We start from the raw sequence: 55,644 nt of genomic DNA on the forward strand, positions 1-55,644 counted from the left end.
GCCGTGTGCGCTTGCTCGACTGCCCCAATCCCAAACTCGTCTGCTTCATGCCCAGCATCGTCTCAGTTGATCAGACCTTGCGGTAGCTGATTTGCCCGGGGTTTATGCAGAGTGTCCCTAACTGGGCTTCACGCTCCAGGGTGGCCTGGAAGTCCTTCGCCATCTGGATCATCTCTTCAATGACTTGGGCCGTCTCGATGGCGCGGTTGTGATACTTGCGCAGCGTCTCCAGCAGGCGGTCACCATATTTCTTCTGCTGAACGAGGTTGTTCCGTGCGCGGGCCTTGATGTCGTCGCGCAGCAGTTTCTCCAACAACTCCACAGCCAGGTTGCGGCGCTCCATCCGGCGCACGTCTTCCAGAAACTCGTCGGACAGCAAACCGATGTTGGGTTTGTCTAGCCCTGCCAAGGCAAACAGATCGGTCACCCCGTCTGCGATGAGGGCGTTGTCCAAAATTTGCTTGAGCGCGCTGTTCTTCTCGGCATCACTGCGCTTTTTGTCCACGGTCGTGAACTTGGCGATGGCGGCCTTGACGGCTGAGAAAAACGCAATCTCCTTGCGCAACAAACCGGCCTCATCCAGTGTGCCGCACAGCGAGAAAGCTTTGGTCACCGCTGCCATTGCATCAAAGAAGCGAGCCTTACCGTCCTTCAAACCCAACAGGTGATCGGCCGCAGGCACCAGCAACTCAATGGCTTTGGTTTCGAAGGCGCGGTAGTCGAAGCCATGCATCAGGCCTCGCACGATATCCATCTTCTCCAGCAACACAGACAGGGCCTCGGCTGCGTCGTGCGTGGGGTCGCCCTTGCCTTTGGCATCGGTGTAAATCTTGAGAGCGGCCTTCAGTTCATTGGCAATGCCGATGTAATCGACCACCAGACCACCGGGCTTGTTCTTGAACACCCGGTTGACCCGAGCGATGGCCTGCATCAGGTTGTGCCCTTTCATGGGCTTGTCGATGTACATGGTGTGGCAGCACGGTGCGTCAAAGCCCGTCAGCCACATGTCGCGCACGATCACCATCTTCAAGGGGTCTTTGGCGTCCTTGAATCGCGCTTCCAGCCGCTTCTTCACCTGCTTGCTGTAGATGTGTGGCTGCAGCAAAGGTTTGTCGGCCGCTGAGCCTGTCATCACGATCTTGATCGCACCGTGCTCCGGATCGGCGCTGTGCCACTCGGGCCTCAGCGTGACCAGAGCGTTGTAGAGCTGCGCGCAAATGTCGCGGCTCATGCAAACAATCATGGCTTTGCCATCCACCACCGAGGTGCGCGTCTCAAAGTGGTCAATCAAGTCTCGGGCCACTTGCTTCAGCCGGGGCTCTGCACCCACGAGCTTTTCCAGGGCAGCCCACTCGCTCTTGGTTTTCTCCCGGCTGGCGATGTCCTCTTCGTCTTCGACAACTTCTTCCACCTGCTCATTGAGGGTGTCGATCTCGGCCTGGTTCACGTCCAGCTTGGCCAAGCGGCTCTCATAAAAGATGGGCACCGTGGCGCCATCGTCCACTGCATCCTGGATGTCGTAGATGCTGACGTAATCTCCAAACACCGCCCGCGTGTCTTTGTCTTCCAGCGCAATCGGCGTGCCTGTAAAACCGATGAAGGTTGCGTTTTGGAGCGCGTCGCGCAGGTGTTTGGCGTAGCCGAACACGTACTTGCCGGTCTTCGTATTCAGCCGCCCCTTGGTGCCGTACTGGCTGCGGTGGGCCTCGTCCGAAATCACCACGATATTGGTGCGAGCTGAGAGCAGTGGGTGCGCCTCTTCGCCGTCCAGCAAAGCGAACTTTTGCACCGTAGTGAAGATGATGCCGCCTGCTTCGCGGGAGGCCAGCATCTCGCGCAACTCATCGCGGTCGCCCGCCTGCACCGGGGTCGTCTTGAGCAAGTCACTGGCCGCACTGAAGGTGGCAAACAACTGGCCGTCTAGGTCGTTGCGGTCCGTCACCACCACCAGGGTGGGGTTCTTCATGTCGGGCTGCTGAAGCAGTTTGCCTGCATAGCAGGCCATGGTGATGCTCTTGCCTGAGCCTTGCGTGTGCCACACCACGCCCGCTTTGCGTGAGCCGGGCTTGACCTCCTTGCCATACGTGGCCCGCTCTTCGTGTACCTCCAAAAGGCCTTTGTCGGCCACCCGCGCGGCAATCACCGTGGCACGCACGGCTTCTCGCACGGCGTGGAACTGGTGATAGCCCGCGATCTTCTTGACGATGGCGTCACCATCCTGCTCGAACAAAACGAAGTGCCGCACGTAGTCTAGGAACAGCTCGGGCTTGAAAAAGCCCCTGACCACGGTTTCCAGCTCCATCTGCAGGCGGGGCCGGTCGTCTTCATTGGTGATGGTGCGCCAGGGCAGCATGCGTTCTGCATTGGCCGTGAGCGAACCCACCCGTGCCGTGAAGCCGTCGCTCACTACCAGGGCAGCGTTGCTGTTGAACAGATCGCAGATTTCGTCCTTGTAGGTCTGCAGTTGGTTGAAGGCATCCCACACATCCGTCTGCTCATTGGCGGGGTTCTTCAGCTCCACCACTGCCAGCGGCAAGCCGTTCACAAAGGCGATCACATCCGGCCGGCGTGGCTGCTTGCTGCCGGTGATGGTGAACTGGTTCACTACCAAGAAGTCGTTGTTGCTGGGCTGCGCGAAGTCGATGAAGTGCACCAAATCGCTCTTCTTCTTCTCGTCGCCCACAGCGAACTCCACCATCACGCCGTTCAGCAGCAGGCGGTGGCAGCTTCGGTTGCGCACCACCATTTGGGGTTCGCTCAAGCGTTGCAGCGCATGTGCAGCATGCTCCAACGCGGCAAGGGGCATATGGGGGTTGATCCGGGCCAACGCACTCAGGAGGCGCTCGCGCAGCACCACTTGGCGATAGTCGCTGCGCTCCGGGGCGTTGCTGTCGGGGGCAATGTCTGGGCCATGGGCGAAGCGCCAGCCCGTCTCTTGGAACCAGCCCAGGCAGAGGTCTTCGAGTTGTTGTTCGTTCAGCATGTTGAGTCCCCTGCGCCTTCCCAGACCTCGCGGGAGCGGATCAGGTTTGCGATGAAATAAGAAATTCGTTCCAAATCAATAACTTGCGATGTTCTAAATGAATGCGCCGGGCATGCAATGAAATGGCGGCTACGCCCAAGCCGGGATGTAACGTGCATAGCGCCGAGAGTCCGGCGCATTGGGGTCGCTCTTCACCAGCCCTTGCTCCATGGTCGCCGTGATGATCTGCGACACCGTGTTGCTGCTGCCCTCAGGCAGTCCGAATCGTTCTCGAAGCGACTGGTTGGTCATCTGTTTGCGCAGCACGTACTGCAACACGCAGTGCTGATAGCAGGCGCGCACCCGGTCGCTGCCATTCATGTCGCGGAATGAACGCGGTCCATGGATCACCACGATCGTGCGTCGATGACTGGTCAAGAACTCGGGCGCAGGCAACTGCATCAACTCCGAGGCTTCAATCACCCGGTCAATGCCGCTGCTCTTCTCTTCGCAAATGCCGAAACGGCGCATCAGGTCTGCCAGCCGTTCGTTGCGGGACTGATAGCCGTCGATGAACCGCTCCACCGGCACGATGGGCTCGCCAGGGTTGGAGATCTCCACGCGCTTGCTGAACACCTCTACCACCGGCGAAGTGCCGTTCATGTCAAAGTCCTGGTGGATCAGCGCGTTGGCGAGCAGCTCTCGCACCACTACTTCCGGCAGCAGCTTGACCTCTTTGCGGATGGCCCCTTCAATCACCTCGTTCTGCGGCAACTTGCCCATCACATACTGCACCAGCCCGGCAAAGCCCACGGCATAGCCCTTTTCGCCGGTCACATCCGAGACGGTCTGCATCTTGGACTCGCCCGCGTACACGATCACACGCGCCGCCTTGCGGCTGACGTCCGGAAACTGCCGCATGTTCTTGGCCAGCAGCACTGCGCCGATGCGCAGAATGTTGAAGCCCGCTGGGCTGCGCTCGATGAGGCGTTCGTCCAGCAGGCGGGTCAGCACTCCCGCCTGGTCGGTCGGGTAGGGCAGGCGCAGCAGATCGAAAAACGCCTGGGTATCCAGCCACTGAACCACGTCTTGGGCGGATACGTCCTTGAGCGCTGGGTTCTCCAGCCAACTGGGCTGACCTTCCGCGAAAATCTTGCGCAACTGGTCTTCGCTCATCGGCACCAGCTCTTCGCCAGAGCGCATCAGGTAGGCACCTTGGACGTGGTAGGCCGTGCCCTTGGGACGAGCAGGAATGCTGAACACCACCACCCGACCATCAGGGTGAGCAACGGCCTCGACGTCCACCCGAAAGCCCAGCCAGTGGAACAGCTTCTCGGCGATGTCCTGCGTGTCCGGGAAGGCCTGGCTGCCCACCACCAGTCGCGGTAGCTTGTCTGCAATGCCCAGCAGCAGGTGCCCACCACCCTCATTGGCAATGGCCACGCAATAGCGGCTCAGCTTGCGCGCGTCGTACTGGTTGCCCGCCTCTTTGAATTCGAGATTTTGGGTTTCAGAGGCACTGCTGCGCCACAAATCAATTTGCGCTGTTGAGATGCTCATTCAAACACCACCTGTCTGCGCGCCACGGCGACGGCAAGTTTGAGAATCTGCTCCAGCAGGCTGTGGTCTGGCTTGCCATCGGCGTCTGCGGGTGTGGCGTACCACAGCGGCCGGATTTTCAGCTGGAGCAGGCGGTCTTCCTTGCGTGCGCGCTCCTGCAGTGTGGCGGGCTCATTGATCAGTGCAAAGTGATCCGGGATTTCAAACGCGCCCTCATCCACCACTGACTTGAATAGGTCCAGCGTTTTGTCTTGCTCCAGGCTGCAGCCCAGAAACAGCAGCGAGTGGCTGATGAAGATTTGCCGCAACGCCCTCGGGAGCTGGTTCTGGAATGCGAAGGGCTCGCCATAGGCCGCCTGGTATTGCGCCTGCGTGAATACATGGGTGTTGGGCTGCCCGGCGTCGCCATGCAGCTTCAAAATGCAGCGCTCGCCGCGCAAGAGCCTGCGCACAAAGTTATTGCCGTACTGTGTTCCATGCATGTATCCGTCGAGTGGCCGCCCAAGATCTCGAAACAGGTCTTCGATGACCGTGTCGAAGTTGGTGGTGACGATGCAGCCATTGGCCAGTTCGGGCAGCAGCCGGACCGGCCCATTGATCGCACCGCGTTGACGAAACTCGGTCTGGATGAAATGCTGAACCTGCGGAGCCGCAGCCTCATGCAGCACCTGGGCCGCTTGCAGGTAGTCGTACACCGCCATCAACGGCTCGATGTCCTGCACGTCCAGCCCATTCAGCTTCTGGGCGATCTTGCGCAGCGCCTCGCCCCACATCGGATAGCCGCAGGGTTTGGAGAGCCCAGCGCCCACAAAGGGCGCAATACGCCCAAATCGAACGGCATCGACCAGGTCGAGGAAAACGGCTTGTTGGTCGGAGGCTTTGATGAAAGCTGTTGCGGCTTCGTGCTGATCGACCTGGCGCTGCCCTTCCCAGTGATCCAGCTCGTCCAGATAAGCATCACGCTCCACCCAGTACAGGGCATCGCTGACCTTCACCAAATACTCGTGCTCAGGGTCGCGCAGGCTTCTGAAAGACAGCGGCTCGGCCTCGTCCAGCACCGCATTGAACTCCTGATTCGACGAATACGCTGCCTGCAAGGCCTCCTCGACCTTGTCCACGATGAGCTTGTTGTCGCGCAGCTTCTGGATGTCCATCAGGCGGCCCCGGTGGTTTCGGTGAGTGCGTTGACGGGCAACTCGCCAGAGAGGAGTTTGGGAAGGAGGGTGTCGCGCAATGCACCGAGCACACGTACTTGGTGAGCAAAACGCTGCACCTGTCGGAATATCGGGGTGGTCGCTATTTGAAATGCGCCCAGCAGCTCAGGCGTTGGGGTGAGTATGGTCAAGGTCTCGATGTGCGCCTTGGTAATGGCCTCGCGCGACCCGCCAGTGTTCAAACCAAGCAGATGGCTCTTGATATCCCGCCGCAGCAGGTGCAGGTGGATGAAATGTGGGGGGACATCGGCCTTAGCACGGATGATCGCCACGTGTTGATTCACTCTGGCTGGGAGTGCTTCAGGCTCAACCATGCAGGTGCGCAAGATGGACGCACCCGTGATGTTGAGCAGGACATCGGTTTCTTGAACCGTCACACCTTTGAGCTGGCTGGCTGCATCGTCAGAAATGCGGGCCAATCCTTCCCAGACAAACAAGCCGTCATAGACGTTTTGACTTCGAATGAGTGCGACTCCTTCTTCAAGGTAGACCTCCTTGCCACCTCTCGGTGTTGAGCCGCTGCCAATCTTGTCCGTGAGCTGCAATAAAGCTTTGTAGGTCCACCCCTTCGGAATCTCCCCCAACTCCGACTCTTCCATCTCATCTGGAAACAGCGCGGCCGTGGCGGCGAGTTGTGCGAAGGCTTCAGGCGGCAGTGCATCGAGTTGAGCCTCGGCCTTGCCGCTGATGGCGCACATCGCGGCGCGCAGCGGGTCGCGGCCTTCGGTCTTGGCAGCGATCTTGGCTCTGACCGGGTCGAAATCGACAAACCACGATTTGAAGATGGCTTGCGCCATGGCTTCGAGGGTTTGGTTGATGCGACGGTTGACAGCGATTTTGTCGTCAATTTGAGAAAGAACACTTGCGACGCGGCGCTGAAGAGTTGGATTGATCCACGGCACAGATAACTCTGCCAAGTCCGATCCCCGAATACCTGAAGCACCAGCCCCCTGCTCCACGATTGACTCAATCAGAGTCCGCCCAACAGGACTACTGAAGAAGTAATAGTAGAAATGGGAGTCTGCGAGTTCCCGATTCAAACGACAGCGAATGACGTGTGACTCAAAGCAAACATCCTCCTCGTCGCCTACAAAGATAGAGCACTTGCCAGCGCCAGAAAGCACTAACGACTGCCGCGCAAAGAGAAGGTCGCCAGCAGCGAGTAGCGAGGAACTCCGTTCCACCTGATTAAGGGGAACTCGATCCATCGCTACGTCCACTATGCGGGGGTTAGCAAAAAGCTCACCCATATTGACCATTTTCGTGCCCGCGCCTCGCACGGCTTTTGGTTTTGTAAGTCCGTTACGAAGCGGAATCGCGAATAGCTCCTTGAACTGCCTAGGGACACTCTGCATAAACCCCGGGCAAATCAGCTACCGCAAGGTCTGATCAACTGAGACGATGCTGGGCATGAAGCAGACGAGTTTGGGATTGGGGCAGTCGAGCAAGCGCACACGGCGGCGTGTGTTCCTCGACGAGATGGACAGTGTGGTGCCATGGTCGGAGTTGGTCGCGTTGATCAGCCCGTACATGCCCGAGGGCCGACGTGGTCGGCCGCCGTTTGCGGTGGAAGTGATGCTGCGGATTCATTTCATGCAGCAGTGGTTCAACCTGAGCGACCCGGCCATGGAAGAGGCGCTGCACGACATGGCGCTGTTCCGGGACTTCGCGGGCTTGGGCAACTGGAATGAGCCGGTGCCGGACGAGACCACCATCCTGAGGTTTCGGCGCGTGCTGGAGAAGCACAAGCTGGCGCCCAAGATTCTTGAGACGATCAACGATCTGCTGCGCAATAAGGGCCTGATGCTGCGCGCAGGAACCGTGGTGGACGCGACGCTGATTGCCGCGCCAAGCTCGACCAAGAACGCCCAGGGCGAACGCGACCCGGAGATGAAACAGAGCAAGAAGGGCGGTCAGTGGTACTTCGGCATGATGGCGCACATCGGCGTGGATGCTGACTCGGGACTGGTGCACACGGTGCGTGGCACGGCTGGCAGCGTCCATGATGTGACCGAGGCCAACGCACTGCTGCACGGCGAAGAGACCGAGGCCTTTGGCGATGCGGGCTACCAGGGAGTGGACAAGCGCCTTGATGCCAAGTCGGGCGTCGACTGGAACATCGCGATGCGGCCGGGCAAGCGCCGAGCTCTGGACAAGAGCCAGGAGGTGAACCGGCTGATTGACGAGTTGGAGAAACTCAAAGCCAGCATCAGAGCCAAGGTGGAGCACCCGTTCCGTGTGATCAAGCGCCAGTTTGGCCATGTGAAGGTGCGCTATCGCGGGCTGGCGAAGAACACGGCGCAACTGCACACGCTGTTCGCGCTATCCAACCTGTGGATGGTGCGCCGCCAACTCGGTGGAGTGCAGGCATGAGTGCGCCTGCTGTGCGCGAAATCTGCCGAATCGGCGGTCTGCAGACACCGAAACTCTCGGTAGCAAGGCCCGCAATGGCTCAAATGGCCTCACGCCACCACGTCAAACTGCGTCGAGCACAGCTGACTGTGCTTTGTGCAGACCTTCCCTAGATGTCATACCCCAACCCCACCAAGCTCTTCTTGATCGTCCCCTCCAACTTGGCACTCTCCGCAAATTGCCCCGCCAACTGCGCTGTCAGCCTTGCCATCTTGTCGGCAAAGGCTTCGCCGTCTTCTTGCTGCTCCGCTGCGCCCACATAACGCCCCGGGGTCAGCAAATGCTCATGCTTGCGGATGTCGTCGAGTGATGCGGAGTAGCAAAAGCCGGGCACATCTGCATAGCCCTCGCCGTGCTGCCACGCATGGAAGGTGTCGGCCACCTTCTGGATGTCGTCCACCGTGAAGTCGCGCAGCACGCGGTCTTTCATGTAGCCGAGCTGCCGGGCGTCGATGAACAGGAATTGGCCACGCCGGTCGCGCTTCTTCTTGCTGAGGTTGTAGCCGTTGGCCTTGTCCTTCGTCAGGAACCAGATGCAGGCCGGGATTTGCGTGTTGGTGAAGAGCTGGCCGGGCAGGGCGACCATGCACTCCACGAAGTCGTCTTCCACCAGCTTCTTGCGAATCTCGCCTTCGTTGTTGGTGTTGCTGCTCATGGAGCCGTTGGCCAGCAGCAGGGCCATGCTGCCGGTGGGGGCCAGGTGGTAGAGCATGTGCTGCAGCCAGGCGAAGTTGGCGTTGCCCTGCGGGGGCGTGCCGGCGATCCAGCGCGGGTCCTTCGCCAGCTTAGCGTTCCACCATTCCTTCATGTTGAAGGGCGGGTTGGCCATCACGTAGTCAGCGCGCAGGTCGGGGTGCAGGTCGTTCAGCAGGGTGTCGCCGGGCTGGCCGCCGAAGTTGAAGTCCAGGCCCCGGATGGCCATGTTCATGGCCGCCAGCTTCCAGGTGGTGGGGTTGTGCTCCTGCCCATAGATGCTGACCTGCCCGGTTTTGCCGCTGGCCACTTTGCCGCTGTGCTGGGCGATGAACTCGTCGCTTTGCACAAAGAAGCCGCCCGAGCCCATGGCAGGGTCATACACCCGGCCTTTGAAGGGTTGCAGCATCTCGACGATCAGCGTGACGATGGCCTTGGGCGTGTAGTACTGGCCGCCTTTCTTGCCCTCAGCCAGGGCGAACTGGCCAAGGAAGTACTCGTACACGTGGCCGAGGATGTCTCTGCTGTGCAGCTTGAGCAACTGGCCCTGGTAGCTGGGCTGGTTGAAATTGGTGTCGGAGAAGTGGGCGATCAAATCGGCCAGCTTGTGGCTGTCGATCTGGGTGCGCGCAAAGTCTTTGTTGAGCACATTTTTGAGCTTGGGGTTCTCTCGCTCAATAGCTTCCATGGCGTTGTCGATCAGCCAGCCCACGGTGCGCATTTTCTCGGGCGTGTCTTTGCCCGGCGTGTTCCAGGGAAGGCTGTCGCCGGGCGGCATTTGCGCGCAATCTCGCAAGGTTTGCCAACGGGCTTCCAGGGGCACCCAGAAGACATTTTTCTCGGTGTAGTAGTCGCGGACTTCCACTTCTTCTGCCACGTTGGCGGCGTACTCGGCTGTGCCGGCCCCGCCAAAGGCGTCGGGGTCCATGTAGTAGTCGTGCGCGGGGTTCTGAAACTGCGCGCTCAGCTCTTGCTGGCGTTCTTCAAAGGCGTCGGAGACGTACTTCAGAAAGATCAAGCCCAGCACCACATGCTTGTAAACCGAGGCATCCAGGGCAGAGCGCAGTTTGTCGGCGGCGGTCCAGAGCTTTTTTTCCAGTTCTCGGATGAAGGCTTGTTCTAAGTTGTCCATCGTCAGTCGTCCCCAATGTTTTTGGGCAGTGGGCTATGGCCTTGAGCCAGAGGCTGCCGAGTGTTTGATTCTGCCTAGGAATGCCCTTGTTTCTGCGGGCTCGTTTTGCATGGCCCAATGAAAAACGCCCCGCAGGGTGCGGGGCGTTGATGTGGCCGGTTGGCGGGCAGATGGGCTGATGTCAGACGTTGAACAAGAAGTGCAACACGTCCCCGTCTTTGACGACGTAGTCTTTGCCTTCGGCGCGCATCTTGCCGGCTTCCTTTGCGCCTTGCTCACCCTTGAAGGCGATGAAGTCTTCGTAGGCAATGGTTTGCGCCCGGATGTAGCCGCGCTCAAAGTCGGTGTGGATCACACCGGCGGCTTGCGGGCCGGTGGCGCCGATGGGCACGGTCCAGGCGCGCACTTCCTTGACCCCGGCGGTGAAGTAGGTCTGCAAGCCCAGCAGCTTGAAGGCAGCGCGGATCAAACGGTTCAATCCCGGCTCGTCCTGGCCCATTTCGGCCAAGAACATGCTGCGGTCTTCGTCGCTCATCTCCGACAGCTCAGCTTCAGTCTTGGCGCAAATGGCCACGACCGGGCCGTTCTGGGCGGCGGCGTATTCCTTCAAGCGGTCGAGGAAGGGGTTGTTCTCGAAGCCGTCTTCCGAGACATTGGCCACAAACATGGCCGGCTTGGCCGTGATCAGGCACAAGGGCTTGAGCAGCACCAGTTCTTCCTTGCTGAAATCGATGGTGCGCACGGGCTTGCCTTCGTTCAGCGCGGTGTCGCACTTTTCCAGCACTTTGACCAAGGCGATGGCGTCTTTGTCACCCGCGCGCGCCACCTTGTTGTAGCGATGCAGGCTCTTTTCCACGGTGCCCAAGTCGGCCAAGCAGAGTTCGGTCTGGATCACCTCGATGTCGGAGATCGGGTCGATCTTGTTGTTGACGTGGATGACATTGCCGTCTTCAAAGCAGCGCACGACGTTGACGATGGCGTCGGTTTCGCGGATGTGGCTCAAGAACTGGTTGCCCAGGCCTTCGCCCTTGGAAGCACCGGCCACCAAGCCAGCGATGTCCACAAACTCCACGATGGCCGGCAGCACGCGCTCGGGCTTGACGATGTCGGCCAGCGCGGCCAGGCGCGGGTCGGGCAGCTCGACCACGCCCACATTGGGCTCGATGGTGCAGAAGGGGTAGCTCTCGGCTGCGATGCCGGCCTTGGTCAAGGCGTTGAACAGAGTGGATTTGCCCACATTGGGCAGGCCGACGATGCCGCACTTGAGGCTCATGGGACGCTTTCTAGGAGAGGGTAGGGGGGCGGACTTCGCCGAACCCGTGATTCTAGGTGGTGCGGCTGGGCTGCCGGCGCCCTGGCCTCAGGCTGCCTCCTACAATGGCCAGCATGAGTGCCTTTGATGTGCGAGTTCTGGGCAGCGGCATCGTCAGCCGCTGTGTGGCTCTGGTCTTGGCGCAGCAGGGGCTGCGTATCGCCCTGCAGGCCAAGCCTGCGGCGGCGGGCTTGGGCGCGCCGTCGCAAGAGGATGTACGCGCCTATGCGCTGAACCCGGCCTCGGTGGGCTTGCTGCAGCGCCTCAAGGTCTGGGACGCCCTGCCTCTTGATGCCCGCACCACGGTGCTGGATATGGACATCCACGGCGATGCGCTGGGCGGCCATATTGCGTTTTCAGCCTGGGACCATGCCACCGAGGCCCTGGCCTGGATTGTCGACGCCGCGGCGCTAGAGAGCGTGCTGGACACGGCCGCCAGCTTTGCCGCCTCTGTCACCGTGCAGCCCGAGCCTGCTGCCGCCGCGTTGACGGTGGTGGCGGAGGGCAAGGCCTCGGCCCAGCGGGCTGCGCTGGGCGCCCAGATGCAGCGCCACCCTTACGGCCACTGGGCGCTGGCCGCGCGTTTGGTGTCAGAGCAGCCGCATTGCGGCACGGCCCGCCAGTGGTTCCGCAGCCCCGACATCTTGGCCTTGCTGCCGTTTGACCGGCCCGAACCCCAGCAGTCTTGGGGCTTGGTGTGGTCGCAACCCGAAGCCCAGGCCAAAGAAATGCTGGCTTGGCCGGTGGAACAGTTTGAAGCCGCCTTGATGCAGGCCAGCCAGGGTGCCGTGGGCGCGCTGCGCTTGGCCAGCGAGCGAGCGGTGTGGCCGCTGGCCATAGCCCAAGCCGAGCCGGTGGCTGGCCCTGGCTGGGCGCTGGTGGGCGATGCCGCCCATGTGGTGCACCCGCTGGCCGGGCAGGGCCTGAATTTGGGCCTGGCCGATGTGCTGGCGCTGGATGACGTGATGGCCCAGCGCGAGGCTTGGCGCGAGCTGGGCGACCCGGCCTTGCTGGCCCGTTATGCCCGCAAGCGCCGCTTGGGCACCCTGGCCATGGCCGGGGGCACGGATGCACTTTGGCACCTTTTTGCGTCTGAGGCGCCGGGCTTAAGGGAACTTCGCAACCATGGCATGAGTCTGGTAGACCATGTCGCACCGCTGAAGCGCTGGCTGATGAGCCGAGCGATGAGCGTCTGACCGGGCTCGCTCCGGCTTCATTTCTTTCAAGGATGACCATGTTCAACACCACTGCTTCGGCCGCACGCTCGGCTGCTTTCTGGGCCCGCACAGCGGCTTTGGCCCTGCCGCTGGGCCTGGCCCTGGCTTCCGGCGCGCAGGCGGACGAAGCGTCCATCCGCAAGAACTTGGCTGATCGCATGGGCAACTTGCCGCGCATCGATGAGATCAGCAAGACGGCCATTCCGGGCATCTACGAGCTGCGCATGGGCACGGACATCCTTTACAGCGATGAAGATGGCAATTTCTTGATCGAGGGTGCGCTGTTCGACACGCGCACCAAGACCGACATCACCAAGGCTCGCATCGACAGGCTCACGGCGGTGGACTTTGCCAAGCTGCCCTTGAAAGACGCTATCGTGATCAAGCAGGGCAGTGGCGCGCGCAAAGTGGTGGTGTTTTCCGACCCTAACTGCGGCTATTGCAAGAAGATCGAGCGCGATCTGATGAGCGTTAAGGACGTGACGGTCTACAACTTCCTCATCCCCATCTTGGGGGCGGATTCGGTGATGAAGTCGCGTGATCTCTGGTGCGCCAGAGATCAGGCCAAGGCCTGGCGCGCTTGGATGATCGACGGCCAGCCTGCGGCCAAAGCGGCTGAGAAGTGCGATACCGCAGCTCTGGAGCGCAATATGGCCTTGGCCCGCAAGCACAAGATCCAGGCCACCCCAGCGGTGATTTTTGAAGACGGCAGCCGAGCCCCAGGCGCCATCCCGGCCGATCAGATCGAAAGGATGCTGGCGGCGGTGAAGAAGGGCTGAGACCCTTGCTGGGCGTGTGCTGAACGCCACGGCGACCCCTCCCAAGCTGGGGGTGTCGCGCGTGGCCGACGGTGGAGTGGCTTGGCTCGGGCGACAATCGCCCGCCATGAACATGCCGTCGTCTTCTCCGCCTTCACTCCCCGACGCTTTGCAGCCTGACGAGCCGCCGCTGTGGGCGCGCCGCATGGGCTATGCGGGGCTGATCCCCTTTGTGCTGTTGTCCCTGCTGGTCTGGGTGGTGTGGCCCGACGTGCAGCCTGAAGTGACGCTGGCCTTCGCCGCCTATGCGGCCACCATCGTCGCGTTCTTAGGCGGTGTGCATTGGGGCCTGGCCATGCGGGCAGATGCCCCCGGCCCACGGGCCTTCCGCTGGGCAGTGGTGCCGCCGCTGCTGGCTTGGGTGGGCATCGTCATGCCGCCGCATGCTGGGCTGGCGCTGCTGGGCGCTGCCTTGGTGGTGTGCTATCTCGTGGATCGGCGGCTCTATGTGGCCTGCGGCCAAGCACACTGGCTGACCTTGCGCTTCCGCCTGAGTGCGGTGGCGGCATTTTCCTGCTTTTTGGGTGCCGCAGGCATCTGAGGACTCCACACCATGATCGCTTATCGCATTGAGGTGGCCAGCGCCACCGAGCACCGCTTTGCTGTGACCTTGACCGTGCCCGCACCCGAAGCGCAGACCTGGCTGACGCTGCCGGTGTGGATCCCGGGCAGCTACTTGGTGCGCGAGTTTGGCCGCCACCTCAGCCGCTTGAGTGCCCGCCAAGGTGCGCGTGAGGTGGGCCTGACCCAGGTGGACAAAACGACCTGGGTGGCTGAGTGCAGTGGCAAGACCGCGCTGACGCTGAGCTACGAGGTTTATGCCTTTGACCCCTCGGTGCGCACCGCCTACTTGGATGACCGCCGCGGCTTCTTCAACCCCACCAGCTTGTGCCTGAGCGTGATGGGCCGCGAGCAACAGCCGCACCAGGTTGAGATCGCCCGCCTGCCCAAGGGCTGGGACGTGGCCACGGGCATGACATCCACCGGCAAGCTGCGGTGGCAGAGCGCCGATTACGACGAGCTGATCGACCACCCGTTTGAGCTGGGCGCCTTCTGGCGCGGCGAGTTTGTGGCCAACGGCGTGCCGCATGAGTTTGTGGTGGCAGGTGCTTGGCCCGGTTTTGACGGCGAGCGCCTGCTGGCCGACACGCAAAAGATTTGCGCCACGCAGATCAGCTTTTGGCATGGCCGCAAGAAGCCGCCGTTTGGCCGCTATGTGTTCATGCTCTACGCCACCGAAGACGGCTACGGCGGCCTGGAGCACCGCGCCAGCACCGCGCTGATTGCCAACCGCCGCGACCTGCCGCGCCAAGGCCAGCCTGGGCTGAATGATGGCTATGTGAAGTTGCTGGGCCTGATCAGCCATGAGTACTTCCACACCTGGAACGTGAAGCGCCTCAAGCCCGCCGAGTTTGTGCCTTACGACTTGAGCCAAGAGAACTACACCGAGCTGCTGTGGTTCTTTGAAGGCTTCACCTCGTACTACGACGACCTCTTGCTGCTGCGCTCGGGCCTGATTGACGCGCCGCGCTACCTGAAGCTGGTGGCGCAAACCTGGAACGGCGTGCGCAGCACCCCTGGCCGCCACGTGCAAAGCGTGGCCGAGTCCAGCTTTGACGCCTGGGTCAAGTACTACCGCATCGACGAGAACACGCCTAACGCCACCATCAGCTACTACACCAAGGGCGCCTTGGTGGCCCTGCTGCTGGACTTGCGTCTGCGCCAGGCCGGCCAAGGCAGCTTGGACGAGGTGATGCGGGGCCTGTGGGCGCGCTGCCATGGCGGTGCGGTGGCCGAAGTTGACATCCTGGCCGAGGTCGACGCCGTGGGCGGCGCGGCATTGGCGCAAGAGGTGCACGCCTGGGTGCATGGCCGGGGCGACCTGCCGCTGGAGCCGGCGCTCAAAGCGGCGGGCGTGCAGGTGGGCCGCGAGGCGGCAGGCTTCTCGGCCAGCCTGGGGCTTAAGCTCACCGAAGGAGCGCTCACTGGTGTCCACGTGAAGTCGGTGTTAAGCGGTGGTGCAGCGGCAGCAGCGGGTGTGTCGGCCGGTGATGAACTGCTGGCCGTGAATGGCTGGCGCGTGCGCCGCTTGGACGACGCTGCGCAATGGCTGCAGGCCGGGCAGGAGTTTGAGCTGACCTTGGCTCGTCAGCAGCGCCTCGCTACCGTGAAGGTGCAGCGCGGCGGAGATGCGGCGCTGACGGAGAGCCTGACGCTGGGCCTCGACACCAGCCCCGCAGTGGCGGCCAAAGCGCTGCGTCAAGCCTGGCTCAAGGCCTGAGGCTCAGCAACGGCTTCATGGATCCATCGGCCCACCATCCTGAGCCCCAAGCCCGTGCCACTGCGCCGGGCTTTGCGCGCCACCGGCGCTTGCTGGCGGCCTTGGTGGTCGTGGTGGTCTTGGCGCATGCGGGCATTGGCTGGCAAGTGGCCGAGTCCCGCATTGGCGAAGGCGATGCAGACACCGCGCCTAAAGCGCTGGAGATCAGCTTTGTCAAAGAGTTGATGCCCGAGGCGCCGCCTGTCTTGGTGGCGCCGCCGCCGGCCGCACCACCTGCCCCGGTCGTGGCCGAAGTGGCCCCTGCTGCGTCTGCAGCGTCGGCCCCTGAGCCGGTGCCAGAGCCCCCCAAGCCGACGCAGCCGCCACCGCCGGTGGAGGTGGCTCAAGTCCGAGAAGAAGGCCCGGTGCCACCACCGACTGAATGGACCCCGCCGCCGAGCTCGGTGGAGCTGAGCATGGCCAGCCCGGCACCACCGGGCGTCACCCCTCAGACATTCTCATGGCCAGCGTCGACCCGCTTGGTTTACAAGCTGGTGGGGGACTTTCGGGGGCCGATTGAGGGCAACGCCACCGTGGAGTGGCTGCGCCGGGATGACCGCTACCAGGTCCGCATCGAGGTGGGCGCGGCGCTGATCTTCACCCGCCGCATGATCAGCGATGGGGTGCTGAGCACCGTGGGTTTGACACCTCAACGCTATGACGAGGAAACCGATGCACCGTTCTCCGCCACCCGGCGCCAAACGGTGCGCTTTAGCGCAGACCGGATCGAGCTGGCCAATGGCACACCCACAGCCACCGTGCCGGGTGTGCAGGACCCGGCCAGCCAGTTGGTACAAATCACTTGGCGCATGCTGACCCAACCCGAACTGGCCCAACCCGGCCAGGTGGTGGAACTGCCGCTGGCGCTGCCCAGGCGCATGGGGCAATGGACCTATGATGTGACGGGCTTTCAGACGGTGGAGCTGCCGTTTGGGGCGACCGAAACCTTGCGCTTGGTGCCTCGCACTGCCAATGGGCGTGGCGACGAGATCACCATGGAGGTTTGGTTGGCGCCCAGTCTGCAGTATTTGCCGGTTCGAATTCGGTTTTCGCAGGCCAAGACCGGCGCCTCGGCCGAGCTGACTTTGACCTCACGGCCGCTTCAGGCCAACGATGCGCCCACGCCCGTGGCCGCCCCCTCTCAACGATAGGAGACTCGCAATGGCTTATGAATGCATCTTGACCGACGTTCGCGGTGATGGCCCTTTGAAGACGGGTGTGATCACGCTGAACCGCCCCAAGCAGATGAATGCGCTGAACGACCAGTTGATGGACGAATTGGGCGATGCCCTGTTGGCCTTTGATGTGGACACCAGCATCGGCAGCATCATCGTCACCGGCAGTGAGAAGGCCTTTGCCGCTGGCGCCGACATCTCCGCCATGGCCGATTACGACCACATGGAGGCCTTCCACCGCCAGCACATCAGCCGTAATTGGGAGACCATCCGCCAGGTGCGCAAGCCAGTGATCGCTGCGGTGGCGGGTTTCGCCCTGGGCGGTGGCTGCGAAGTCGCCATGATGTGCGACGTGGTGCTGGCGGCGGACAACGCCCGCTTTGGCCAGCCCGAGATCAAGATCGGCATCGTCCCGGGCGCCGGCGGTACCCAGCGCTTGCCCCGCGCCATTGGCAAGTCCAAGGCGATGGAATTGCTGCTGACCGGCAAGTTCATGACGGCTGAAGACGCTGAGCGGGCTGGCTTGGTGTCACGCGTGATCCCGCTGGCCAACTTGATGGAAGAAGCCTTGGCCTTGTGCGCGCAAATCAACGCCCAAAGCCAGCCCTCGGTGATGATGATCAAGGAATTGGTCAACGAGTCGTTTGAGAGCGGCCTGTCCACCGGCGTGCGCTATGAGCGCCGCCTGTTCCACTCGCTGTTCGGCACGCAAGACCAGCGTGAAGGCATGGGCGCCTTTGTGCAAAAGCGCGCGCCTGACTTCAAGCACCGTTGAAGCGCACATCTCGCCCGAAGACCGCACCGTGACGTGAGTGCACCATGAGTGCGATAGGCCCCCTGCTGCTGGCCCCGATGGAGGGCTTGCTGGACCACACCCTGCGCGACGCTTTAACTCGCGCGGGGGGCATCAGCCGCTGCGTCAGCGAGTTCATCCGCATCACCGATCAGCTCTTGCCGCATAGGGTGTTCAGCCGCATCGTGCCCGAAGAGGCTAACGGCTGGCGCACGCCTGCGGGTGTGCTGGTGCGACCACAGCTCTTGGGCAGCGACCCGGCGTGTTTGGCGGACAACGCGGCCCGCATCGCCGAGATGGGCGCACCGGGCATTGACCTGAACTTTGGTTGCCCCGCCAAGATCGTCAATCGCCACGGCGGTGGCGCCACGCTGCTGGATGAGCCCGAGCTGTTGCACCGCATTGCGCGCAGCGTGCGCGCGGCGGTGCCGGAGGGCCTGCCGGTGTCCGCCAAGATGCGCTTGGGCAACCAAGACGACAGCCGCGCGGTGGAGTGTGCGCTGGCGCTGGTGGAAGGCGGCGTGGCCGAACTGGTGGTGCATGCCCGCACCAAGGCGCAGGCCTATCGGCCGCCCGCCTATTGGGAGCGGGTGGCGGATATCCGCCAAGCCGTGGCGGTGCCCTTGGTGGCCAATGGCGAGATTTGGACGGTGGCCGATGCCCAAGCCTGCCGCGCGGCCTCGGGCTGTGACGCGCTGATGCTGGGCCGCGGCATGGTGGCCAACCCCGGTTTGGCGTTGGCCATCTTGGCGCATGGCGGCGCCGAGCCCCAGGGCCAGGGCGGCCTGAGCTGGGCCGAGCTGCAGCCGCTGTTGCAGAGCTTTTGGGCCTCAGTCTGTGCCCACATCGTGCCGCGCAACCGCGCCGGGCGCCTGAAGCAGTGGCTCAATTACCTGCGCCGCCATTACCCCGAAGCCCAAGCCGCTTATGCCGCTTTGCGTACCGACAACGACCCGCAGCGATTGGCCCATCGCTTGTTCAATGAATTTGCGACGGCCCCTGCGCCACAGCAAAACGCCCCCCAGGTGATGGCATGAGCAAAGCATTCACCAAAGAAACCGACAGCGACGACGACGAAGACAGCGGCGCCTTGCCGCCGCTGCCCCCTGGCAGCAAAAACTACATGACGCCCGCAGGTTATGCCCGGCTGCGCGATGAGCTGCTGAACCTGATCGACAACGAGCGCCCACGCATCGTGGAGATCGTGCACTGGGCGGCGTCGAACGGCGACCGCTCCGAAAACGGCGACTACCTCTACGGCAAAAAGCGCCTGCGCGAGATCGACCGCCGCATCCGCTTTCTGACCAAGCGCCTGGACGTGGCCGAGGTGGTCGACCCGTCCGCCCACTACGGCAGCGACCAGATCTACTTTGGCGCCACCGTCACCTATGCCAACAGCAAAGGCGAAGAGCGCACCATCACCATCAAGGGCATTGATGAGGTTGACCACCTGGCCGCCGAAGTGAGTTGGATCGCCCCGATTGCTCGCGCACTGCTGAAGGCCCGCGAGGGCGACGAGGTGCAGCTGATGACCCCTGGCGGCTTGGAGACGCTGGAGGTGGTGGAAGTGAGATACCCCAAGCCAAACTGACCCAAGCCAGTGCACTGGGACTCGTGGGGGCTGTCTCGCCCGTGCTGGGCGACGTATGCTGCGGCTTCCATTCACAAAGGAGACCGGCATGATTGGCTATGTGACCTTGGGTACCAATGACCTGCCACGCGCTGTGGCGTTTTACGACGCGCTGTTTGGTGCCATGGGCGCCTCGCGGATCTGGGATGGCCCTTCGGGCGTGGCCTGGGGCGTGTCCATGGACCAGCCCGGTGTCGGCGTGATGACACCCTTCAACAAGCAGGCCGCCACCGTGGGCAACGGCAGCATGGTGGCCTTGGTCGTGGACAGCAAAGACAAAGTCGATGCCTACTACCGCAAGGCCATCGAGTTAGGCGCCACCGACGAAGGTGCGCCAGGGCCGCGCGGGGAAGGTTTCTACGCGGCCTACTGGCGCGACCTCGACGGTAACAAGCTGAATTTCTTCTTCATGGGTTGAGGCCAGCCGACCTCATTTGGCCCGCACGCGCTGGGTGCGCAGCACCGAAGGCGAGCGCTTCAGGGTGCGCAACACGTCCGCCAAGTGCAGGCGGTCGCGCACGCTGACCAGGATGCGTATCTCCACCGTTTCGCCCACAGCTTCGTCGCCCATGGCAATGTGGGTGATGTCCGCCTCGGCGGCCGACACGGCCTGTGCCACCTGCGCCAGCACGCCCTTGCCATTGCTCACCAGCACGAGCACGGCGGCTTCAAAAGGCCGCGTGGGTTGTTCGGCCCACTCCACTTGCATCCAACGCTCGGGATCGCGTTCGTACAGGCGCTTGCCGGCCAGGCAGTCGCTCATGTGGACGATCAAGCCTTCACCGCGGCCAAAGTAGCCGACGATGGCGTCGCCCGGCACCGGGCGGCAGCACGGTGCCATCGAAATGGAGGCGGCCTCGGTGCCGTCGATCACCACCAGGCCTTGGGTGGGCGTGTTGTCGTCATGCCCATAGCGGCCTAAGCTGAGCGTGACGGCATCTGGGCGCTCGCCTTGTTCCAACAGCAGCTTGGCCATGCGTTTGGCCACGATGGTGGCGATTTTCTTGCCCAGGCCAATGTCCACCAGCAACTCGGTGGTGCTGCGGTTGCCGCTCCAGCGCAGCAAGGCGGACCAGGCTGGGTTCTGGCCGGCGGGGTCTTCGCTCAGCGGTGGCAGGCTCAGGCCTTCAGCGCGCAGGGCCTGGCTCAGCATCTTCAAGCCCAGCTCTTGCGATTCCTCGTGCTCCAGGTTCTTCAAGAAGTGTCGGATCTTGCTGCGGGCGCGGCCCGTGCGCACAAAGTTCAGCCACGCTGGGTTGGGGCGCGCGCCGGTGGCGGTGACCACCTCCACCACGTCGCCGCTGCGCAACTCGGCCCGCAAGGCAGCAGGCTCGCCGTTGATCTTGGCCGCCACGCAATGGTCGCCCACATCGGAGTGGATGGCGTAGGCAAAGTCGATGGGCGTAGCACCCCGCGGCAGGGCCAGGATCTTGCTCTTGGGGGTGAAGACGTAGACCGCGTCGGGCACTAGGTCAATCTTGACGTGCTCCAAGAACTCCGAGGCATCCCGGGTTTCGTTCTGGATGTCCAGCAGCGACTTGAGCCACATGGCACCCAGGCGCTGGGCCACATCGCTGGGGTTGACATTCTTTTGCGCGCCCACTTTATAGAGCCAGTGGGCGGCAATGCCGGCCTCGGCCACGGCATGCATTTCGTCCGTGCGGATCTGGAACTCTACCGCCGTGCCCAAGGGGCTCACCAAGGTGGTGTGCAAGGACTTATAGCCATTGGGCTTGGGGATGGCGATGTAGTCTTTGAAGCGCCCCGGCACCGGCTTGTAGAGCTGATGCAGCACGCCCAGGGCGTGATAGCAGTCCATCAGGTTGTCCACCACGATGCGAAAGCCAAAGATGTCATTGACCTGCGCAAAGCCGGCGTGCTTCTCGCGCATCTTGCGGTAGATGGAGAAGACGGTCTTCTCGCGGCCGGAGATGTCCACTTTCAAGCGGGCTTCGCTGAAGGCCTTGACCACATCCGTTTGCACCCGGGAGACGATGTCACGGCGATAGCCCCGGGCCCGCTGCAAGGCCTTTTCCAGGGCCGCATGGCGCCAGGGGTGCAGATAAGAAAACGACAGCTCTTGCAGCTCGCGGTAGGTTTGGTTCAGGCCCAGTCGGTGGGCGATGGGGGCGTAGATGTCTAGGGTCTCGCGCGCAATGCGTCCGCGCTTGTTGGGCGCCATGGCCGCCATGGTGCGCATATTGTGCAGACGGTCGGCCAGCTTGACCAAGATGACCCGCACATCGCGCGACATGGCCAAGAGCATCTTGCGAAAAGATTCCGCCTGGCCTTCTTCGCGGGTCGAGAACTGCAGCTTGTCCAGCTTGGTCAGGCCATCCACCAACTCGGCGGTAGGGGCGCCAAAGCGCTCAATCAGCTCGACCTTGGTGATGCCACAGTCTTCCATAGCATCGTGCATCAGCGCCGCCATGATGGCCTGGGCGTCCAGTTTCCAGTCGGCCACCAAGCCCGCCACCGCAATCGGGTGGGTGATATAGGGCTCGCCACTGGCGCGGAACTGGCCCAGATGGGCTTCGTCAGCGAACTTATAGGCGTCGCGGATCAGCTTGAGGTCGGATTTGCTGAGGTAGCCGAGCTTGTCAGAGAGGGCGGCAAACGAGCTGACTTCCGGCGGCATGACGCTCGGGCTGCCTGCGGGCACCCGGGGTTTGGACTGCAAAGCGGCGGGGAGAAAGTCAGCAAGCGTGCGAATCACCATGGCTCGAATTTAGCGGAAATACGCCTTAACTTGAGCAAGATGCCGCCAAGCCCACGCAAATCCCTGGGCCAAGCGCCGCAGGCCTTGAGCGCGCCCATGAAAAAAGGGCGCCGAGGCGCCCTTTTCGAGATCAGGCCGCTTGGCCTGGCCCGTGTGCAGCGATCAGGTTGGGACCTTGCGCAGCATCTCCAGGCCCACTTCGCCAGCCGCGATTTCGCGCAGAGCGGTCACGCCGGGCTTGTTCTTGCTTTCGACGCGGGGGGTGTGGCCTTGGCTCAGCATGCGAGCGCGGTAAGTGGCCGCCAACACGAGTTGGAAGCGGTTGGGGATCTTGTTCAGGCAGTCTTCGACGGTGATGCGGGCCATGTAGGGATCCAGTGACTCTCGGTGAGGAAGCGCTGAGGCTCAAATGCCCAGCGAATGAAACACAGCCGCCTTGGCGCGGCGTTGAGCCGCATATTTCAAGCGCTGTGAATGGACGACTGTCTTCAGGTCAAAGACGGCAGTCTCGAAGAGGGCGTTGATTATAACGTAGTCGAAAAACTGGGCCTGGGCCACCTCGGTGCGGGCGTTTTCCAGGCGTGTCGCGATCACCTCGGCCTGGTCTTCGCCCCGACGGCGCAGGCGCTGCTCCAGCTCTTCCCAACTCGGCGGCAAGATGAAGATCAGCACCGCGGCGGGGAACAGCTTGCGGATTTGCAAGGCGCCTTGCCAGTCGATCTCCAGCAGCACGTCCTTGCCCTGGGTCAGCAGGCCTTCAATGACACCCCGCGAGGTGCCGTAGTGGTTGCCGTGCACGGCCGCCCACTCGACAAACTCGCCGCGCTCGATCATGGCTTGAAACTCGTCGGGCTTGACGAAGAAGTACTCGCGGCCCTGCTGCTCTTGGCCGCGCGGCGCACGGGTGGTGTGCGAGACCGAGACATTGAGGTGGGAGTCGAGCTCCAGCAAGGCCTTGACCAGGCTGGATTTGCCCGCCCCGCTGGGGGCGGCCACGACGTAGAGGTTTCCAGGCATCTCCATGGTGCTTACTCGATGTTTTGAACCTGCTCGCGCATTTGTTCGATCAAGACCTTCATCTCCACCGAGATGCCGGTCAACTCCAGGGCGGCGGACTTGGAGCCCAGGGTGTTGGCCTCACGGTGCAGTTCTTGGATCAAAAAGTCCAGGCGCTTGCCCAACTCGCCACCGGCCGTCAGCAGGCGCTCGATCTCATCCAGATGGGCCTTGAGGCGAGACAGCTCTTCGGCCACGTCGATGCGAATAGCAAACGCAGCGGCCTCGGACAGCGCGCGCTCGCGGGCCGACTCGGCCGTCACGGCATGGCCGGCGCCTGCGCTTTGCAGGGCTTCGTTCCAGCGCTCCAAGAAGCGTTCTTGCTGGCGCTTGACCACCAGGGGGACCTGCGGCTCGGCCTGAGCGGCCAGCTCGCGCAGCTTGTGCACGCGCTCCATCAGGATCTGTACCAGGCGCTCGCCTTCGCGGCTGCGGGCTTCGCGCAGGGCGCTCAAGCCCTCGCGGGCCGCGCTCAGGGTCAGCTCATCCCACTGCGGGGCGGCGGTGGGGGCGGCGCTGCCCCGGCACCATTGCAGGGCTTCATGCACGCTCAGCGGCTTGGCCTTGGGCAACCATGCGGCCACGGACGACTCCATGCGCGCCAGGCGGTTGAGCTGCTCCGAGCTGGGCTGAGGCAGGCCTTCGTCTGCGGCACGGCCCAAGGCGGCTCGCACTTCCACTTTGCCGCGCTTCAAGCCGCCCACCAGGAGGTCGCGCAAGGCGGGCTCCAAGTGGCGCAACTCGTCGGGTAAGCGGAAGGCGATGTCGAGGAAGCGGCTGTTGACCGAACGCAGCTCGATGGTGACGCCGGGCTGGCTGGGAACTTCCTCATTCCGGGGGGCGGCAGCGGCACTGGCGAACCCGGTCATGCTGTAAACTGGCATCGAGTTTTGCACCTAGCAAAAACAAGGATTATGTCAAAGCCTAAACCAGCCCCGTTGCCCGCGGGCACAGTGGTCGGTGGCTACCAGATCGTCAAGAAACTGGCGGCCGGCGGTTTTGGTGTGGTTTACCTCGCCGAAGACGAAGGTCGGCACCATGTGGCGCTCAAAGAGTACCTACCGGCCTCTCTGGCCGAGCGATCGGCAGGCGAGCTGATTCCGCGCGTCAAGCCGGAAAAGCAGCCCCTGTATCGCCTGGGCCTGAAGAGCTTCTTCGAAGAAGGGCGCTCGCTCGCCCAGATTTCGCACCCCAGCGTGGTCTCGGTGCTGAATTTCTTCCGCGAGAACGAAACGGTCTACATGGTGATGAACTATCTGCAGGGCGATACCCTGCAGGACTTCATCATCACGGCGCGCGACCTGAAGCGCGAAAAGGTCTTCCGCGAGTCCACCATCCGCAGCCTGTTTGACGAGATCTTGCGCGGCTTGCGCATCGTGCATCAGCACAAGATGCTGCACTTGGACATCAAGCCGGCCAACATCTTCATCACCAACGACAACCGCGCGGTGCTGCTGGACTTCGGCGCGGCACGCGAAGTGCTGTCCAAAGAGGGCAACTTCATCCGCCCCATGTACACGCCGGGTTTTGCGGCGCCCGAGATGTACCGCCGCGACGGCGCCTTGGGGCCCTGGACGGACATCTACGCGATTGGTGCTTGCCTCTACGCCTGCATGCAGGGCTATCCGCCCAACGATGCCCCGCAGCGCATCGAGAAAGACCGCCTGCCGCTGTCGCTCTCGCGCTTGCGCAACACCTACTCCGACAACCTCATTGAGGTCACCGAGTGGTGCATGTCGCTGGACCCGCTGTCGCGGCCCCAAAGCGTGTTCGCGCTGCAAAAAGAGCTCTCGCGTGAGACCGAGCGCCGCTACACCTCGCTGAGCTTCACCGAGCGCTTGAAGCTGCAGATCGAGAATCTGAAATCGGGGGCGCGCAGCTAAAAGCTGCGTCTTCCCACTAGCCAGCACAAGCCATCATGAGGTTCTCCGTCTACCAAGTCAGCCGCAAGGGCGGGCGCGAAAAGAACGAAGATCGCATGGGCTATTGCTACACGCGCGATGCCGGCTTGTTTGCGCTGGCCGATGGCATGGGCGGCCACCCTGAGGGCGAGGTCGCGGCCCAGTTGGCGCTGCAGACCATGGCGGCCGCCTTCCAGCGCGAGGCCAAGCCGCAACTCAAGAACCCGTTGCGCTTCTTGCAAGAGTCCATCTTGGCAGGGCACTACCAGCTCTTGCGCTACGCCACCGACAAGTCCTTAGTCGACACCCCCCGCACCACCATGGTGGGCTGCCTGATGCAAGGCTCCACCGCCTACTGGGCGCACTGCGGTGACTCGCGCTTGTACCTCGTGCGAGATGGCGTGCTGCTGGCCCGCACACGCGACCATTCCTACACCGAGTTGCAAGAAACCTTGTCGCAGGTGGTGCCCATTGACGCCCGCTTTAACCGCTCGGTTTTGTTCACCTGCCTGGGCAGCCCCGGCAAGCCGGTGATCGACACCGTCGGCCCCATCCAAATGCAGGCCGGTGACCGTGTGCTGCTGTGCTCGGACGGCCTGTGGAGCGTGCTGAGCGACGACGAGATCGTCAACACTTTTGCGGCCCGCGCCATTTCTGACGGCGTGCCCGAGTTGGTGGAGCAAGCCCTGCGCAAAGGCGGGCCGCATTGCGACAACGTCACGGTGCTGGCGGTGGAGTGGGAGGCGGCTGAAGACCGCGACAGCCTCTCCGGCGTGTCCACCCAGTCGCTGGGCGAAGACGTGTTCGCCTCGACCATCCAGGCCAGCATGGCCGACGCCACCTTGCCTGATTTGGACGAGGCTGAGATCGAGCGCTCCATCCGCGAAATCAACGAGGCCATTCAGCGCACCTCCAAAAAGGGCCGCTAGCCTTTCCTGAAGCCCGGCGCGTTGGCTTGCCGGGCTCTCTTTTTTCATCGACAGGAATTTCCATGACCTTCGTCCGCCCCTTGGGCCGTCCGGCCGACGCTTTGCGTCCTTTGCGCATCACCCGCGGCTATACCCGCCACGCCGAGGGCTCGGTCTTGATCGAGTTTGGCCAGACGCGGGTGCTGTGCACCGCCTCGGTGGAAGAGCGCGTGCCGCCCCACAAAAAGGGCAGTGGCGAAGGCTGGGTGACGGCCGAGTACGGCATGCTGCCGCGCGCCACGCACACCCGATCCAGCCGCGAGGCGGCCAAGGGCAAGCAAACCGGTCGCACGCAAGAAATTCAGCGCCTGATCGGTCGCTCCTTGCGCGCCGTGTTTGACCTGGCTGCGCTGGGCGAACGCACCATCACCCTGGATTGCGATGTGCTGCAAGCCGACGGCGGCACCCGCACGGCGGCCATCACCGGCGCCTTTGTGGCCGCGCAAGATGCCGTCAACCAACTGCTCGCCAGCGGCGCGCTGAGCAGCAACCCCATTCGCGACCATGTGGTGGCCATCTCGGTGGGCATTGTCCAAGGCACGCCGCTGCTGGACTTGGAATACGTCGAAGACTCGGCCTGCGACACCGACATGAACGTGGTGATGACAGGCGCCGGTGGTTTTGTGGAAGTGCAAGGCACGGCCGAAGGTGTGGCCTTCAGCCGCGCTGAGATGGGCACGCTGCTGGACTTGGCCACGGCGGGCATTGCCACCTTGGTGCAAGCTCAGAAGGCTGCGTTGGCGCAGCCGCTGCCAGCGCAAGACTGAAAGAAGGACCGCGCGATGAAGCTGGTGCTGGCGTCGAACAATGCCAAGAAGCTCAAGGAGCTCAGCGCGCTGCTGGGCACGCTGCCACTGAGCCTGGTCACCCAAGGCTCCTTGGGCGTGGCGGAGGCGGAAGAGCCCCACATCACCTTCATCGAAAACGCCTTGGCCAAAGCCCGCCACGCCTCTGCTCAAACGGGCTTGCCGGCCTTGGCCGACGACTCTGGTCTGTGTGTGGATGCGCTGGGTGGTGCGCCCGGTGTGCAAAGCGCGGTCTACGCGCCTTTCATACCACCAGCGGGCGCGGAGCGCGAGGCGCTGAGAGCCTTGCAAGATGCGGCCAACAATCAGTTGCTGCTCAGCCGTTTGGAGGGGCAAGCCCGGCGCCGTGCCAGCTTTGTCTGCGCCTTGGTGGCCATTCGCTCGGCGGACGACCCGGAGCCCTTGATCGCCTTTGGCCGCTGGCAAGGCGAGATCTTGCGCGAGCCGCAAGGCGAGGGCGGTTTCGGATACGACCCGCTGATGTTCATCCCAGCCTTTGGCTGCACCGTCGCCGCACTCGATGCCGCCACAAAGAACGCGCACAGTCACCGCGCACTGGCGGCGGCCCAACTGCTGGGCCTGATGCAAAGCGCCTGGGGCTTAGGCCAGTGATGGACGACGCTCTGGTTCAGCGCTATCTGCGCCCAGGCACTTTGCAGTTGGGGGCGCCGCCGCCGCTATCGGTGTATGTGCACCTGCCTTGGTGCCTCAAAAAATGCCCTTACTGCGATTTCAACTCGCACGAGTTCAAGGGCGAATTCAAGAGCGTCAGGCTGTCTCCCGCCGAAGCGCCCCAAGACGCATTGCCTGAAGCCCGCTACCTGGACGCGCTGCGAGCCGACCTGGAGGCCAGCTTGCCCCTGGTCTGGGGGCGCTCGGTGCACTCCATCTTCATTGGCGGCGGCACGCCCAGCCTGTTCTCGCCCGAGGCCATTGCCCGCCTGCTCAGCGACATCCGCTTGTTGCTGCCCTTGCTGCCGGGGTGTGAGATCACCATGGAGGCCAACCCCGGCACGTTTGAAAAGGACCGTTTTCGGGCCTATCGGGCGGCGGGGGTCACACGTTTGTCGATCGGGGTGCAGAGTTTTGACGATGCCAAGCTCCAAGCCCTGGGGCGCGTGCATGACAGCGCCCAAGCCCGTGCTGCGGTGGCCGAGGCGGCCGCTTGCTTTGACACCTTCAACCTCGACCTGATGTATGCCCTGCCGGGGCAGACTGCCGAAGAACTGGCCCAAGACCTGAGCACCGCACTGAGCTTTGCCCCGCCGCATCTGTCGCTCTACCACTTGACGCTGGAACCTAATACCGTCTTTGCCAATCACCCGCCGGTGCTGCCGGATGACGATGTCAGCGCCGACATGCTGGACCAGGTGGTGGCCACCACCGCAGCGGCGGGCCTGCAGCGCTATGAGGTGTCAGCCTATGCACGCCCAGGCCACCGCTGCACCCACAACCTCAACTACTGGCAGTTTGGAGATTACCTGGGCTTGGGTGCGGGCGCACACGGCAAGCTGAGCTACCCGCACCGGGTGGTGCGCCAAGTCAAATGGCGCGAGCCCGCCACCTATATGCGCGAGGCCCTGGCCGGCAAGGCCTGCTCCAACGATGAAGAGGTGGCGCGCAAAGCCCTGCCGTTCGAGTTCATGCTCAACACCTTGCGCCTGCGAGACGGATTTGAAGAGGCCTTGTTCCAAGAGCGCACCGGCCTGCCGCCGTCGGCGATCAGCCAAGGCTTGGCCCAGGCGCAAGCCAAGGGCTTGCTAGAGCGTCAGATGAGTGAGTCGGGGGTGGTGTGGCGCCCCACCGAGCGGGGCTTTGATTTCTTGAGCGACCTGCAGGCCTTGTTCCTCCCCCCAGCTTGAGGGGCTGGCCTGCGAGCCGCTGTCACGCGCCTTTCACACGGCGCGCGCATCATGAGAGTTCTGGGGCTTGATGCCCATCAACAAAGACGTTAGGGTCAAGCCGTGCGGCATGGTGACTGCACGGATCACACTCATCGTTGGAAGGAACACTCATGAACGCTAGACTCTTGTGGGCCGCTTTGGCCCTGGCGGCACTACAGGCCTGCGGCGGCGGTGACGACCCACGCTACAACACGCTGAGCGGTGAAGCTCCACTGGTCATCGGCCACCGGGGCGCGTCGGGCGAGCGGCCTGAGCACACCCTGGAGAGTTACCAGTTGGCCATCGACCAAGGGGCCGACTTTGTGGAACCCGACTTGGTGCTGACGGCCGATGGCGAGATGATTGCCCGCCATGAGCCCATGCTCGACAGCACCACCGATGTGGCCAGCAAGTTCCCAGCCAGCCGCATGAGCACCAAGATGGTGGACGGCGTGCCGACCACCGCCTACTTTGCCGGCGACTTCACCCTGGCCGAGATTAAAACGCTGCGGGCTGTGCAGTCGCGGGCCAGCCGTTCACAGGCCTATAACGGCCAATTCAGCATCCCGACTTTGGCGGAGGTCATCACCCTGGCCAAGAATGCCAGTGCCAAAACCGGGCGCACCATTGGCATCTATCCAGAGGTCAAGCACTCCACCTTCCACGACGGCTTCTTTGGTCGCCAAGTCTTTGAAAACAAGCTGGTCAGCATGCTGCACCTGGCCTATGGCAACACTCGCTCAGCGCCGGTGTTCATCCAGTCCTTCGAGGTCAGCAATCTGCAGTACCTCAACACCAAGACTGACATCCGCTTGGTGCAGTTGATCGACGCCGACGACGTGAACAAGGACGGCAGCATGTCCTTGGTGGCCCCTTATCGCCAGCCTTATGACTTTGTGGTCAAGGGCGATACGCGATTGTTCTCTGATCTGTTGACAAGTAGCGGGCTCGATTTTGTGAAGACCTATGCCGACGCCGTTGGCCCGTGGAAGCCCTATCTGGTCAAGACGGTGGACGACGGCGTGGAGCGCACGGGCGACACAACGCTGAGCATCAATGATCGCCGCGTAGATGGCAGCACCGGTGTGGTGGAGCTGGCGCACAGCAAGGGCTTGCTGGTGCACACCTGGACCTTCCGCAATGATGCGTCGGGCTACGGCTTCAAAGACCCCCAGGCCGAGATGCGCTACTACATGAGTTTGGGTGTGGACGGGGTCTTCACAGACTTCCCTGCCACAGGTGTGGCTGCGCGCAGCGGCTTGTGAGACGCTGAGACTCTGCATGACAAGGGACAGCGCGGGCTGTCCCTTTGGCATTCAGACCCGATGCAGCGTGGCGCCGTGTGCGGCGCGCAGCTTGTCGATCAAGTGCCCAGCAATTTCATTGAGTGGCAGCACTTCGTCGGCGGCGCCGTGGTTGATGGCTTCGCGGGGCATGCCGAACACCACGCAAGTGGCCTCGTTTTGGCAGATGTTGAAGGCCCCGGCATCGCGCATAGCCTTCATGGACTTGGCACCATCGGCGCCCATGCCGGTCAGCATGATGCCAAAGGCATTGGGCCCGACCACCCGTGCGGCCGATTCAAACAAGACTTCTACACTGGGCTTGTGGCGGTTGACGGGCTCACCGTCGCGCACCCGCGCCACATAGTTGGCGCCCGAGCGCTCCACCGACAGGTGAAGGCCACCTGGCGCAATGTAGGCGTGGCCCGGCAAGATGCGCTCGCCGTCAGTCGCTTCTTTCACGCGGATCTTGCACAGCCCGTCCAGGCGGGTGGCATAGCTCTTGGTGAAGCCAGGCGGCATGTGCTGGGTGATCACCACGCCGGGCGAGTCTGGGGGCAAGTTGACCAGCACTTCTTTGGTGGCTTCGGTACCGCCGGTCGACGCGCCGATGAAGATGATCTTCTCGGTGGAGACGCGGCCCAGCGGTGCGCTGGGTTTGGTGGGGACGGCCTGGCCAGCCCCCGCAGCACTCGAGGCGGCAGCCGTGCTGGCCGCAGCGACGGCGGCCGTCACCGATGGCGGCGGGCGGTGGACATGGGCTTTGGAGGCGATCCGAACCTTGTCGGTGATCTCCTCGGCCAAGATCTTCAAGCCGTCCGCGATGCCGATCTTGGGCTTGGCCACAAAGTCCACAGCGCCGAGCTCCAACGCCCGCATGGTGACGTCGGCACCGCGCTCGGTCAGGGTGGACACCATCACCACTGGCATGGGACGCAGGCGCATCAGCTTGGACAGGAAGTCGATGCCGTCCATGCGTGGCATCTCAACGTCCAGGGTGATGACGTCCGGGTTCAGGTTGCGAATCATCTCGCGGGCAATGAAGGGGTCGGCGGCGGCGCCAACACAGGTCATGTCCGATTGGCGATTGATGATCTCACTCAATATGCTGCGCACCAGCGCTGAGTCATCCACCACCACGACACGGGTCTTAGACATAGTTTGAAGCTCCTGAGCAGGTATTGGTTTTGGTGTTTAGAACAGGTCGACCGAGCCACCACCCGTGGTGGCCGGGGCCGCCTTTTGGGCGGCGAGTTTGTCTTGCGCGACCAGTGCCTCGGCATTGGCCGGGGCCAAGCGTTTGACCATGGCTTTGCCACTGGCGGGCAGGAAGCAGACCTTGCGCGGATAGATGTCCAGCACGTCCTTGGAGACGATGGGAATGCGCTCGGTGCTGAGGAACTCGGTGACGAATTGGGTGTTGCGCTCACCCACATTGATGCTGTTCATGCCGCTGATGACCGCACCGCCGCCAAAGATCTTGGCTTCCATGCTCAGGCGCGAGGCACCGCGCTTCATCATTTCGTTGATCAGCAGCTCCATGGCGTACGTGCCATAGCGGCCTGAGTCACCGGCACCTTCAGGCAGCATGAAGTGATTCATGCCGCCAATGCGGCGGTCGCGGTCCCAAATGCAGGCGGCAATGCAAGAGCCCAGAGTGGTCATCACCAAGATGTCTTCGGTGTCTACGTAGTACTCGCCGGGCAGTACCTTGACGGCTTCATTGCCGAAGTGGGCGTCGTAATAGAAGAACGAAGCTTCGCCCGCTTGCCGATGCTGGGACTTCAGCTTTTCGAGGCGTGGATTGCGGGCACCAAGCGCTGAGGATTTGGTGGTGCTGGCTGTGGGCAGCGGTGGTGTCATGGGCGGTTCTTGGTGAATGTGTTGAGGCTCATGAAGGCGCTTAGGCCCGGCGATAAATGGTCTTTCCTTGCAGCGCAAACAAGTCGCGCGACTCGGTGAAGTTTTCTGAGTGCCCGACAAACAGCATGCCGCCGGGCTTCATGACCTGGTAGATGCGCTCCAACACCTTGCGCTGGGTGGGCGGATCAAAGTAAATCATCACGTTGCGGCAGAACACCATGTCAAAGGGCTCGCCCAGGCTGCTCCATTGGGTGCTCATTAAATTGAAAGGACGAAACTCAAGGCAGCGGCTTAGCTCTGGCTTGGCCCGGATGAAGCCGGCATTGCTGGCGGTGCCGCGCAAGAAGAATCGCTTCAATCGTTCTGGGCTCAGCCCGCGGGAGTCGGCGGGGTATACCCCCCGCTGGGCCTGGGCCAAGACTTTGGTGTCGATGTCGCTGGCCAGGAGCTTGGCCTGATGACTGGGCCCCAGCGCTTCGGCCAGCACCATGGCAATGGAATAGGGTTCCTCGCCGGTCGAGGCGGCGCTACACCACACTCGCAGCGGGCCTGGTGGGTGGCTGCGCAGCATCTCGGCCATGGCCTGGAAATGGTGCTCCTCGCGGAAGAAGGCGGTCAGATTGGTGGTCAGGCTGTTGATGAACTCCTGCCACTCTTGATCGGCTGCGGGGCCGACTGACCGCTCTAGCCACTCCAGATAGCTATGGAAGCTGTTGTGGTTGGTTTCTCTGAGCCGCCGAGACAGGCGGCTGTAGACCATGGCACGCTTGCCCTCATGCAGGCTGATGCCGGCGCGATGGTAGATCAATTGCCGAACGCGCTCGAAGTCAGCCACAGAGAAGCTGAACTCCTGTGCCGCCGAATCACTGAAGCCAGGGGCGTTGGGGCGGGTCGGCGCATCAAGCAAACTGGACATGGTGTGGAGCCGCGAAGTGAATTGCCGCCGCGAGAGGATACGCAGCGGGGCTTGACCGAGAGTCTTGCAATGACCGGGCCTTTGCGGCGGCTGAAGTTGCAGGGCTTTCGGGGCCTTTATCCCCGTCTTCAGCGGCCAGCCCCCCCTCCTATACTGGGCGCCTCATTGGACTGAGCGCCGCCAAAGCAGCCTGCCGTGGATCACATTCCCTACGCCAACTTGCCCGATCCGGGGGTTTTGAACCTCGATCGCGCACTGCAGTTGTTGCGCCAAACGGGGCAAGAGCCGCCGCAGGGCCTGCCAGGCTCGGGCGCATGGCTGCAATCCTTGCTGGACAAGCTCTGCGACCTCAGCAGCCGTGACGCGCTGACCGGCTTGGCCAACCGCCGTACGTTTGAGTCGGCGCTGAACCGCGAGATTGACCGTGTGGCCCGCTCAGGCGAGCCTGCGCTGCTGCTTTATTTGGACATTGACCACTTCAAACGGGTCAATGACAGCCACGGCCATGCCTGTGGCGATTTGGTCATCAAAGCCGTGGCCCAGGCCATTGGCGAAAGTGTGCGTCCTATGGACTTGGCAGCCCGCATCGGCGGCGAGGAGTTCGCCATCATCCTGCCCAATTGCCCACCGGCGTTTGGGCAAACCGTGGCAGAGCGGGTGCGCTTACGTATTGAATCCCGCGCCATCGACGTAGGCCCGTCCCAACGCTTGGGGGTTACCGTCAGCATTGGCGGTGCTTTTGCGCCGCAGTGGGTGCGCTCGTCGGCCTCGCTGTGGGCCGAACGCGCCGACTTGCAGCTCTACCGCGCCAAGTCTGAAGGGCGTAACCGCACTTGCCTGGAGCCGACACCCGTGTCTCTGGTCAGTGCCGAAGAAAAAGGGCTGCTGTTTGGCAGCTCACCGTCAGGGGATATTGCATGAACGCCCAAGCCGCTTCCACCGGCCATGCGGCCCGTATCACCGCCATCACCAGCGGCAAGGGCGGGGTGGGCAAAACCTTTGTCTCCGCCAACCTAGCGGCTGCCCTGGCTCGCCAAGGCTTGCGCGTGCTGGTCTTGGATGCCGACTTAGGGTTGGCCAACCTGGATGTGGTGCTGAACCTCTTCCCCAAAATCACCTTGCATGATGTGTTCACTGGCAAGCACCCGCTTGAAGAGGCCATCATTCCGGCGCCCGGCGGCTTTTCTGTGCTGCTGGCCGGCTCTGGCATGGTGGAGTATTCGCGCCTGACACCCGAAGTTCGAGATCAATTGGTGGACGTGATTCGCCAGATCCGTCCCAAGTACGACCGCATCCTGCTCGACACAGGGGCTGGCATCTCCGATGTGGTGCTCTACACCGTATCGCTGGCTGACGAGGTGCTGGTCATCGCCACACCCGAACCGACCTCGTTGACCGACGCCTATGCCACCATCAAGGTGATCGCCACCACCCAGGGGCGGCGCGACATGCGCTTGCTGGTCAATCAAGTCAGCAAGGTGGGCGAAGGCCGCACCATCCGCGGCCAACTGCAACAAGTGGTCGATCGCTATGTCACGCCAGGGCTAGAAGCTCCCGTCAAACTGGCGTTTCTGGGTGAGATTCTCTCGGACCCGGCCGTGCGCCAGGCAGTGCAGCGGCGACAATTGCTGCTGGATTGCTTTCCAGGCAGCCCCGCGGCCCAAGGCATTGTGGCGGCGGCCACGCGCCTGGCCGACTGATGGCCGACGACGACACCACCTCCCCACCTGCTGGTCCCACACCGTTCGAGATGATGGGCGGCGAAGCGCGCGTGCGCAGCTTGGTCGATCGTTTTTACGATCTGATGGACTTAGAGCCCCGCTTTACCGTGCTGCGTCAGGTTCACGGCACCACGCTGGATGACGCCCGTGACAAGCTGTTTTGGTTTTTGTGCGGCTGGCTGGGTGGCCCCAACCACTTCATTGAGCGCTTTGGCCACCCTCGCTTGAGGGCGCGTCACCTGCCATTCTCCATTGGCAGCCAAGAGCGCGACCAATGGCTGGCCTGCATGTTCCAAGCCATGGAAGACGAGCAGGTGCCTGAACCCTTGGTCAGCCGCCTGCAGAAGTCCTTCTTCGACACTGCGGATTGGATGCGCAACCGCAACGATTGAGACTCGATTCGCCCTTGCTGAAGCTCGGCTCGCGAAAGAGCCATGGGGTGTCTGCTGCGAAGCATTTTTGCCTAGAAGGTCACGGGCTCATCGAGTGAGCCAGACCCAGCGATCCACTCATCAGTCTTAAAATGACGGGCTCTGATTTCTGACGGCGTGAGAAGGTCGGATGAGGCTGTTCAGCCTCGATGATGGGCACGCTTGCAGGGAGCTCTCAGGCCGTCGGTACGCACGAAGCACGCGCCTCTGGAAATTCCACAAGACCTAACTGGATTCTTTGCGATGGCTTCACTTTGGCACCGAACGATCATCCCTGTGCTGACGCACTTTCGACAGGCCCGCGGCAAGCTCCTGTTGCAACGGTTTCCGCAGTTGGGGGAGATGTCGATTCTGGATTACGGTGGCAGTGTCCACTTCTGGGTCGAGTCCGGCTTGGGCGATCAGGTCAGAAAAGTCGTCATCTACAACATTTCCGATGGCGAAGTGCGCATCGACGAGCGTGGCGATCATCGTTTCGAGGTTCGACTGTTCGACGGCTTTAACATCCCGGTGCCGGATCAGCACTACGACCTGGTGGTCTGCAATTCGGTGCTGGAGCATGTGCCCCCTGATCAGCGTTCGTTGGTCGTCAAAGAGCTGCTGAGAGTCGCCAAGTGCGGCCATGTTCAAACGCCCGCTCAAGAGTTCCCCGTCGAGCCGCACTTTGTGATGCCACTGCTGCATTGGTTGCCACGCAGTTGGGGGCGGCGCTTGGTTTTCTTGTCACCCTGGGCGCTCTTGTCTCAGCCCTCCACCGAGAAGCAAGCGGCGTACTTTGACGAGGTGCAGTTGTTGAAGAAAGCAGAGGTCATGGCCCTGTTCCCGGCAGCGAGGGTCAAGGCCGAGAAGTTCTGCGGCCTGACCAAGTCCTGGCTTGTTTCCTGGTGAGTCCGCCGGGCTAGGCCGGCTGCTGACGCAGTCGACCTCAGAGTCGCCGCAAGTTGGCCATGCTGTGGTCCCAGTCCTCTGCCATGCGCTCCAACAGGGGCCCCAGATCGGTCGGTTTGTTTGACATCACCGCCCGAGCCCCCTTGAGGATCAAAGTCTTGGCCTGCAGGCTGATGTCATGGAAGCCTTGAGCGGCTGCGTTGGCCTGTTCACCCAACTCCAACCAGCGCAGCCACGCGGCAGCCAGCTCAAAGCCGGCACCCATCTGGCGGGTGCCTGCGAAGGCCCAGACGTGATAGTGCGCCAAGCCTTGGTTTCGCAACCAAGGCAGGTCTTGATGCAGGCGTTCCCCAAAGCGTCGGATGGGGTTGTCGCGGGGACAACGATTGACCAAGGCTGAAAGCTGGGCGCGGCCCTGGGCCTGCAGGTCGGCCCGCGTCCGGACGAGGCGCCGGTCACTGCGGATAAGCTCCGCAAACAGCGGCAAGTAGTTTGGGTCAGCGGCTTGCCCGAGGCGGAAGGTGCGGTCGAAGTCTTCGCCCTCCAGCGCGTAGCAGCCGGCATTGTGGAAATAGACCAAGCGCTTGGCGGCCACATCAATGTCGGCCAAGACGATGGTGGTTTTGGAGTGCTGTTGACGGTAATCTGTGCCTGCCACATCGGGCAGCCAATACGCATCCGCTTCCACGCTGATCAGCTTGCCTGCGCTCAGGTGCTCCAGCGCATGGTCCAGCAGCGGGCGCCAGAGCGTCAGCTCTTGGACATCCAGGCCATAGTAGCGGCGCAGTTCATCGTGCGAAGGCTTGAAAAAGGTCCACTGGTCGCCCTCAAAATCTAAGGGGAGTGTGACTCCCAGCATCGCATGCGGGTCCAAGTCCATGGCATGCAGCAGCTCGATCCAGAGGTCGGCGTAGCAGTTTTTCTCGGGCCACACCGCGCCCTCACCATGAAGGGCATGGCGCTGGTAGTGGGCCGTATCCAACCCGGGCAGGGCGGTGGCGCGGTTCAGCGCCAGGGTGTCGAGGGTGCTGCGCAAGCTCATGCGAAATGGAAACTCAAGGCCAGAGTTGGGCGCGCACCTCGGCGGGCCATTGGTTCACGTCAAAGCCGTGGGTCTTGATCAGCGCCAGGGTGACACGCTCCAGGCCAAAGCCTAGGCAAGCGGTGTGCGCGGTGCTGCCGTCGGCACGCTTGATGCCGAACTTGCCGGTGAAGTGCTCTTGGTGCCAGTTGAAGGAGCAGATGGCGGTGGGCTTCTCTTCGGAGATGACTGGCACCATGATCTCAAACTTCAGTTGCTGCTCGCGCTGGCTGGTGGCCATCATCTTGCCGGCCTTGCCGAAGAAGGGGTCGTTGGCCACATCGCTGATCACCGGCAGCTTCAGGCTTCCCAGCAGGCGCAGGCCACGCTCCAGCCAGGCGTTGCGCCAGGCTTGCACGTCGTCGGGGGCGCCGACCCGGATGTACTCGCGCATGCGGAAGGATTGCAGGCGGGTGGGCTCGTCCGAGGGCTCGTGGCGGTAGCACCAATTGCGCACCGTCACCAGGCGGCCGCCATCCGGCAGCAGGCCACTGAACACCGGGTAGACCGGGTAGCAGGCGGCGGGCAGCAGCATGCTTTCGGTGATCTCCAGCACCTCTTCCCAGCGCTCGCCATTGCGGGCTTTGTCGGCCATGGCGCGGGCGTCGAGTTCCTTGCCGAAAAAGCTGTGGATGCTGCCGATGAGCTGCGGGAAGTTGTCCAGATAGCCCATCTTCTCGATCATCGTGCGGGCGACGATGGGCGGGAAGGTCATGGTCTCAGCGCCATCGGCAGCGGCTTCGCGCTGCACCAGCGCGTCAAAACGGTCGAGAATGTCCTCGAACACAGCGCCCCGGCCGTAGCCGCCCTTGATGGGCGTGGGGATGATCAGGCCATGGGCTACCAGGTCGTCGTAGAAGGCCTTCGGGTCATAGCGGTCGTGAGGTGTGGTCATGGTGGATTCAGTCTCAGTCGTCTTTGTGGACCAGCAGCAGGGCGGCGCTCTTGGCAGCAATACGGTCATTCGAGACCATCAGCGAGCCCGACAGCGCGTCGCGCAGCGGGCGGCCCATGGCGTAGGGGCCGTCGTTCTTGTAGCCTTGAATGCCCACGATCTGCAGCGCGGCAATCACGATCTGCGGCGTGGCTTCAGAGGTAGAGATCTTCAGGTTGTTCATACGCAGCGCCCAGCTCAGGCTGCTGTAGGACTCGACTTTGTCGCCTGCGGCCACAAAGCCGTCGTACTCATCGGCGATGGCCAAGATCTGCTGGCGAATGAGCTGCAGCCGGGTGTTCAGCTCGGCCAAGGGCAGGGCTTGGGGCGGCACGGTGCCGGGGTTTTTGCGGGCCAGGGTGCGCACGTACTGGGCCGCCTTGCCATAGGCGCCGGCGGCGATGCCCATCCATAGCGCCGACCACAGAATGTGCGAGTAGGGCACCATGGATGCAGCCGAAATCTCGGCGTAATCCACCGGCAGCACATGGTCGACGGGGCCTGTGGCGCTGAACTTATAGCCCGGGCTGCAGGTGCCGCGCATGCCCAGCGTGTCCCAGGTGCTGGTTTGCTCCAGGGTCAGGTCGGCCCGGCGGTTGTAGACCAAGCACTGGTCGTTGGCCGCAGAGTCGGCCGCCTTGCGGCAGGTCACCAAGATCACGTCGGCATCGGCGCAATAAGAGCCGGTGGTGGCGTCTTTGTTCAGGCGGTAGGTGTCGCCCATTTTCTCTACGGCGCAAATACTGCTGCGGGTGTCGCCAAAAGTGCCCACTTCAGAGGTGATGGAGGCGATGAGGTGCTGGTGCTCGCACAACTCGCGCACCCGCTGCAGCAGCGTGGGGTTGCCGCCGGTATTGCGCATCAAGCAGGCCACTTGGCTGTAGTGCATGGTCAGCACCATGGCTGCCGAGGCGCATCCCGGGGCCAGGGCTGCGACGATCTGCGCCAACTCCCGCATGGAACAGCCCGACCCGCCGAGTTCACGGGGCACGGGGGCCGACATCAACTTGGCGCCGCGCATGGCCTCCACCGCTTCCCAGGGGAAACGGCCTTTGACGTCCACATCATTGGCATGCAAGGCGGAAACGTCCTTGCTGATGTGGTGAGAGGCTTCCAGCAAGGTCTCAAAAGAGGGGGCGAGGGTGGACATGAAGCGTTTCCGGTAAAAACAGGGTGGCTGGTGGGCTTCTCGTCTGAAGGCCATGCCTTGAATTTTGCGGGCAATGCGCCAGTTGTTCGCGAAATCAAGCTCACGAAACAGTGAGCCTCGCGAGAAAATCACGCGAAATTTTGTCTCTGGCAGGGGATCGCATCAAGCTTGCGCCGACGGGCTTGTCTTTCACCTGCTTTTTCGTCATGTCCTCACTTTCCTTGAATACATCAGCCGACGCACCGCGCTGTCAGGTGCTGCTGCTGCATGGCTTGACCATGTTGCCCCAAACCCTGGAGCCCTTTGCCAAGGTGCTGGAGCCTCAGGCCGTGGTGCGTTGTCCTGCAGGCCCGGTGCACTACCCTGATGGCTCACTGTCCTGGTGGCCGGTCGATCTGGCCAAGCGTGAAGCCACATTGGCGCTAGGGCCTGTGGACTTGGCCCAGCGCTCCCCCAAAGAGCGTGCGCGTGCGAGGGCGGCCTTGCATGAGGCTGCCCTGGCAGCTCGGGCGGAACACCCTGAGCTGCCGTTGGTGCTGGCCGGCTTCTCGCAAGGCGGAATGCTGGCGGTGGACTACCTGCTGCAGCATGCTGATGCGCAGGCCGATGCCCTGGCCTTGATGTCGGCGTCGCGCATTGACCTCGAGACCTGGCAGCCTTTGCTGCCGCGCCTGGCCGACATGCCGGTGTGGCTCACCCATGGCCGAGCTGACAAAGATCTGGCCTTCAGTGCGGGCGAAGGTTTGCGCGACATGTTGCACAGCGCTGGCGCTCAGGTGCAGTGGCAGGCCTTTGATGGCGGGCATGAGTTGGCTATGGTGGTGTGGCGAGGGCTGAGACGCTTTGTCCATGGCCTCTACCCATGATGACGTTAGCTCCGTTATCGTCCGCCCGCCTCTGGCCCCTAGGGGCCGGTGCAACCAGCCTGTGCTCCTGGCGCACGGGTGGTCGGTGACATTGAGCCCTTTGTTTTCAACGCTGCCACCGTCCCCACCATGCAGTCCCTCCAGATCGACCCCCGCTGGGCAGCCCAGGCTGTTCCGGGCTTGCGCCTGTGTGCAGGCATCGATACCGTGGCCTTGTCGTCCCTGCGGGAATCCCTGGCGGCGTTTGGTCCGCGCTTTGTGCAGCGCTTGTTCACCGCTCAAGAGCAAGCCGTTGCGGCCGAAAGCGTCGATGGGGGCGTAGAGCGCTTGGCAGCGCGCTTTGCCGCCAAAGAAGCGGCCATCAAGGCTTTTGGCTTGTCTGAGGTGGGCGTCGATTGGCGACAGATTGAAGTGTTTAGCCTGCCCTCTGGCGCGCCGGAGCTGCGCCTGCATGGCCGAGCCCTGGCGCATGCCCAGGCGTTGGGCGTGCGCAGCATGACGGTATCTTTGAGCCATGACGGCGAGCAGGCCTGTGCCTTGGTCGTTGCCGTGGCCCATGAGACCGCATGCCCCGAATGTGTTTGACTTTTTACTTGGAGATTTCTCATGAGTGCTTCTGTTGCTGAGCGCATCCGCGCCATCCTCGCCAAGCATGGCAAGCTGTCGCAAGACGCTGCAGGCTTGGCCGCTGATGCTGACCTGTACGCTGCGGGCATGACCTCGCATGCCAGCGTCAATGTCATGTTGGCGCTGGAAGGCGAGTTCGACATTGAGTTCCCCGACCACTTGCTGACCCGCGCTGTGTTCTCCAGCGTGGCGGCGATCCAGGCGGCCGTTGAAGAGCTGACCGCCTAAGGGGTCTTTCGCCATGCGCCGTCTTGCTCGCGTCCCCGACAGCCCGCTGTGCCAGCCCTTGCAGGGCCAGTGGGCCATGGCGCGGCAGGAGGGCGATGCAGCACCAGACGAGGGCGCAGACTGGATCGCCTTGCCCGGCCCCATGACCGTGGCGGCCGGGTTGCAGCAGGCCGGTCTTTGGAGCTTGGCCTCGTCAACCCGAGACTTTGACCAAGAAGGCTGGTGCTTCCGATGCCGGTTTGATGCGCCAGTGGGCGCTGAGCCTGGTCAGCCGCTGTGCTTGGGGCTGGACGGCCTGGCCACGCTGGCCAGCGTCAGCTTGAACGGTGAAGCGCTGCTGCACAGCCAGAACATGTTTCGTCAGCATGAGCTGCTGCTCCCGCAGGGCGTGAGGCCGCTCGGCAATGAGCTGCTGATTCGCTGCGAGCCCTTGGCCCCTCTGCTGGCCCAGCGGCGTGGCCGCCCGCGATGGCGCACGCCCATGGTGCCCCAGCAGCAATTGCGCTGGGTGCGGACCACCCTCCTGGGTCGCACGCCGGGCTGGTCTCCCAATGCGCCGGCCATAGGCCCTTGGCGCGGGGTGTGGTGCGAACCACTGGCGGCCCGCCGCTTGACCCACCTGAGCTGGCAGGCTGAGGTGGTCGAAGGCCAAGGCCGGCTGCGTGTGTCGCTGGCCACTCAGGACTGTGAGGCCCTGCGCGGGGCCTTCATCTACGTGGTGTGCGGCGAGCAGCAGGTGCAAGCCGGTCTGCAACTGGGCGACGACGGGCACTGGCAGGCGGAGGCGGTGGTGCCGCAGCCCGCCTTGTGGTGGCCGCACACCCACGGCCGGCCTGCGCTCTACCAGGTGTCGCTGCACTGGCCAAGTGGCGAGGCTGCGCAGCACTTAGGCCACGTGGGCTTCAGGACGGTGACGCTGGACACCGCCCAGCAAGGCTTTGGCCTGCAAGTCAACGGTGTGCCCGTTTTTGCCCGGGGGGCCGTGTGGACACCGTCTGACGCGCTGTCGCTGCACGCCCCTGCGGCGCAGTACCAAGACCTGCTGCAGCCGCTGTGTGCAGCGGGGCTGAACATGCTGCGCTTGGCTGGGCCTATGGTGTATGAATGCCCCGCTTTCTTCGACGCCTGCGACGCGCTGGGCGTGATGGTGTGGCAAGACCTGATGTTCGCCAATATGGACTACCCCGGCGAGGACGCGGCCTTCAGGGCCGAGGTCGAGGCCGAGGTCAGCCAGCAGGCCCAGCAATGGCAGGCCCGTCCCAGCGTGGTGGTGGTCTGCGGTAACTCAGAAGTTGAGCAACAAGCCGCGATGTGGGGTGCGCCGCGCGAGGCCTGGACGCCCGCGCTGTTTCATCAGCACCTGCCCGAGCTGTTGGCTAAGGTGTTGCCAGGCGTGGCTTACTGGCCTTCCAGCGCCCATGGTGGGGCGCTGCCTTTTCAGCCGGCGGTGGGCACTTGTTCTTACTACGGCGTGGGGGCTTACAAGCGCTCCTTGGAGGACGCTGCCAGCAGCCGCCTGAGCTTTGCTACCGAGGCCCTGGCCTTTGCCAACATTCCCGGTGACGACACCTTGGCCACGCTGCGCGAACAGTCTCAGGGCCAGGCGGCTCGGGTGCATGGCCCCGTCTGGAAGCAAGGCGCACCGCGCGACCTGGGCGCCGGCTGGGACTTTGACGACGTGCGCGATCACTACGTGGAAGCCCTCTACGGTGTTCGGGCCGATCAACTGCGCGCTTACGACCCGGCACGGCATCTCATGCTGGGCCGGGCGGCCGTGGCCGAAACCATGGCCGCCGCTTTTGCGCGCTGGCGCTCGGCGGGCTCGGTCTGCCGCGGCGCCTTGGTGTTCACGCTGCGCGACCTGCGCCCCGGTGCAGGCTGGGGCGTCCTGGATGACTGTGGACGGCCCAAGTCAGGCTTTCATGGCTTGGCTGCGGCGTGGCAAGCCCGCAGCTTGCTGCTGACCGATGAGGGGCTGAACGGCGTCACCCTGCAGGTGGTCAACGACCCGGCCGACGCGGTAGCCGGCGAGTTGGAGCTCAAGCTGTTCCGCGATGGGCATGTCTTGGTGGCCGAAGGCCGCGCACCGGTGGCGGTGGCGGGCCATTCAGTCACGGCGGTGCCGGCGCAGGCTTTGCTCGAGGGCTTTCTGGACATCAACTGGGCCTATCGCTTTGGGCCGCCGGTGGCCAATGTGCTGTGGGCCTGCTGGCGCAATGAGCAAGGCGATGTGCTGTCCGAGCGCTTGATGTTCCTCCCTACGGTGGCGGGCTTGCAGGGGCAAGAGCTGGGCTTGAGCGCCCGGGCCGAGGCCCAAGCTGATGGGTCACGACGCGTGACGGTGGGCACCCAGCGCGCGGCGCGTGGCCTGCACTTTGAGGCCGAAGGCTGGGTGGCGGACCACGAGTGGTTTGACTTGGCCCCGGCCGGTTCACGCACGGTGGTTTTGAGACCCAGTGGCCCCAAAGTGCGCGCATTCCGCGGCCTGGTGCAGGCCATCAATGGCTTAACGCCCGCTGTGATCAGCGGAGGGGCTTGAGCGTGCAGCCGGGCTTGGGCCTCGCTGCGCAGCCGTTCTACCTCGACACCCGGGGGGGCTCGGTGCTGTGCTGGTGGCATGCCCCGGCGCAGGCAGCCGTGGCGCATCCGGTGTTGATGTGCCCAACCTGGGGCGACGAAGAGATCGGCGCCTACGCGGGCTGGCGCGCGCTGGCGCTGAGCCTTGCGCAGCAGGGCGTGCCTGTGTTGCGCTTGGACTTACCCGGAGAGGGCGACAGTTTGGCGCGGCCATCCGGGGCTTCAGCCTGGTCAAGCTGGGTGGATGCTCTGGAAGATGCGGCCTCGGCGCTGCGGCAAGTGACGGGCGCGCCCAAGGTCCACCTCTTAGGTTTGCGCTTGGGTGCCTTGATGGCAGCGCAGGTGGCTGACCGCCTGCGTCAGCGCGCTGATCTCGTCGCCTCGCTGCTGCTCGTGGCGCCGGTAGCCTCCGGTCGCGCCTTTTTGCGCGAGGCTCGTCTGCTCAGCCAGGGTGCGGTGGACGAGCCCTTGCAGGAGGGAGAGGCCGTCGCCGGAGGATTTGTGCTGGACGCCCGGAGTGCCCAGGCAGTGGGTGCGGCCCAGTGGCCGACGTTGCTCGCGCAAAGGCACCCCGCACCGTGTCCGGTGACCATCCTGGAGCGCAGCGACAGGCCTTTGCCTGAAGCCGCCAAAGCTGGGCTCGCGGCTTGGGCTGGCGTTGAAGCCATGGTCTGCACAGGGCGTGATGATCTTGCAGGAGTGACAGACACCGCACATTCCGCAGTCTGGCCAGACTTGAGTGGGCCATTGCTCGACAGCTTGCTTCAGCCAGGCTTCCCTCCGACCGACTGCGCTGACCTTGTGTGGCCTGCGGCCTGTGCTGTGGCAGGCTCTGGTTGGACTGAAGAGGTTGTGACCTATGGCCCCGGCTTGGTAGCGCAATGCACGCGGCCCTTGAGCAGAGCTGTGCGTGCGACAGTTTTTTTGTCCAGCGGTGCGGAGCGGCGCATTGGACCGCATCGGCTATGGGTCGCCTACGCGCGGGAACGCGCCGCCGAGGGCGAGCTGTGCCTGCGGCTTGACCTGGCGGGCCTCGGGGAGAGCGCGGCTCGTGCTGCGAGCGAGCCCACGGCCCGCGCGGACGTCGTCTACGATGCTCGGTGCGTGGAGGATGTGCGTGCTGCCCTGCAGTGGTTGACGCAAACTGAAGGGGTGACGCAGGTTCGCCTGGTGGGCTTATGCTCGGGGGCTTATCACGCGTGGCGCTGCGCCGTCTCAGGACTAGGCCTTGAGCAAGTGGTGGTGATCACCCCTCGGTCTATCACTGGCGTTCTGGCATGTCTCTGGACCCGACTCACCATGCTTTTGGACAGATCGATATTGCGCACGGCGCAGTACGCTCCTTGAAAGACCCTGCTCGCTGGTTGAAGTTGTTGCGGGGGCAGGTGCATGTCAATGTGATTGTCCGGGCTGTTTGGGCCCGTCTCCTGGGTCGAGTGCAAGACGTTTCTCGCCATTGGGGGCGGCGACTGCACTGGCCACTGCCTGAGGATGTGGTGAGCGACTTGAGACAAGTGATCCGTCACGGAACTCCCCTGACCTTTGTGTTCTCCGAGGGTGACCCCGGACAGGCCTTGCTGCGCCAACTGGCCGGCCCTGACTTGCAGACGGTCATGGCCAGCACTTGCGTGCACTTGACCACGATTGAGCGTGCGGATCACACCTTTTCTACGCGAAGTGGCCGCGATAGCTTGTATAACTGTTTGAATAGCATCCTCTCGGCGGTGAGTGATTCACCCGACCTTGAGGATCAGAATTTGGCGTCTTTGGCGCACCTGCAGTCATGACCAACACTCAATCGCGCCGAATTGCCATCATGGGCATTCGTGGTGTGCCCGCGCAACATGGCGGTTTCGAAACTTTTGCTGAACGTTTGGCGCCATATCTTGTGCGTTGCGGATGGGAAGTCACCGTTTACTGCCAAGAAGACCAAAAGGGTTTATTGACTGAATCTGAGTGGCAAGGGGTTCGGCGCGTCCACATTGGCGTGGGCGAAGACACCGCCTTGAACAGCATCCACTTCGATTGGGCTTGTATCAAGCATGCCGTGCGCGAAAAGACACCGCTGGTGCTGACGCTCGGTTACAACACTGCGGTGTTGGGTCTGAGATTGCGCGCGGCTGGCATTTGCCATGTGATCAATATGGATGGCATTGAATGGGCCCGTGACAAATGGGGCCCGTTGGCCAAGGCTTGGTTGTATCTGAACGATTGGGCGGGGTGCATGGGGGGGAGTCACTTGCTGGCCGATCACCCCATGATTGCTCGCCACTTGGCTGGGCGGGTCCACAAACGCAAGATCAGCACCATTCCCTATGGCACCGACATCATCCGGGAGGCCTCCACCCGCCTGTTGGCGCCATTGGGCGTTGAGCCGGGCCAGTTTGTGACGTTGATTGCGCGCGCCGAGCCTGAGAACTCGGTGTACGAGATCGTCCGGGCGTTTTCCGCGCGTGCCCGTGGGGTCAAACTGCTGGTTTTGGGCAGTTACAAACCTCAGCAAAGCGCGTTTCACGCCAAAGTCATGGCAGCGGCCAGCCAAGAAGTGGTCTTCGCCGGAGCGATCTATGACCATGAGGTCGTCAACGCTTTGAGGCTGCACGGGCTACTTTATTTGCATGGACACCAAGTAGGAGGCACAAATCCGTCACTGGTTGAGGCCATGGGTGCTGGAAATCCGGTTCTGGCACACGACAATCGCTTTAATCGCTGGGTGGTTCGTGAAGGGGCCTGGTATTTCAAGGACTCAGACAGTTGTGCTGAAGCCTTGGATGCCTTGTTGGCTGATCCTGAAGAACGCCAGCGGATGTCGCGGGCCAATCGCCAGAGGGCAGTCGAAGCCTTCAGTTGGCCCGTGGTTTTGTCGCAATACGAAGTGACGCTGAGCGTGCTGTATGGGCGGGCGGCTGGGGCTACGGGCGATGTAACGCCTCCCTATGCCGGCAGCCTGGATACCGTGAATACGATTGACCTGTTATGAACCCCACTCGCCAAGCCTCATTCAGTCTGGCCCGTGTGCTCCGCCTTATCGCGGGGCTGTTGGTCGTGGTCAGCCTAGGCGCCTGCAGCAGCCTCAAGCCACCGGTTCAATCGTCCGGCCCCGTGCCGTTTCTTCGCCTGGACATGGACGGCCAAGTAGCGGCGGCTCAGGCTTCGGCCGAGGTGGGCGCCTTGCCAGGCGGCATGGAGACCGAGCCAGCGCTGCCACCTTACCGGTTTGGTGTGGGCGATGAGTTTGATCTGCGTGTCCCCGACGCGCCGCAGTTCGACTTGGCATTGAAAGTTCGGCCCGACGGCAAGGTCAGCCTGCCCATGATTGGCACATTGCATGTCAAAGGAAGATCGCCCGAAGACGTGCAGGATGAGGTGCGGGAGCGTCTGACGGCTTTATCCGGCGGCCCGGGCAGTCGCGAGTACTTGCTTCACACCAACGATGAGTTGGAAATCAAGTTTCCCTACATGCCCACGCTCAATGAGTCGGTGCGGGTGCGGCCGGATGGCAAGCTGCAACTGCAGATGGTGGGCGTGGTGCAGGCTGAGGGCCTGAGCCCCGAGGAGTTGCAGGCTCAACTTAAGCAGCGCTACGCTAAGTTTCTGCGCTCGCCGGAGGTGTCCGTCTTGGTGCGAACCTTCGGCACGCAAAACGTCCGGGTAGGCGGCGAGGGCACTGGCCGAGCGGGTTTGGCCAATCTCAGGCCCAACATCATTGCGCGGAGCACCCAAGCCACCCAGGTTTTTGTGGGCGGCGAAGTGGCGCGCCCAGGCGTGTTGGCTTATCGCCCGGGTCTGTCTTTGCTCCAGGCTTTGATCGAAGCCGGTGGTCAACTGCCCAGTGGCGACGTGACGCAGATGGTCATCTTGCGCCGAGGGGCTAACGACAAGGTGGAGGTCTTCCCGCTGCGTTTGTCTGCCACCTACTTCAGAGCGCCGAACAAGGACATCCAACTTCAACCCTTCGACGTGGTGCTGCTGCCTAAGTCGGGTATCTCCACGCTGGGTGATCAGCTGAACCAATATGTATTCAATTTGTTCCCACTGATCCGGAACAGCGCAGTTGGCCTGTCCTACAACTTGCGCTCCAACACCCCATGAGCGCGGGCCAAACTCCTTACAGCGTCATGTCCTCCACACAGTCCCTTTTCAGCCCTCCAGGCAGTGCCGCAGAACCGGCGATGACCCTGCAAGACGGCTTGGCCATGCTCGCAAGGCAGGCCATCTTGATCCTGATCACCATGGCAGTGCTTACTGCTGTGACCCTGTGGCTGTTGGGTGGGCAGAAGAAGGTCTACACGACGACGGCCCGCATCTGGATCCAGACCGAGCAACAAGGCACGCCAGCTTTTCTTTCGGGTCTGGCCGCCTACCGCGACTCTCCTTATCCGGACCCGGTGGCGCGCAAGATCGAGACGGAGATGGAGCTGCTGATGACGCGCTCCAACGCGGCGGACGTCATTCGCCGCTTCAAGCTCACCGAGGGACAGCTTGCCTTCAAGCCCATGGACCATGTGAAGAACAAGGTCTCCAAGCTGCTGGGCATCGAAGATGATTACGTCGGTGAGGACGCCAAAGTTGGCCCTCCCGTTGATGCCCTGGTGGATCAGTTGCTCAAGGGCATCAAGATCAGCCCACGCCGCTCGGGTACGGCAGACACCTCCTCCAACGTGTTAGAGATTGAGCTGGAGTCCACTGATGGTGAGTTGGCGCCCAAAATCTTGGCTGCGCTCATCGAAGGTTATCTGAAGCTGTCGGCAGAGCAGTCACAGCAACAGGCCACCACCACCAGCCGCCTGATCGAGCGACAGATGATCCAGGCTCGTGACGAGCTGCGTGCCGTGGAGGGCGAGATGACCGAGGTGCTGATGCGCCAAGCGCGTCGAGCTGAGGCCGATGGCACGGGGGGCTCGTTGGTGACCGCACGCACGGGCGCTTCACTGCAAGGTGAGGCCGATGGCGGCTCTGGGCAACTCAAGAATCACATGATGGAGTTGCAGATTCAGTTGGATCAAGCCCGCCAGCTCTACACCGACGATGCGGAGCCCGTGAAGGCGGTGAAGCGGCGCCTCGCAGCGGCAGAGGCCCGCTTGCGTCAGGGAATGGGCGATGGTGTCAGGACCAACGCGGATCTCGGCCGCTTGGAACGGCAACGTAACTTGGCCCAAGAGCGCTATGTCGAGTTGCGCAAGCGACTGGATCAGATCGAGTTGTACCTTCAGGCCAATCAAGAAGAGAACCAAGCCCGCACCGTGGTGGACAACGCCAGTGCGGCCTCTGGCTCAGGCAAGGCCAAGCAGCTTATGTTGATGGTGCTGGGCCCTATCTTGGGCTTGGCCTTGGGCCTGCTGTTGGCGGGTGTGCGTGAATTCATGGACGGACGCATGCGTTCGCCCAAAGATGTCAGACAGACGCTGGGCTTGCCGGTCTTGGGTCAAGTCAGCGAGTTGAGCCGCAAAGCGCGCCGTTCGCTCGAGCAGCACAGAGGTGGGTGAGCGCATGTTTTCCAAGTTGTTTGGCGGATCTGACTTGCCTTCTATCGACACGCTGTCCGTGGACCGCATGGCCTTGCACTTGCGGCAAGACAGCGAAGGCTCCGTTGAGGGGCGCGTGTTTGTCGTCACCAGTGCCAAGCCGGGAGAGGGTAAGTCGCTGATTGCCCGTCTATTGGCCCAAGCGGCCGCTAGGCACCAAGAGGGTGATGTTCTCTTGGTGGACGCAGGTATCACGGCCAACCCGGCCGAAGTGGCTTCGGCGGGCTTGGCGGAGCTATTGTCAGGGGCGCCTTTGGATGGTCTTGTCACCCAAGCTCCCAGTCCATGTCTGTGGCAGCTTTGGCGCGGTAACGGTTATCACGCCAGCCAACTCTTTCGCGGGGCTCGCTTACGTACCGCGCTCGATAAGGTGCGTGCGCGCTTCCCCCTGACAATCATTGACGCCCCTGAGCTATCGGCCTGCGGCGCCTTGCTGGCCTTGGTCGACCAAGCCATTGTGGTGGTGGACACTCGCGTCACCACGGGCGAGGTGGTCAAGCAGGCTTTAGACACCGCATTGGGCGTGGCTTGCGTGGGCCAGGACCGCATTGCGGGTGTGGTGCTCAACCGGCAGTCACAGCGGCAGATTCGCTGGACGGGCGGCTGATGCGCGCCGGGCTCCCCCTGTTGGAGTCCGCCTTCTGGTCGATTCTGGCCTGTGGAGCGGCGGTCGTCTCTGCCATGGTGATGGTGGGGGTGTCGCCGACCAAGTCGGCGGCCATGGTGGCCGTTGTCTTGTGCGGCTGTGTGTTCCTATGGTTGCGGAACTACCGCGCGAGTCTCCTGGCACTGACCTTTGGTCTGGTGCCCATGGACATGAGCAAGGCGATCTTTCCGCCAGTGGAGCTGTATTACTCGCCTGGGCTTTATCTGTATGCCGCGCAAGCCATCTCCATCGTCTTGTTGGGCATGGCTTTTGTGCGCTGGTTCATGGTCACCAAGACTTTGCCCAAACTGGAATCCATTGACGCACTGATCGCCATTTTTCTGGCCTGGGTTTGGATCTCCGCCATCGGCTCACCTCAGGGTCCCTTGGCACTGGCGACGGCGTTGGCCTATACCTTGATTGTGGCGGCCTATTACGCGGCCGTGATCTCGGTGCGAGAGATGCGGGACGTGCGCGCCATCCTGTTTGGTGTGGGCATGATTGTTTTGCTGCAACTCATTTGGGTGGCGCTTCAGGTCGTGACCAAACAACCCTTGGGTTTGCCGGGCAGCAAGAATGAGTCGTCGGCCTTTATGGTGAATTTTGGCGGCGCAGGCGAGGCTATTCGTCCTGGCGGCTTCACGGGGCACCCCAACGGCTTGGCACACCATATGGTGATGGTGATTCCGGTGGTCCTGTCCTTGGCCTTGCTGGGTTATCGCTTCATCGCCGCACGGGTGCTGGCTTTTGTCTGGGCGGTGTTGTTGGTGGCCTCAGTGATGTTGGTGCTGACCTTGTCGCGCGGGGGATGGCTGTCTGCGGGCATTGCGGGAGTCGCGTTGTTCGCCCTGATGATCCGCCTAGGGGCTATCTCAGGGCGCCGCTTGGCTGGTGCGGTGCTGCTGTCGATTGGCGCGCTGATGCTCCTGGTTGCCATGTTTCCGCAGACCATCTTGCGGCTCACGGAGTCTGACGACCGATCCTTTGAAGGACGCATGGTCCTGAACGATCAAGCCATGGCCATCATTGAGGGCAATCCGGTGAAGGGCGTCGGCCTCGGGGCCTACAACCGCTCCACCTACGCCTACAACGGGCCGCTTTATGCCACCGTCTCAGAGGACTTTCAAAAGCAGTTGCGCTCGGTGGTGGTGCACAACGGTTACTTGCTGATGGCGGCTGAGTTGGGTATCCCGGCGCTGCTGCTGTTTTGTGTCATCTTGATCAAGTTCTTGAGAACGCCATGGCCGCTCAAGCGCTTCAAAGACCCGGTCCTGTTGACGCTAGCCATGGGTCTGCTGGCCAGTTTGCTGGGGCAGGCCATCTACTTCAGTTCGGACAATTACTACGTAGACCAGCGTGTTGCCATGCTGTGGATGACTGCGGGCTTGCTGCGTGCAGTCAGCAGGTTGGCCAGTGAATCTGGCCCCGGACCCGCCGCATGAGAAAGCCTAGCACCTTGTGGTCGGCCCTCGGGTCGGCGGTGTTTCTGCGGCTCATCATGGCAGTGGTGAACTTCGGTCAGTTTTGGATCTTCACACGGCTGTTGCCCGCAGAGGAGTTGGGTGGATACGCCCTCATGTTGGGTGTATTGATGATGCTGCACTCCTTGCCCTTATTGGGTTTGTCAGTGCCCTTGATTCGACGCGTTGCCACCGATCCCGAAAAGGCTTCTGAAGAGGTCTCCAACGCCTTTGCCCTGAGTTTGCCGATGGCTATCTTGATGGGGCTTGGTGTTTATGTTTATGGCCTGACTCAGTTCGACGATGCCTTGCACGGCCCGATGGACTGTCTTGCGCTCACCATGATCCCTGTCGCCTGGATCCTGGTGGCGGAGTGCGCCTTGCTGGGGCTCGAACGCATGGACCTGATTGCCAAGGTGCAAGGCCTTGAGGCGTTGGGGCGGCTGATCTTTGGCGTACTGGCCATCAAACTGGGTTATGGCTTGCTGGGTGTGTTTGTCTGCATCTTCGTGTTGAGGTGCATGGTCGCGCTCTATTACAAGATGTCTTCAGTGGTTCCTGACGTCCGTTGGCCGTCAGTCAACTGGGGCTTTCTGCAGCGCAACCTCAGAGAAATCCCAACCTTCATTGGCATTGTGATTCTGGCCGCGCTGATATTGCGGCTGAATGTTTTGGTGCTGGAGTACACACGCGACTTGGCTGAGGTGGCCATTTTTGCGGCCAGCGCCCGCCTCTATGAGGCTGCACTCATGCTCCCAATCATGGCCGCGCAAGCACTGATGCCCACTCTGGCGCGCTTGCTGCAAGAAGATGAAGGTCGTTTCAAGCAGATGTTCCGCGAGGTTCTGGCTCAGATCATGCTGCTGGGCGGCCTCTTCGGCATTGGTCTGGCTGCATTGGCAACCTTGGTGGTGTATGTGATTTACCCGCCCCATTTACAGGCAGCGGGGACTGTGTTTTTCTGGATGGCGCTCGGCACCGCTGTCGCCATGGTTGAGCAAATTCTCTCTTCAGCCATGTTGGCTGCCAAGGCCCAAAGCGCGGACATGCGGAGCCTATTGGTCTCAGCTGTCGTGCTGACCTTGGCCTTGCTGCTGCTGACAGGCCAGTGGGGGGCGATGGGGGCAGCGTGGGCAAGCTTGATCGCGCTCTTGTCCTGCCTGGGAATGCGCATTGTTTGGGCTGCAAAGAGGTTCGCGTTTCCTGAGTTGCCAAGCCTCGCACTGCGTCACTTGTTCAGCTTGTTCATCGGCGTCTTGGGCTTGCGTGCGGTGCACTTTGTGCAGCCGATCGCAGAGCCTCTATGGGCTTTGGTGGCGGGGCTTGTGGCTTGGTACGTGAGTGTTCGACTGAGCGGTGTGCTGAGCGCAGACTGGTGGCATCGCCTGCGGCAGTGGCATGCCAGTGTGCGGGCAACGCGCTGAAGGCCCGCGATGAGAATCCTGCATCTGGATCCCGATGATGTAGACAACCCGGTTTCTGGTGGTGGGCCGATCCGGACGCTGCAACTCTATCGACGCATCGCCAAACATCACGAAGTCACGGTGCTTACGCCGACCTTCGCTGGCTCCACGCCGGAAGTGATCCGAGACGGTATCCGCTACCTGCGCTTGGGCCACAAGATCAGGAATCACGGCTCGTCGCATCACATCACTTACTTGTTCAAGCTCCCGCAGGCGGTGCGTCGCTTCGAGCATGACCTCTTGGTAGAGGACTTCATGCCGCCTTGCGGCGCCACCCATGTGCCGCTGTTCCGCCGTCGCACGGTGCCGCACATTGCGTCAGTGCAGTGGTTCAGTGCCTGGGATTACACCCGCAAGCTCAAGCTGCCCTTTCATTGGGGACAGCAAGTCGGGTTGAAGCTGTATCGCAACTTCATTGTGCTGACACCTTCCATGGAAGCGACGATTCGTCGCTGGAACGATCAGGCCCGCACTGACGTCATTCCCAACGGTGTCGATGATGATCTTTTTGATGTGCCCCTGCAGGCCGGACAAGGCATCTTGTTCATGGGGCGCGTGGAGATCGGCACCAAGGGCATAGATTTATTGTTGGAAGCCTACGCGCGCATTCCGACTGAGCAAAGGCCTCGCTTGACCATTGCAGGTAATTTGCAGGAGCCAGAGCTGTTGCATGCCTGCTTGCAGCGCTGGGGCCTTGAAGGTAAGGTGCAGATCTTTGGTCGCTACAGCCCCGAGCAGCGTCGTGAACTGTTGAGAACTCACCGCTGCCTGGCCATGCCCTCACGAATTGAGACCTTCGGGATGACCGTGGCGGAGGCCAATGCGGCCGGCAAACCGGCGGTGGTGTGGGACCAGGCGCCGATGAACGAGGTGTCCTCGACGGCTTGCTGGCGTGTTGCGCCCTATGACGTAGAAGGCTACAGCCAAGCGCTGATCCAAGCGTGCGCTGCCCCTGACCATGAACTTCTGCTCAGGGGAGCGCTCGCCCGTGAACAAGCGCGACGATTTAATTGGGATACTGTCGCCGCTCTGCAAATGGCAGTGTACGAAGATGTTCGAGACCGTTGGCTTCAGGCCCGGGCGCGGTGAGGTTTTGCCGACATGATGTTGATTCAAATTTTGCGCCAAACGGTGGTTCGATTTCTGCGGCCAGATGCGCGCAACTCATTGGCCATTGCCCTGATGCTGTCTGGTCACGACCGCTGGCCTCGCCCCATTGATGCTTGGCCAGAACGCAAAGTGCTGGTCATCAGCCCCCACGCCGATGATGAAGCCATTGGCTGTGGTGGGACGATCCTCAAGCATGTGGCGCAAGGGGCCGAGGTGACCGTCTTGCAACTCACAGATGGGCGCAATGGCTGCAAGCGGCTGCAAGACCCCACTCTGCCCGCCGACGAACGCGCTGCCTTGGTCGCTTGGGTGCGCCAGACTCGCGAAGCCGAGGCCCGAGCCTGGGCTGCTGGCGCGGGCGTGCAGGCGGTAGAGTTTCTGGGCATTCCTGACAGCGAAGTCGACGCCTCTACCCATGCTGTCGCGGGCTTGAGGGCCGTGCTGGAGCGCTTTCAACCGGATTTGATCTACGTCCCCGCGATCACCGACTTGCTGGAAGACCATTGGCGGGCCAACCTTTTGCTGGACGCAGCATTGAACGCCACGCCGGGGCCGTGGCAGCAGCGACTGCTGCTGCGCTCTTATGAAGTGTGGAGCCCTGTACCCGCCAATCGCACGGTCGACATATCGGCGGAGTTCCCCCGCAAGCTGGCCTTGCTCAAGCTCTATAAGAGTCAATTGGCTGATGTGGATTACTGTCGCGCCATAGAGGGCTTGAACACCTATCGCTCCACTCTGTTGGCGCGCACCGGGCAAGGCTATGCTGAGGCCTTTCTGGAGGCCAGTTTGCCGGGCTGGCGTGCCATTTTGGCAGGTCGAAACTAAGGGCATCATGACTTCGCAGAAGGCAGTGCCCATCCAAGTCAGAGAGGCAACCGCCGCTGACGATGAAGGCGTGAATCGGCTGTTCCACACGGTTTTCGGTGTCGAGCGATCAGCCGAGCACTTTCGCTGGAAGGTTTACGAGAACCCAGACGGCCCCATGGTGGCTCTGGTGGCTATTGCCGACACTGATATTGTGGGTTACTACGGTTTTTGGCCCACGGCCATGCGCCTCGGTGGCAAACGTGTGCTCGGTGGCCAAGCCCTCGACATCATGCTGCACCCGGACCATCGCGGCCTGCCCTTGGCCCTGCGCTTGTGTAGCGAATGCATAGAGCTGGCTGGGCAACGCGGCATGCAATTGCTGTACGGCTTGCCGAATGTATTGGCCCTCAAACTGCAGGTCAGCAAGCTCAACTCCGACCATGTTGGCGATGTGCCTCTTTGGGTGCGGATCCTTGACCCGCGAGAGTCATTGGGCATTGCCGGTCCAAGAGGTTGGGCAGTTCGGGCTTTGGGGCTCTTGTCTTTAGGGTCCTCTCAAGGGTTCGAGACACGGCAAGGCGCCCCCACAGAGGCCGAGCTTGCAGACTTTCTGGGGCGTGCCAAGTTGCCGCACGGCCGTTTACGTGTGGCCCCTACGCCTGGACGTTTGCTCTGGCGATTTGGCCCCCATGCGCAACGCAACTACGTTTGGCACACCGCTTGGCGGAATGGGCAGCTGGAGGGTTTGGTGGTGGTGGGCGACCACACATTGCCGCGCATGGCTTTGCTCTCGGAGATGCTGGGTGTGGCGGACGCTCCGCAAGAAGCAGCGCTGCAGCAAGCCCTGCTCTCGCTGAAGCGCCAGGGCGTCACCGCTGTGCACGCCATGTCGACCACCGGCCCCAGAGACCTGGTCATGAAAGCCTGCGGTTTCAGGCGACGCCGTGTGGCCCAACCCTTGGTGGTGCACAAGCCTTTGCCTGTGACGCTGCCTGCCAACCCGCATGTCTTTGAAGACTGGGTGGTGTTTGGGGCAGACCATGATGTGTATTGACCAGCAGGGCATTTCCGTCCGAAGAACCTGCCACAGCGAGCTCGAGCATGATTGACGTCTCCATCATCGTGGTGAATTGGAATGTGCGCGACCTGTTGCGCCTGTGCTTGCAATCATTGCGGGACCAAGCTGGCTTGCCCATGGCACGCATGCAGGTCATCGTGGTGGATAACGCCTCTGCAGATGGCAGCGCGGCCATGGTCGCTGCCGAGTTCCCTGAAGCCACTCTACTGGCCAATCAAGACAACTTGGGCTTTGGCAAGGCCAATAACCAAGCCTTGCCTTTGTGTCAGGGGCGCCATGTCCTGCTTTTGAACCCGGACACCGTGGTGCTGGACGGCGCTATTGGCAAGCTCGTCGCTTTGATGGACAGACAGCCCGAGGTGGCCGTGGCCGGTTGCCGCTTGCTCAATGGCGACATGAGTTTGCAGCGATGGACGGGT

At 62.4% G+C, this 55,644-nt stretch carries 50 protein-coding genes and 1 pseudogene (1 of these 51 only partly in view); 35 read left to right on the top strand and 16 right to left on the bottom strand.

Going from position 1 to position 55,644, the window contains the following annotated elements:
• Positions 1-82 precede the first annotated feature (82 nt).
• From ACIQ3Q_RS11665 to ACIQ3Q_RS11680, 4 genes and pseudogenes are all read right to left on the bottom strand, one after another.
• A pseudogene (locus ACIQ3Q_RS11665) lies at positions 83-2,983 on the bottom strand (type I restriction endonuclease subunit R); the annotation flags it as partial.
• Positions 2,984-3,112: 129 nt separating this feature from the next.
• Positions 3,113-4,522, bottom strand: coding sequence for an ATP-binding protein (locus tag ACIQ3Q_RS11670; protein ID WP_396269252.1), 1,410 nt, complete (start codon positions 4,520-4,522; stop codon positions 3,113-3,115).
• Positions 4,519-5,676 carry an SIR2 family NAD-dependent protein deacylase gene (locus ACIQ3Q_RS11675; protein ID WP_396269253.1) on the bottom strand — a complete coding sequence of 386 codons (1,158 nt, stop codon included), beginning with the start codon at positions 5,674-5,676 and terminating at the stop codon, positions 4,519-4,521. The genes ACIQ3Q_RS11670 and ACIQ3Q_RS11675 overlap by 4 nt, the downstream gene beginning before the upstream one ends.
• Positions 5,676-7,091 carry a restriction endonuclease subunit S gene (locus ACIQ3Q_RS11680; protein ID WP_396269254.1) on the bottom strand — a complete coding sequence of 472 codons (1,416 nt, stop codon included), beginning with the start codon at positions 7,089-7,091 and terminating at the stop codon, positions 5,676-5,678. Before ACIQ3Q_RS11680 ends, ACIQ3Q_RS11675 begins: the two co-directional genes overlap by 1 nt.
• 55 nt (positions 7,092-7,146) lie before the next feature.
• Between ACIQ3Q_RS11680 and ACIQ3Q_RS11685 the strand changes: the two genes are divergently transcribed.
• Positions 7,147-8,109 (top strand): IS5 family transposase, encoded by a 963-nt coding sequence (locus tag ACIQ3Q_RS11685; protein WP_396269255.1) that lies wholly within the window; start codon positions 7,147-7,149, stop codon positions 8,107-8,109.
• A 148-nt stretch (positions 8,110-8,257) separates the two neighbouring features.
• Here ACIQ3Q_RS11685 and ACIQ3Q_RS11690 read toward each other — a convergent pair whose 3' ends face one another.
• A complete protein-coding gene (locus tag ACIQ3Q_RS11690) occupies positions 8,258-9,973 on the bottom strand; it encodes a type I restriction-modification system subunit M (RefSeq protein WP_396269256.1) in 1,716 nt (571 codons plus the stop codon).
• Positions 9,974-10,154: 181 nt separating this feature from the next.
• Positions 10,155-11,246, bottom strand: a complete 1,092-nt coding sequence (ychF, locus tag ACIQ3Q_RS11695; protein ID WP_396269257.1) for a redox-regulated ATPase YchF — start codon at positions 11,244-11,246, stop codon at positions 10,155-10,157.
• A gap of 113 nt (positions 11,247-11,359) precedes the next feature.
• Between ychF and ACIQ3Q_RS11700 the strand changes: the two genes are divergently transcribed.
• From ACIQ3Q_RS11700 to ACIQ3Q_RS11740, 9 genes are all read left to right on the top strand, one after another.
• Entirely contained in the window at positions 11,360-12,481 is a 1,122-nt protein-coding gene (locus ACIQ3Q_RS11700) for an FAD-dependent monooxygenase (protein ID WP_396269258.1), read from the top strand.
• A 38-nt stretch (positions 12,482-12,519) separates the two neighbouring features.
• Entirely contained in the window at positions 12,520-13,281 is a 762-nt protein-coding gene (locus ACIQ3Q_RS11705) for a DsbC family protein (protein ID WP_396269259.1), read from the top strand.
• Between the two features lie 16 nt (positions 13,282-13,297).
• Positions 13,298-13,861 (top strand): DUF3429 domain-containing protein, encoded by a 564-nt coding sequence (locus ACIQ3Q_RS11710; RefSeq protein WP_396269260.1) that lies wholly within the window; start codon positions 13,298-13,300, stop codon positions 13,859-13,861.
• 12 nt (positions 13,862-13,873) lie between these two features.
• Positions 13,874-15,601: a M61 family metallopeptidase gene (locus ACIQ3Q_RS11715; RefSeq protein WP_396269261.1), complete on the top strand. Its 1,728-nt coding sequence runs from the start codon at positions 13,874-13,876 to the stop codon at positions 15,599-15,601.
• A 17-nt stretch (positions 15,602-15,618) separates the two neighbouring features.
• On the top strand, positions 15,619-16,791 hold the full coding sequence (locus tag ACIQ3Q_RS11720) for a DUF3108 domain-containing protein (RefSeq protein ID WP_396269262.1): 1,173 nt from the start codon (positions 15,619-15,621) through the stop codon (positions 16,789-16,791).
• 10 nt (positions 16,792-16,801) lie between these two features.
• Positions 16,802-17,590, top strand: a complete 789-nt coding sequence (locus ACIQ3Q_RS11725; protein WP_396269263.1) for an enoyl-CoA hydratase — start codon at positions 16,802-16,804, stop codon at positions 17,588-17,590.
• Between the two features lie 44 nt (positions 17,591-17,634).
• Positions 17,635-18,645, top strand: a complete 1,011-nt coding sequence (locus ACIQ3Q_RS11730; RefSeq protein WP_396269264.1) for a tRNA dihydrouridine synthase — start codon at positions 17,635-17,637, stop codon at positions 18,643-18,645.
• Positions 18,642-19,199 (top strand): transcription elongation factor GreB, encoded by a 558-nt coding sequence (greB, locus tag ACIQ3Q_RS11735; protein WP_396269265.1) that lies wholly within the window; start codon positions 18,642-18,644, stop codon positions 19,197-19,199. Before ACIQ3Q_RS11730 ends, greB begins: the two co-directional genes overlap by 4 nt.
• Before the next feature lie 88 nt (positions 19,200-19,287).
• Entirely contained in the window at positions 19,288-19,656 is a 369-nt protein-coding gene (locus ACIQ3Q_RS11740) for a VOC family protein (protein WP_396269266.1), read from the top strand.
• A gap of 12 nt (positions 19,657-19,668) precedes the next feature.
• On the opposite strand, the gene ACIQ3Q_RS11745 is transcribed toward ACIQ3Q_RS11740, so the two are convergent.
• The 4 genes from ACIQ3Q_RS11745 to ACIQ3Q_RS11760 form a co-directional block, all read right to left on the bottom strand.
• The gene (locus ACIQ3Q_RS11745) at positions 19,669-21,957 is read right to left on the bottom strand and encodes a RelA/SpoT family protein (RefSeq protein WP_396269267.1); all 2,289 of its coding nucleotides are present in this window, start codon (positions 21,955-21,957) and stop codon (positions 19,669-19,671) included.
• A gap of 162 nt (positions 21,958-22,119) precedes the next feature.
• Complete coding sequence (rpoZ, locus tag ACIQ3Q_RS11750) at positions 22,120-22,323, bottom strand: DNA-directed RNA polymerase subunit omega (RefSeq protein WP_210810618.1); 204 nt, start codon at positions 22,321-22,323, stop codon at positions 22,120-22,122.
• 39 nt (positions 22,324-22,362) lie between these two features.
• Positions 22,363-22,980 carry a guanylate kinase gene (gene gmk, locus ACIQ3Q_RS11755; protein ID WP_396269268.1) on the bottom strand — a complete coding sequence of 206 codons (618 nt, stop codon included), beginning with the start codon at positions 22,978-22,980 and terminating at the stop codon, positions 22,363-22,365.
• Between the two features lie 5 nt (positions 22,981-22,985).
• Positions 22,986-23,882, bottom strand: a complete 897-nt coding sequence (locus ACIQ3Q_RS11760; protein WP_396269269.1) for a YicC/YloC family endoribonuclease — start codon at positions 23,880-23,882, stop codon at positions 22,986-22,988.
• A 45-nt stretch (positions 23,883-23,927) separates the two neighbouring features.
• Here ACIQ3Q_RS11760 and ACIQ3Q_RS11765 point away from each other — a divergent pair, with 45 nt between their 5' ends.
• The 6 genes from ACIQ3Q_RS11765 to ACIQ3Q_RS11790 all read left to right on the top strand — a co-directional run bounded on the left by ACIQ3Q_RS11765 (position 23,928) and on the right by ACIQ3Q_RS11790 (position 29,836).
• Positions 23,928-24,896: a serine/threonine-protein kinase gene (locus ACIQ3Q_RS11765; protein WP_210810622.1), complete on the top strand. Its 969-nt coding sequence runs from the start codon at positions 23,928-23,930 to the stop codon at positions 24,894-24,896.
• Between the two features lie 35 nt (positions 24,897-24,931).
• Positions 24,932-25,843 carry a PP2C family protein-serine/threonine phosphatase gene (locus ACIQ3Q_RS11770; protein ID WP_396269270.1) on the top strand — a complete coding sequence of 304 codons (912 nt, stop codon included), beginning with the start codon at positions 24,932-24,934 and terminating at the stop codon, positions 25,841-25,843.
• A gap of 62 nt (positions 25,844-25,905) precedes the next feature.
• Positions 25,906-26,649 (top strand): ribonuclease PH, encoded by a 744-nt coding sequence (gene rph, locus ACIQ3Q_RS11775; protein WP_396269271.1) that lies wholly within the window; start codon positions 25,906-25,908, stop codon positions 26,647-26,649.
• A gap of 15 nt (positions 26,650-26,664) precedes the next feature.
• Positions 26,665-27,300: a non-canonical purine NTP pyrophosphatase gene (locus ACIQ3Q_RS11780; protein ID WP_396269272.1), complete on the top strand. Its 636-nt coding sequence runs from the start codon at positions 26,665-26,667 to the stop codon at positions 27,298-27,300.
• Positions 27,300-28,550, top strand: coding sequence for a radical SAM family heme chaperone HemW (gene hemW / locus ACIQ3Q_RS11785; RefSeq protein ID WP_396269273.1), 1,251 nt, complete (start codon positions 27,300-27,302; stop codon positions 28,548-28,550). Before ACIQ3Q_RS11780 ends, hemW begins: the two co-directional genes overlap by 1 nt.
• Before the next feature lie 152 nt (positions 28,551-28,702).
• Positions 28,703-29,836, top strand: coding sequence for a glycerophosphodiester phosphodiesterase (locus ACIQ3Q_RS11790; protein WP_396269274.1), 1,134 nt, complete (start codon positions 28,703-28,705; stop codon positions 29,834-29,836).
• A 51-nt stretch (positions 29,837-29,887) separates the two neighbouring features.
• Here ACIQ3Q_RS11790 and ACIQ3Q_RS11795 read toward each other — a convergent pair whose 3' ends face one another.
• From ACIQ3Q_RS11795 to ACIQ3Q_RS11805, 3 genes are read right to left on the bottom strand one after another with little or no spacing between them, the layout of a single operon-like run.
• Positions 29,888-31,012, bottom strand: a complete 1,125-nt coding sequence (locus tag ACIQ3Q_RS11795) for a chemotaxis response regulator protein-glutamate methylesterase (RefSeq protein ID WP_396269275.1) — start codon at positions 31,010-31,012, stop codon at positions 29,888-29,890.
• A 36-nt stretch (positions 31,013-31,048) separates the two neighbouring features.
• Positions 31,049-31,717: a chemoreceptor glutamine deamidase CheD gene (cheD, locus tag ACIQ3Q_RS11800; protein WP_396269276.1), complete on the bottom strand. Its 669-nt coding sequence runs from the start codon at positions 31,715-31,717 to the stop codon at positions 31,049-31,051.
• A gap of 40 nt (positions 31,718-31,757) precedes the next feature.
• Positions 31,758-32,633 carry a CheR family methyltransferase gene (locus ACIQ3Q_RS11805; RefSeq protein ID WP_396269277.1) on the bottom strand — a complete coding sequence of 292 codons (876 nt, stop codon included), beginning with the start codon at positions 32,631-32,633 and terminating at the stop codon, positions 31,758-31,760.
• A gap of 195 nt (positions 32,634-32,828) precedes the next feature.
• On the opposite strand from ACIQ3Q_RS11805, the gene ACIQ3Q_RS11810 reads away from it, so the two are divergent.
• The 4 genes from ACIQ3Q_RS11810 to ACIQ3Q_RS11825 all read left to right on the top strand — a co-directional run bounded on the left by ACIQ3Q_RS11810 (position 32,829) and on the right by ACIQ3Q_RS11825 (position 35,673).
• Positions 32,829-33,554: a GGDEF domain-containing protein gene (locus ACIQ3Q_RS11810; RefSeq protein ID WP_396269278.1), complete on the top strand. Its 726-nt coding sequence runs from the start codon at positions 32,829-32,831 to the stop codon at positions 33,552-33,554.
• Complete coding sequence (locus ACIQ3Q_RS11815) at positions 33,551-34,333, top strand: MinD/ParA family protein (RefSeq protein ID WP_396269279.1); 783 nt, start codon at positions 33,551-33,553, stop codon at positions 34,331-34,333. Before ACIQ3Q_RS11810 ends, ACIQ3Q_RS11815 begins: the two co-directional genes overlap by 4 nt.
• A complete protein-coding gene (locus ACIQ3Q_RS11820; protein WP_396269280.1) occupies positions 34,333-34,746 on the top strand; it encodes a group II truncated hemoglobin in 414 nt (137 codons plus the stop codon). Before ACIQ3Q_RS11815 ends, ACIQ3Q_RS11820 begins: the two co-directional genes overlap by 1 nt.
• A 282-nt stretch (positions 34,747-35,028) precedes the next feature.
• On the top strand, positions 35,029-35,673 hold the full coding sequence (locus tag ACIQ3Q_RS11825; RefSeq protein ID WP_396269281.1) for a class I SAM-dependent methyltransferase: 645 nt from the start codon (positions 35,029-35,031) through the stop codon (positions 35,671-35,673).
• A gap of 37 nt (positions 35,674-35,710) precedes the next feature.
• On the opposite strand, the gene ACIQ3Q_RS11830 is transcribed toward ACIQ3Q_RS11825, so the two are convergent.
• Genes ACIQ3Q_RS11830 through ACIQ3Q_RS11840 form a run of 3 tightly spaced genes read right to left on the bottom strand, consistent with a single transcriptional unit; the run spans position 35,711 to position 38,838 of the window.
• Positions 35,711-36,715, bottom strand: coding sequence for a DUF1839 family protein (locus ACIQ3Q_RS11830; RefSeq protein ID WP_396269282.1), 1,005 nt, complete (start codon positions 36,713-36,715; stop codon positions 35,711-35,713).
• A gap of 13 nt (positions 36,716-36,728) precedes the next feature.
• Positions 36,729-37,649 carry an amino acid--[acyl-carrier-protein] ligase gene (locus ACIQ3Q_RS11835; RefSeq protein ID WP_396269283.1) on the bottom strand — a complete coding sequence of 307 codons (921 nt, stop codon included), beginning with the start codon at positions 37,647-37,649 and terminating at the stop codon, positions 36,729-36,731.
• Between the two features lie 13 nt (positions 37,650-37,662).
• Entirely contained in the window at positions 37,663-38,838 is a 1,176-nt protein-coding gene (locus ACIQ3Q_RS11840; protein WP_396269284.1) for an acyl-CoA dehydrogenase family protein, read from the bottom strand.
• A 206-nt stretch (positions 38,839-39,044) separates the two neighbouring features.
• Here ACIQ3Q_RS11840 and ACIQ3Q_RS11845 point away from each other — a divergent pair, with 206 nt between their 5' ends.
• The 15 genes from ACIQ3Q_RS11845 to ACIQ3Q_RS11915 form a co-directional block, all read left to right on the top strand.
• Positions 39,045-39,704 carry an alpha/beta hydrolase gene (locus ACIQ3Q_RS11845; RefSeq protein WP_396269285.1) on the top strand — a complete coding sequence of 220 codons (660 nt, stop codon included), beginning with the start codon at positions 39,045-39,047 and terminating at the stop codon, positions 39,702-39,704.
• Positions 39,705-39,833: 129 nt separating this feature from the next.
• Entirely contained in the window at positions 39,834-40,289 is a 456-nt protein-coding gene (gene acpS / locus ACIQ3Q_RS11850; protein WP_396269286.1) for a holo-ACP synthase, read from the top strand.
• Between the two features lie 21 nt (positions 40,290-40,310).
• Positions 40,311-40,559, top strand: a complete 249-nt coding sequence (locus tag ACIQ3Q_RS11855) for an acyl carrier protein (protein ID WP_396269287.1) — start codon at positions 40,311-40,313, stop codon at positions 40,557-40,559.
• Positions 40,560-40,572: 13 nt separating this feature from the next.
• Positions 40,573-43,098 carry a glycosyl hydrolase 2 galactose-binding domain-containing protein gene (locus ACIQ3Q_RS11860; RefSeq protein ID WP_396269288.1) on the top strand — a complete coding sequence of 842 codons (2,526 nt, stop codon included), beginning with the start codon at positions 40,573-40,575 and terminating at the stop codon, positions 43,096-43,098.
• A 2-nt stretch (positions 43,099-43,100) separates the two neighbouring features.
• A complete protein-coding gene (locus tag ACIQ3Q_RS11865; RefSeq protein WP_396269301.1) occupies positions 43,101-44,483 on the top strand; it encodes an alpha/beta fold hydrolase in 1,383 nt (460 codons plus the stop codon).
• Positions 44,484-44,919: 436 nt separating this feature from the next.
• Complete coding sequence (locus ACIQ3Q_RS11870; RefSeq protein WP_396269289.1) at positions 44,920-46,116, top strand: DUF1972 domain-containing protein; 1,197 nt, start codon at positions 44,920-44,922, stop codon at positions 46,114-46,116.
• Entirely contained in the window at positions 46,113-47,228 is a 1,116-nt protein-coding gene (locus tag ACIQ3Q_RS11875) for a polysaccharide biosynthesis/export family protein (RefSeq protein WP_396269290.1), read from the top strand. The genes ACIQ3Q_RS11870 and ACIQ3Q_RS11875 overlap by 4 nt, the downstream gene beginning before the upstream one ends.
• 80 nt (positions 47,229-47,308) lie before the next feature.
• Complete coding sequence (locus tag ACIQ3Q_RS11880) at positions 47,309-48,622, top strand: hypothetical protein (RefSeq protein ID WP_396269291.1); 1,314 nt, start codon at positions 47,309-47,311, stop codon at positions 48,620-48,622.
• Between the two features lie 4 nt (positions 48,623-48,626).
• A complete protein-coding gene (locus tag ACIQ3Q_RS11885; RefSeq protein WP_396269292.1) occupies positions 48,627-49,268 on the top strand; it encodes a hypothetical protein in 642 nt (213 codons plus the stop codon).
• On the top strand, positions 49,268-50,749 hold the full coding sequence (locus ACIQ3Q_RS11890) for an O-antigen ligase family protein (protein WP_396269293.1): 1,482 nt from the start codon (positions 49,268-49,270) through the stop codon (positions 50,747-50,749). The genes ACIQ3Q_RS11885 and ACIQ3Q_RS11890 overlap by 1 nt, the downstream gene beginning before the upstream one ends.
• Positions 50,746-52,191, top strand: coding sequence for a lipopolysaccharide biosynthesis protein (locus tag ACIQ3Q_RS11895; protein ID WP_396269294.1), 1,446 nt, complete (start codon positions 50,746-50,748; stop codon positions 52,189-52,191). The genes ACIQ3Q_RS11890 and ACIQ3Q_RS11895 overlap by 4 nt, the downstream gene beginning before the upstream one ends.
• Before the next feature lie 9 nt (positions 52,192-52,200).
• The gene (locus ACIQ3Q_RS11900; RefSeq protein ID WP_396269295.1) at positions 52,201-53,319 is read left to right on the top strand and encodes a glycosyltransferase family 4 protein; all 1,119 of its coding nucleotides are present in this window, start codon (positions 52,201-52,203) and stop codon (positions 53,317-53,319) included.
• Between the two features lie 12 nt (positions 53,320-53,331).
• Positions 53,332-54,165 carry a PIG-L deacetylase family protein gene (locus tag ACIQ3Q_RS11905; protein WP_396269296.1) on the top strand — a complete coding sequence of 278 codons (834 nt, stop codon included), beginning with the start codon at positions 53,332-53,334 and terminating at the stop codon, positions 54,163-54,165.
• Between the two features lie 7 nt (positions 54,166-54,172).
• Positions 54,173-55,201, top strand: coding sequence for a GNAT family N-acetyltransferase (locus ACIQ3Q_RS11910; protein WP_396269297.1), 1,029 nt, complete (start codon positions 54,173-54,175; stop codon positions 55,199-55,201).
• Between the two features lie 47 nt (positions 55,202-55,248).
• Positions 55,249-55,644, top strand: the 5' portion of a protein-coding gene (locus ACIQ3Q_RS11915; RefSeq protein WP_396269298.1) for a glycosyltransferase family 2 protein. 543 nt of this gene lie beyond the right edge of the window; only the first 396 of its 939 coding nucleotides appear in the window; it begins with the start codon at positions 55,249-55,251; its stop codon lies off the right edge, out of view.

Origin of the sequence: Ideonella sp., assembly GCF_044358605.1 — a bacterium.
Taxonomy (GTDB): domain Bacteria; phylum Pseudomonadota; class Gammaproteobacteria; order Burkholderiales; family Burkholderiaceae_C; genus Ideonella.

What these genes read in the sequence shown, in the direction of transcription:
- ACIQ3Q_RS11890 (WP_396269293.1), top strand. Translation starts at nt 49,268, where the DNA reads ATGCGCGCCGGGCTCCCCCTGTTGGAGTCCGCCTTCTGGTCGATTCTG.
- ACIQ3Q_RS11770 (WP_396269270.1), top strand. Translation starts at nt 24,932, where the DNA reads ATGAGGTTCTCCGTCTACCAAGTCAGCCGCAAGGGCGGGCGCGAAAAG.
- ACIQ3Q_RS11855 (WP_396269287.1), top strand. Translation starts at nt 40,311, where the DNA reads ATGAGTGCTTCTGTTGCTGAGCGCATCCGCGCCATCCTCGCCAAGCAT.
- ACIQ3Q_RS11905 (WP_396269296.1), top strand. Translation starts at nt 53,332, where the DNA reads ATGATGTTGATTCAAATTTTGCGCCAAACGGTGGTTCGATTTCTGCGG.
- ACIQ3Q_RS11675 (WP_396269253.1), bottom strand. Translation starts at nt 5,676, where the DNA reads ATGGACATCCAGAAGCTGCGCGACAACAAGCTCATCGTGGACAAGGTC.
- ACIQ3Q_RS11895 (WP_396269294.1), top strand. Translation starts at nt 50,746, where the DNA reads ATGAGAAAGCCTAGCACCTTGTGGTCGGCCCTCGGGTCGGCGGTGTTT.
- ACIQ3Q_RS11795 (WP_396269275.1), bottom strand. Translation starts at nt 31,012, where the DNA reads ATGTCTAAGACCCGTGTCGTGGTGGTGGATGACTCAGCGCTGGTGCGC.
- ychF (WP_396269257.1), bottom strand. Translation starts at nt 11,246, where the DNA reads ATGAGCCTCAAGTGCGGCATCGTCGGCCTGCCCAATGTGGGCAAATCC.
- ACIQ3Q_RS11685 (WP_396269255.1), top strand. Translation starts at nt 7,147, where the DNA reads ATGAAGCAGACGAGTTTGGGATTGGGGCAGTCGAGCAAGCGCACACGG.
- ACIQ3Q_RS11730 (WP_396269264.1), top strand. Translation starts at nt 17,635, where the DNA reads ATGAGTGCGATAGGCCCCCTGCTGCTGGCCCCGATGGAGGGCTTGCTG.
- acpS (WP_396269286.1), top strand. Translation starts at nt 39,834, where the DNA reads ATGCAGTCCCTCCAGATCGACCCCCGCTGGGCAGCCCAGGCTGTTCCG.
- ACIQ3Q_RS11885 (WP_396269292.1), top strand. Translation starts at nt 48,627, where the DNA reads ATGTTTTCCAAGTTGTTTGGCGGATCTGACTTGCCTTCTATCGACACG.
- ACIQ3Q_RS11910 (WP_396269297.1), top strand. Translation starts at nt 54,173, where the DNA reads ATGACTTCGCAGAAGGCAGTGCCCATCCAAGTCAGAGAGGCAACCGCC.
- ACIQ3Q_RS11805 (WP_396269277.1), bottom strand. Translation starts at nt 32,633, where the DNA reads ATGTCCAGTTTGCTTGATGCGCCGACCCGCCCCAACGCCCCTGGCTTC.
- ACIQ3Q_RS11845 (WP_396269285.1), top strand. Translation starts at nt 39,045, where the DNA reads ATGTCCTCACTTTCCTTGAATACATCAGCCGACGCACCGCGCTGTCAG.
- rph (WP_396269271.1), top strand. Translation starts at nt 25,906, where the DNA reads ATGACCTTCGTCCGCCCCTTGGGCCGTCCGGCCGACGCTTTGCGTCCT.
- ACIQ3Q_RS11820 (WP_396269280.1), top strand. Translation starts at nt 34,333, where the DNA reads ATGGCCGACGACGACACCACCTCCCCACCTGCTGGTCCCACACCGTTC.
- ACIQ3Q_RS11880 (WP_396269291.1), top strand. Translation starts at nt 47,309, where the DNA reads ATGACCCTGCAAGACGGCTTGGCCATGCTCGCAAGGCAGGCCATCTTG.
- ACIQ3Q_RS11790 (WP_396269274.1), top strand. Translation starts at nt 28,703, where the DNA reads ATGAACGCTAGACTCTTGTGGGCCGCTTTGGCCCTGGCGGCACTACAG.
- ACIQ3Q_RS11875 (WP_396269290.1), top strand. Translation starts at nt 46,113, where the DNA reads ATGAACCCCACTCGCCAAGCCTCATTCAGTCTGGCCCGTGTGCTCCGC.
- ACIQ3Q_RS11780 (WP_396269272.1), top strand. Translation starts at nt 26,665, where the DNA reads ATGAAGCTGGTGCTGGCGTCGAACAATGCCAAGAAGCTCAAGGAGCTC.
- ACIQ3Q_RS11700 (WP_396269258.1), top strand. Translation starts at nt 11,360, where the DNA reads ATGAGTGCCTTTGATGTGCGAGTTCTGGGCAGCGGCATCGTCAGCCGC.
- ACIQ3Q_RS11760 (WP_396269269.1), bottom strand. Translation starts at nt 23,882, where the DNA reads ATGACCGGGTTCGCCAGTGCCGCTGCCGCCCCCCGGAATGAGGAAGTT.
- hemW (WP_396269273.1), top strand. Translation starts at nt 27,300, where the DNA reads ATGGACGACGCTCTGGTTCAGCGCTATCTGCGCCCAGGCACTTTGCAG.
- greB (WP_396269265.1), top strand. Translation starts at nt 18,642, where the DNA reads ATGAGCAAAGCATTCACCAAAGAAACCGACAGCGACGACGACGAAGAC.
- ACIQ3Q_RS11740 (WP_396269266.1), top strand. Translation starts at nt 19,288, where the DNA reads ATGATTGGCTATGTGACCTTGGGTACCAATGACCTGCCACGCGCTGTG.
- ACIQ3Q_RS11725 (WP_396269263.1), top strand. Translation starts at nt 16,802, where the DNA reads ATGGCTTATGAATGCATCTTGACCGACGTTCGCGGTGATGGCCCTTTG.
- ACIQ3Q_RS11745 (WP_396269267.1), bottom strand. Translation starts at nt 21,957, where the DNA reads ATGGTGATTCGCACGCTTGCTGACTTTCTCCCCGCCGCTTTGCAGTCC.
- ACIQ3Q_RS11830 (WP_396269282.1), bottom strand. Translation starts at nt 36,715, where the DNA reads ATGAGCTTGCGCAGCACCCTCGACACCCTGGCGCTGAACCGCGCCACC.
- ACIQ3Q_RS11840 (WP_396269284.1), bottom strand. Translation starts at nt 38,838, where the DNA reads ATGTCCACCCTCGCCCCCTCTTTTGAGACCTTGCTGGAAGCCTCTCAC.
- ACIQ3Q_RS11815 (WP_396269279.1), top strand. Translation starts at nt 33,551, where the DNA reads ATGAACGCCCAAGCCGCTTCCACCGGCCATGCGGCCCGTATCACCGCC.
- ACIQ3Q_RS11835 (WP_396269283.1), bottom strand. Translation starts at nt 37,649, where the DNA reads ATGACCACACCTCACGACCGCTATGACCCGAAGGCCTTCTACGACGAC.
- ACIQ3Q_RS11825 (WP_396269281.1), top strand. Translation starts at nt 35,029, where the DNA reads ATGGCTTCACTTTGGCACCGAACGATCATCCCTGTGCTGACGCACTTT.
- gmk (WP_396269268.1), bottom strand. Translation starts at nt 22,980, where the DNA reads ATGGAGATGCCTGGAAACCTCTACGTCGTGGCCGCCCCCAGCGGGGCG.
- ACIQ3Q_RS11900 (WP_396269295.1), top strand. Translation starts at nt 52,201, where the DNA reads ATGAGAATCCTGCATCTGGATCCCGATGATGTAGACAACCCGGTTTCT.
- ACIQ3Q_RS11715 (WP_396269261.1), top strand. Translation starts at nt 13,874, where the DNA reads ATGATCGCTTATCGCATTGAGGTGGCCAGCGCCACCGAGCACCGCTTT.
- ACIQ3Q_RS11705 (WP_396269259.1), top strand. Translation starts at nt 12,520, where the DNA reads ATGTTCAACACCACTGCTTCGGCCGCACGCTCGGCTGCTTTCTGGGCC.
- cheD (WP_396269276.1), bottom strand. Translation starts at nt 31,717, where the DNA reads ATGACACCACCGCTGCCCACAGCCAGCACCACCAAATCCTCAGCGCTT.
- ACIQ3Q_RS11680 (WP_396269254.1), bottom strand. Translation starts at nt 7,091, where the DNA reads ATGCAGAGTGTCCCTAGGCAGTTCAAGGAGCTATTCGCGATTCCGCTT.
- rpoZ (WP_210810618.1), bottom strand. Translation starts at nt 22,323, where the DNA reads ATGGCCCGCATCACCGTCGAAGACTGCCTGAACAAGATCCCCAACCGC.
- ACIQ3Q_RS11870 (WP_396269289.1), top strand. Translation starts at nt 44,920, where the DNA reads ATGACCAACACTCAATCGCGCCGAATTGCCATCATGGGCATTCGTGGT.
- ACIQ3Q_RS11690 (WP_396269256.1), bottom strand. Translation starts at nt 9,973, where the DNA reads ATGGACAACTTAGAACAAGCCTTCATCCGAGAACTGGAAAAAAAGCTC.
- ACIQ3Q_RS11670 (WP_396269252.1), bottom strand. Translation starts at nt 4,522, where the DNA reads ATGAGCATCTCAACAGCGCAAATTGATTTGTGGCGCAGCAGTGCCTCT.
- ACIQ3Q_RS11860 (WP_396269288.1), top strand. Translation starts at nt 40,573, where the DNA reads ATGCGCCGTCTTGCTCGCGTCCCCGACAGCCCGCTGTGCCAGCCCTTG.
- ACIQ3Q_RS11765 (WP_210810622.1), top strand. Translation starts at nt 23,928, where the DNA reads ATGTCAAAGCCTAAACCAGCCCCGTTGCCCGCGGGCACAGTGGTCGGT.
- ACIQ3Q_RS11720 (WP_396269262.1), top strand. Translation starts at nt 15,619, where the DNA reads ATGGATCCATCGGCCCACCATCCTGAGCCCCAAGCCCGTGCCACTGCG.